Genomic DNA, 54,497 nt, shown 5'->3' on the forward strand with positions numbered 1-54,497 from the left:
GGCGCGGATGGGCGTGCAGCGCGTCGAGCAGGGCGATGTAGCTCTCCCCCGGCACGCAGAAGGCGCGGTCCACGCCTTGCGCGGCGAGGAAGCCGATCAGGCGTTCGGCGGCGGTCGGCATCCCGTCTCGTTCCTCCGGCGCGTTCAGGGGCGGTGGCGGCGGATCAGGCGGCCCGGGCGTTCCCCGGTCAGCCCCCTGCCGGCGACCCAGGTGGGCACGCCGTTGGTCCAGACCTGCTCGATGCCCTCGGCGGTCAGGGTGGGCTGCTCGAAGGTGGCTCGGTCGATAACACGGTGCGGGTCGAACAGCACCAGATCGGCATAGGCGCCGGGGCGCAGCACGCCGCGGTCCACCATGCCGAACAGCGCGGCGGTGCGGCCGGTCATCTTGTGGATGGCGGTCTCGAGGTCGAGCAGGCCGAGCTGGCGCACATAGAGGCCGAGCACGCGCGGGAAGGTGCCCCAGAGCCGCGGATGCGGATGCGCATCGTGCGGGATGCCGTCCGAGCCGATGACGGAGAGCGGGTGCGCCATGATCCGGCGCACATCCTCCTCGTCCATCTGGAAGGTGATGGCGCCAGCGGGACAGAGCCGCTCGGCGGCGGTGCGCAGGTCGGTGTTCCAGCCGCGCGCCACCTCGGCGAGGTCCTTGCCGGCCATCTCCGGGTGCGGCACCGACCAGGTGACGATGACGCGGCATTCCTCGCGCAGCCGGTCCGGCATCAGCACGGTGGAGCCGGCGGGGTAGGGATACATGTCGAAGGCGACCTCCTGCATGGTCGCCGCCGCCCCGATCAGCGCCAGGGTCTGCACCGAGCGGCCGTAATTCTCCGGCATCGAGCATTTGTGGTGGCTGATGTGCACCGGCACGCCGAGGCGCCTGCCGATCGTCAGCGTCTCCTCGATCGAGGCGCAGACGCGGTCGGCCTCGTCGCGCATGTGCGTCACGTAGAGGCCGCCCGCGGCGCGCAGCGCCTCCCCGACCGCGATCACCTCCTCGGTCGTCGCGTGCATGTTGGGCTTGTAGTAGAGGCCGGTGGAGAAGCCGGAGGCGCCCTCGGCCAGCGCCTCGGCGAGCTTCCTGCGCATCCGCTCGATCTCGCCGTCCCTCGCCGGGCGGTAGAGGTCGTCGCCCATGGCGTCCACGCGCAGCGTCTGGTGGCCGCACAGCGCGTAGGTGTTGACCGCCGGCGGCGCCTTCTCCAGCGCCCGGGCATACTCGCCGAAGCTGCCGAACCGCCACCAGCTCTCCTCGCCCAGCAGGTCGAGGGGCGGCACCGGGCGCCTGGCGAGGCGCGCCGGCGCCAGGCTGATGCCGCAATTGCCGACGACGACGGTGGTGACGCCCTGGCTCGACTTGCAGGCAAGGCAGTCCGGCCCGCAGAGCACGGCGCGGTCATCATGGGTGTGGGCGTCGATGAAGCCGGGGGCGAGCGCCTTGCCGGTGGCGATCACCTCGCGGTCGGCCGTGGCGTCGCCGAGGTCGCCCACCGCCACGATGCGGTCGCCGGTGACGCCGACATCCCCTGTGGTGCGCGGCGCGCCGGTGCCGTCGAACAGGGTGGCGTCGCGGATGATGAGGTCGCAGCGGAGGGCCATGGGCGGTGTTCCGGGCTCGATGCGCCAGAGGGGCGGAGGGTGGGACCATGCCCGCCGCCCCGCCCGCCGTCCAGGCCGGCCCGGCGCTTGCCCGCCGCGCCCGGGCGCCGCATCGTGGCCGTCGCATCGGGAGGGAAGGGCATGGCCGAGGAGCCGCCGCTGCTGGTCCGCCGCGAGGGTGCGGTGGTCCACGCCGTCATGAACCGGCCGGAGCGGCGCAATGCGCTCAGCCTCGCCATGGGCGAGGCCTGGGACGCGCTGCTCGGCGCGCTGCGCGAGGACCGGGAGGCGCGGGTGCTGGTCGTCTCCGGCGCCGGCGGGCATTTCTGCGCCGGGCTCGATCTCACCGAGGTCGCCAGCGACGAGGCGCCGGCGCAGCGCCTTGCCCGGCAGCAGGAGCGCAACCGCCGCATCGGCGCGCGCTTCGCCGGGATCTCCGCGCTGCCGCAGGTGGTGATCGCGGCGGTGCAGGGGGCGTGCCATGCCGGCGGCCTCGGCTTCTGCTGCGCCGCCGATATCGCCTTCGCCGCCGCCGATGCGCGCTTCTGCGCGCCGGAGGTGCGGCGCGGCCTGGTTCCGGCGCAGATCCTGCCCTGGCTCGCCCGCCGCGTCGGCCGCACTGCGGCGACGCGGCTGGTGCTGGAGGCCAACGTGATCGACGCCGCCGAGGCGGGGCGCATCGGCCTGGTGCACGGCGTGCTGCCGGACGCGGCGGCGCTGCAGGCGCAGGTGGCGGCGACCGTCGCCGCGGTGCTGGAGGGTGCCCCCGGCGCGCTCGCGGAAACCAAGGGGCTGCTCGCCGCCCTCGGTCCGGTGGCGCCGGAGGGCTACGCCGCGGCGGCCGCCGACGCCTTCGCCCGCACCGCCACCAGCGCCGAGGCGGCGGAGGGTATCGCGGCATTCCGCGAGCGGCGCCGGCCGCGCTGGGCCGCCGGGTAGCCCCTCCCCCGCTTGCCAGCCCGGCCTGGCGGAGGGAGCATCGGCCGGATGGAGAGGGGAGGAACGCGCATGGCCGCCACGGATGGGCCGGTGGGCTTCGTCGGCCTTGGCATGATGGGCCTGCCCATGGCGCGCTCGCTGTTGCGGCGCGGCTGGCGGCTGGTGGCCTGCGACCCGTCCGGGGCGGCGCGTGCCGCGCTGGCCGAGGGCGCGGCCCCCGGCGCGGCGCGCTTCGCCGACACGCCGGCCGAGGTGGCGGAGGCCTGCCGGGTGGTGGTGCTGATGCTGCCCGACAGCCGCGTGGTGGCGCAGGTGATGGAAGGTCCGGGCGGGCTGATCGCGGTGCTGCGGCCAGGGCAGCTCGTGGTGGACATGGGATCCTCCGTGCCGTCGGAGACGCGCCGGCTCGCCGCCGCGCTCGCCGGGCGCGGCGCGGCCATGGTGGATGCGCCGGTCTCCGGCAGCGTGGTCAAGGCGACCTCCGGCACGCTGACGATCATGGTCGGCGGCAACGACCAGGCCTTTGCCCTGGCCGAGCCGGTGCTGCGCGGCATGGGAGAGACGCTGATCCGCACCGGCCCGGTCGGCAGCGCGCATGCGATGAAGGCGCTGAACAACTACGTCTACGCCGCCGGCCTGCTGGCGGCGGTGGAGGCGCTGCGCATGGGCGAGCGGCTCGGGCTCGACCTCGGCATCCTGACCGAGGTGATGAACGCCTCCTCGGGCCGCAACGTCGCCACCGAGACCAAGCTGCGGCAGGAGATCCTGTCCGGACGCTACCAGGGCGGGTTCCAGCTCGGGCTGATGCGCAAGGACCTGGAAACCGCTGCCGCCATCGCCGCGGAAACCGGCTTCCCGGCGCGCCAGCTCGGCCTGTGCCTCGAGGTGTGGAACGGGGCGGTGGCGGCGCTCGGCGCGAAGGCCGACAACACCGAGATCCACCGCCATCTCGGCGGCGGGCCGGAAAGGCGTTGAGCGGCGCCGGCCTCAGCGGTCCTGCAGCGCCTCGCGCACCACGGAGCGGAACTCCCTCCGGTGCAGCTCGTGCAGCACGAGCAGGCTGGCGGCGACCAGCGCCAGGGGGTGCAGCAGCCAGGCCAGCGCGGCGAGGCCGAAATAGTAGGCGCGCAGCCCGCTGTTGAAGTGCCGCGCGGCGCGGTTCGCCACCTTCGCCGCGGTCGCCGCCCGCCGCACCCAGCGCGGATCGTCGGCGCCCTGGCCGATGCCGCCGACGACGATGCAGCAGTAGTTGAACTGGCGCAGCGCCCAGGTGAGCTCGAAGAAGGCGCGCACGAAGATCACCAGGAGCAGCGCCACCTTCATCTCCCACGCCACCGGGTCGGGCGCGGCGGCGAAGGGCAGCACGCCGAAGACGCGCGCGCCGAGCTCGGGGCTGCCCAGCATTGCCACCAGGCCGCCGAGGATGAAGATGGCGGTGTTGGCGAGGAAGGAGGTGCTGTTCATCAGATTGCCGATGGTGGCGACGTCGGCGATGCGGTTCTCCCGCCCGAGCATCGCCTGCATCCAGCGGTGCCTGTGCTCGTCCATGGCGGCGATGACGCTGCGGCCGCGAATCCGCGGCACCCGGTCCACCACCGTGGCGTAGCCGATCCAGCAGGCCGCGAAGACGCCGAGCGCGATCCAGTCGAGCAGGGTGAGGGAGGTCATCCCGGGCCGGGCTCCGCCGTTCGTGCCGGAGGGACGGAAAGGGGGCGGGCCCGCGCCGGACCCGCCCCCCGCCCGCCTCCGCCAAGGGTGGGTCAGGCCATCGCCTTCTTCAGGTTCTCGTCGATCTTCGCCAGGAACGCTTGGGTGTTCAGCCAAGGCTGGTCCTTGCCGATCAGGATGGCGAGGTCCTTCGTCATGTGCCCGCTCTCGACCGTCTCGATGCAGACGCGCTCCAGCGTCTCGGCGAAGCGGGTCACCTCCGGGGTGTCGTCGAAGCGGCCACGATAGGCGAGGCCGCGGGTCCAGGCGAAGATGGAGGCGATCGGGTTGGTGCTGGTCTCGCGCCCCTTCTGGTGCTCGCGGTAGTGGCGCGTCACCGTGCCGTGCGCGGCCTCGGACTCCACCGTCCTGCCGTCGGGCGAGAGCAGCACCGAGGTCATCAGGCCGAGGCTGCCGAACCCCTGCGCCACCACGTCCGACTGCACGTCGCCGTCGTAGTTCTTGCAGGCCCAGACATAGCCGCCTTCCCACTTCAGGGCCGAGGCCACCATGTCGTCGATCAGCCGGTGCTCGTAGGTGAGGCCGCGCTTCTCGTATTCCACCTTGAATTCAGCGTCGTAGATCTCCTGGAACACGTCCTTGAACATGCCGTCATAGGCCTTGAGGATCGTGTTCTTGGTCGAGAGGTAGACCGGGAAGCTGCGCGCCAGGCCGTAGTTGAAGCAGGCGCGCGCGAAGCCCTCGATCGAGGCCCTGGTGTTGTGCATGCCGAGGGTGACGCCCGGCCCCTTGAAGTCGTGCACCTCTAGCGTCATCGGCTCGCCGCCGCCGGCCGGCTGGTAGGTCAGCGTCACCTTGCCGGGACCCGGAATCTTGGTTTCCGCGGCGCGGTAGATGTCGCCATAGGCGTGGCGGCCGACGACGATCGGCCTGGTCCAGTGCGGCACCAGGCGCGGGACGTTGCTGCAGATGATCGGCTCGCGGAAGATCGTGCCGTCGAGGATGTTGCGGATGGTGCCGTTCGGCGAGCGCCACATCTTCTTCAGGCCGAACTCCTCCACCCGCGCCTCGTCGGGGGTGATGGTCGCGCACTTCACGCCTACGCCGTAGCGCTTGATGGCCTGCGCCGCCTCGACCGTCACCTGGTCGTCGGTGGCGTCGCGGTTCTGGATGCCGAGGTCGTAGTACTTCAGGTCCACGTCCAGGTAGGGAAGGATCAGCTTCTCCTTGATGAACCCCCAGATGATGCGGGTCATCTCGTCCCCGTCGAGCTCGACGACGGGGTTCTTCACCTTGATCTTCGCCATGCCTGGTCCTCGTGGTCTCCGCCCCGGCGCCCGGGCACCGGGGGTGGTGGAAAGCCGGCGGACCATCGCACCGCCCCCGGCCGGGGGCAAGCCCGGCCCGGGCGGTCAGGCGGCGCGGCGTTCCGCGATCAGACCCTGCGCGATCAGCGCCTCGGCGATCTGCACCGCGTTCAGCGCCGCGCCCTTGCGCAGGTTGTCGGAGACGCACCAGAAGGCGAGGCCGTGCGGCACCGTGGGGTCGCGCCGCAGCCGCGAGACGAAGACCGCGTCCTCGCCCGCCGCCTCGGTCTGGGTGACGTAGCCGCCATCCTCCCTGCGGTCCACCACCTGCACTCCGGGCGCCTCGCGCAGCGCCTCCCAGGCCTGCTTCTCGGTAATGGGCGATTCGAATTCGACATGCACCGCCTCGGCATGGCCGATGAAGACGGGCACCCGCACGCAGGTGGCGATGACGGCGATGTCGGGATCGAGGATCTTCCTGGTCTCGACCGCCATCTTCCACTCCTCCTTGGTGGAGCCGTCCTCCATGAAGCGGTCGATGTGCGGGATGCAGTTGAAGGCGATCGGCTTGGTGAACTGCTCCGGCGTGGCCGGATCGTTCACGTAGACGGCGCGGGTCTGGTTGAACAGCTCGTCCATCGCCTCCTTTCCCGCGCCGGAAACCGACTGGTAGGTGGCGACCACGACGCGCCGGATGCGGGCGAGCTGGTGCAGCGGCTTCAGCGCCACCACCATCTGGATGGTCGAGCAGTTCGGATTGGCGATGATGTTGCGCTTGCTGAACTGCTTCAGGGCGTGCGGGTTCACCTCCGGCACGACCAGCGGGATGTCGGGCTCCATGCGGAACTGGCTGGTATTGTCGATCACCACGCAGCCCGCCGCCGCCGCCCGCGGCGCATGTACGGCGGAAACCGCGGCGCCCGGGGAGAACAGGCCGATATCCGTGCCGTGGAAGTCGAATTTCTCCAGGTTCTGGACCTTGAGCACGGCCTTGTCGCCGAAGGAGACCTCCTGCCCCGCCGAGCGGCCCGAGGCGAGGGCCACCACCTCGCTGGCCGGGAAGTCGCGCTCGGCGAGGGTCTTGAGAATCTCGCGTCCCACCGCCCCGGTGGCGCCGACGACCGCGACCCTGTAGCCCATTGGCCTCTCCCGAAACGAACATGACCCCGACCCGGGGGCCGTCGGTTGTCCAGCGCCTGACCCGCGGCGGCGGAATCGCCGGAGCGGGGACCCAGTCGCTCAACGAAGGGCGCAAGCACGACCCGCCGAAGTGGACCATGCTGTAGGCCCGCCTGGCGCCAGGTTCAAGCAGGCCGGCGCGGCCTTGCCCTCCGTCGCCGGCGGCCCACTATCGGGGCGATACGCCCGGCGAAAGGGAGACGCTCATGCTGCTGCGCTGCGCATTCCAGGCCTCCGCCATGGCCGCCGCCATCGGGGGCCTGGCCTTCACCGCGGGCGTCGGCTTCGGCGTGGCGGCGGTCGGGGCCGCGTGCCTGCTGCGGCGCGGGATGAGAAGCCGCGCCGCCTGGCAGGAGGATCGCCTGGCGGGTGGCGCCGGCACGCCGGAGGAGCCGATCCTCACCGGGCAGGAGCCGAGCTCTCCCGCCATGCCCGGCTGAGGAGGCGCTCCGGCCGGATCAGTCCGGCAGCAGCGCCGTCGCCTCGATCTCGACCCGTGCCTCGGGCTCGACCAGGGCGCTCACCTCCACCAGGGTCATGGCCGGGAAATGTCGGCCCATGGCGCTTCGGTAGGCATGGCCGAGCGCGGGCAGGCTTGCCCGGTACTCCTCCATGTCGCGCACATACCAGGTCAGGCGGGCAACATGCTCGGGGCTGCCGCCGGCCTCGGCCACTACGGCAAGGATGTTGCGCAGCGCCTGCTGGACCTGGGAGGCGAAGTCGGGCGCGAATTGCCCCTGGCTATCGGCGCCTACCTGGCCGGCGACGAAGACCATCCGGCCCCGCCCGGCCATGCCGTTAGCGTAGCCCTTGGGCACCGGCCATCCGGGGGGGTGTAGCACGGTCAGTGGGGCCATGGGCGGCGAACCTCCCTCGCGGGCTGTTGAAGGGGCTCCATCATCGCGGCGGCATCCGCAGCGCGCCGTCGAGGCGAATGGTCTCGCCGTTCAGGTAGGGGTTCTCGACGATCTGCATGGCGAGCATCGCGAACTCGTCCGGCACGCCGAGGCGCTGCGGATTTGGCACGGAGGCGTTCAGCGCCGCCCGCACATTCTCCGGCAGCCGCCCGAGCAGCGGCGTGTCGAAGATGCCCGGCGCGATGGTGCAGACGCGGATGTGCCGGCTGGCGAGGTCGCGCGCGGCGCAGATGGTCAGGCCGATGACGCCCGCCTTGGAGCTGGCGTAGGGCGTCTGCCCGATCTGCCCCTCATAGCCGGCGACGGAGGCGGTGAGGATGCACACGCCGCGCTCCTCGCCGAGCGGCTCCGCCCGTGCCATGGCGGCGGCGGCCAGGCGCAGCGCGTTGAAGGTGCCGATCAGGTTGACGCGGATGATCTCGGTGAAATGCTCGAGCGGCATCGGCTTGCCGTCGCGGTCCACGACGCGGCTCGACCCGCCGCGGCCGGCGCAGTGCACCAGCACCCGCAGCGGGCCGAGCCCCTCGGCCGCCGCGACCGCCGCCTCCATCGCCTGCGGATCGGCGACATCCGCCGCAACGAAGCGCGCGCCGCTGCCGAGTTCCCTCGCCACCGCCTCGCCCTGCGGGCCGGGCAGGTCGCAGAGCACCACCTTCGCGCCGCGGGCGACAAGCCGCCGCGCGGTGGCGAGGCCGAGCCCCGATGCGCCGCCGGTGACGAGGGCGACCTGATCCTTCACGTCCATGCGCGTCTCCTCTCTGGGCCGCTTGCCAGGATGCCAGACTCTCCCGCCGCACGGGCCGGGTCAAATGCCGCCGGTACGGATTGACGCCGCCGCGCCGTGACCCGCAGGCTGCGCGGGACGGGGCGAGGTCCCCGGGGAGGAAAGGCGGCACGGCATGGCGCTTCTGACGCACTGGGCGCAGCGCGCCCCGGACAAGGTCGCGGCGCATTTCCCGGACAGCGGCGAGGCCGTGACCTATGGCGCGCTGGAGGCGCGGGCGGGGCGCGTAGCGCGTTGGCTCGCGGGGCTCGGCCTGCGGCCCGGGGAGGGCATCGCCCTGCTGGTGGAGAACCGGCCGGAGTTCTTGGAGATCGCGGAGGGGGCGAAGCGCGCCGGCCTCTACTACACGCCGCTCTCCATCCATCTGCGGCCGCACGAGGTCGCCTATGTGCTGCAGGATTCCGGCGCCCGGCTGCTGATCGCGAGCCCCGCCCTGGCGGATCTTGCCGCGGCGCTGGTGGTCGAGGGCGCGGTGGGGGAGCGGCCGCGCTTCGCCCTCGGCGAGGGGCTGCCGGGCTACGGATCCTACGAGGCGGCGCTGGCCGCGCAGGACCCCGCGGCGCCCCTGCCCGAGGGACCGCTCGGGCGCGAATTCCTCTACTCCTCCGGCACCACCGGCCTGCCCAAGGGCATCCGCCGGCCGCTGATCCCCTGGGCGGAGCGCGACCGCCCGGAATGGGACATGACCTGGAAGACGCTCTACGGCTTCGGGGAGGACACGGTCTACCTCTCCCCGGCGCCGCTCTACCACGCGGCACCCAATCGCTACGTGGCGCGCACCCTGGGCGAGGGCGGCACCGCCGTGGTGCTGCGGAAATTCGACCCGGAGGCGGCGCTCGCCGCCATCGCGCGATACCGCGTCACCCACAGCCAGTGGGTGCCGACCATGTTCATCCGCCTGCTGGCGCTGCCGGAGGCGGTGCGGGCACGCTACGACCTCTCCTCCCACCGCTGCGCCATCCATGCCGCCGCGCCCTGCCCGGTCTCGGTGAAGCGGGCGATGATCGGCTGGTGGGGGCCGATCCTCTGGGAATACTACGCGGGTTCGGAGGGCGTGGGCACCACGGTGGTGGACAGCGCCACCTGGCTGCGCAAGCCAGGCACGGTGGGGCGGCCGGTGAACGGCGTCTCGGTCCACATCACCGACGAGGCGGGGCGGGAACTGCCGCCCGGCGAAACCGGGCAGATCTGGTTCGAGGGCGGGCCGCGCTTCGCCTACCACAACGCGCCGGAGAAGACCGCCGCCTCCTACAATGACCGCGGCTGGGCGACGCTCGGCGATCTCGGCTGGCTGGACGAGGAGGGCTTCCTGTTCCTCTCCAACCGGCGCGCCGACCTGATCCTCTCGGGCGGCGTCAACATCTACCCGGCCGAGATCGAGGCCGTGCTGGTGCAGCACCCCGACGTGGCGGAGGTGGCAGTGGTCGGCATTCCGCATGCCGAGATGGGCGAGCAGGTGCACGCCGTTGTGGTGCCGCGCGCCGGGGCGGCGGGCGACGCGGCACTGCGGGCCGCGCTGGAGGCCTGGTGCCGCGACCGCCTGGCCGGACCGAAGCGGCCGCGGAGCTGGGAATTCGCCACCGAACTGCCGCGCAGCGAGGCGGGCAAGCTGCTGCGCCGGCTGCTGAAAGAGCGCTACCTGTAGGGGGCGGCCGCGTCAGCCGCCGGTGCGCAGCCCGAGCCGCTCCACCCGCTGCTGCTCCATGGCGATCGTCTCCTGCATGTAGCGGGCGTAGTCGGCGCTGTTCAGGTACTCGACCGGCATGTCGAGCCGCTGCAGCACGGCAAGGTGCGACGGATCGAAGAGCGCGGCCTTGAAGCCGTCATGCAGCGTCTGCACGACGGCGGGCGGCATGTTGGCCGGGCCGCACAGCCCGTAGGGCGATGTCACGACCATACCCTCATAGCCGAGCTCGATCAGCGTCGGCACGTTCGGCCAGCGCGCGGAACGCTCCCTAGACCAGACGTTGAGGAAGCGCAGCCTGCCCTCGTCCACGAGCTGCCCGGCGCCGGAGCCGGCCGCCAGCGCCTCGATATGCCCGCCCATGAGCTGCGGCAGGGCGTCGCCCTCGCCGCGGAAGGGCACGTGGATAACCTCGATCCGCTCCCGCTCCGCGAGGTCGATCATGGTCAGGTGCGGGGTGCCGTTGGCGCCGGTGTTGCCGATGCGCACCTGGCCCGGGCGGCGCCGCGCGTCGGCGACGAGGTCCTGCCAGCTCCTGTACGGCCCGTCGCCGCGCACCAGCACGCCGAACAGGTAGCCGGTGAGATGGATGATCGGCGTGAAATCGGTGCGCGGATCGTAGGGCATGCGCTGCATCCAGGGCAGGCGCAGCGCCGGCAGGGTCATCTGCGTGATCAGGTAGCCGTCCGGCCTGGCCCGCGCGACCGCGGCGGCGCCGAGCGTGCTGCCCGCGCCCGGCCGGTTCTCCACCACCACCGTCTGGCCGAAATGGCGCGTCGCCGCCTCGGCGAGGGCGCGCATCTGCACATCCGTGGCGCCGCCGGGCGGGAAGGGCACGATGAGGGTGATGGGGCGGGTAGGAAACCGCTCCTGCGCCCGCGCCATGGCCGGCGCGGCGAGCAGGGCGGGCGCCGCGAGCAGGCTGCGGCGGCGGATCTCGGTCATGCGTTGCCTCCCTGTCCGAATGGACGACGGCTATCATACCCCGGTTGCGCCTTGCGCGCGACGGTTCCGCAACGGTCCGCCCTCGGAAGGCGGCACCGCGGCTACAGCGTGCGGGCGATGATCTCCTTCATGATCTCGCTGCTGCCGCCATAGATGCGCCCGACCCGCGCATCGGCCCAGGCGCGGCCGATCTCGTATTCTGCCATGTAGCCGTAGCCGCCATGGAGCTGCAGGAAGTCGTCCAGCAGGCGGTTCTGCATCTCGGAGCCGAGCAGCTTGGCGGCGGCGGCCAGCTCCACCGTCAGCTCGCCGCGCAGATGCAGCGCCAGGCAGTGGTCCGCGAAGACGCGGAACATCGCGGCCTGCGCCTTGGCCTCGGCCAGCTTGAAGCGGTTGTGCTGGAACTCGAAGATCGGCTGGTCGAAGGCCTTGCGCTCCTTGGTGTAGGCGACGGTCTTCTCCAGCATCGCCTCCATGCTGGCGGCGGCGCGGATCGCGATCACCAGCCGTTCCTGCGGCAGGTTGCGGATCAGGTAGGAGAAGCCCCTGTTCTCCTCTCCCAGCAGGTTCTCCGCCGGCACGCGGACGTCGTCGAAGAAGAGTTCGGATGTGTCCTGCGCGTGCAGGCCGATCTTCTCCAGATTCCGACCCTTGGTGAAGCCGGGCGTGCCCTCCTCGACGCAGATCAGCGAGATGCCCTTGCGCCCGGCGCCCGGATCGGTCTTGCACACCACGATGACGAGGCCGGCATTCTGGCCGTTGCTGATGAAGGTCTTCTGGCCGTTGATCACCCAGTGGTCGCCGTCCCGCCGCGCCGTGGTGCGCACCGCCTTGAGGTCGCTGCCCATGCCCGGCTCGGTCATGGCGATGGCGCCGATGATCTCGCCGCGCGCCATGGCGGGAAGCCAGCGTCGCTTCCGCTCCTCGGTCGCCAGATCGGCGATGTAGGGCACGACGATGTCGGAGTGCAGCGGGAAGCCCGGCCCGGTGCAGTTGGTGCGGCCGATCTCCTCGATGATGATCGCGCTGTAGCCGAAATCCGCCCCCGCGCCGCCGTACTCCTCGGCCAGCATCGGGCACAGCAGGCCCTGCGCCCCGGCCTCGCGCCAGACCTCGCGCGGCACCACGCCGTCGCGCTCCCACTGGCGGTGGTGAGGGATGATGTGCCGCTCGAAGAAGCGGCGCACCTGGTCGCGGAACAGCTCGTGCTCCGCCGAATAGACGGTGCGCGGCCCGGCCAGCGGGCGGGAGGCGGCGGCGCTCGTGTCCATGGTGTCCTTCCGTGTCAGCCGATGGCGCCGGCGGCGCGCAGCGCGGCGATCTCCTCCGCCGCGAAGCCCCCTTCCGACAGGATCTGGTCCGTGTGCTCCCCGCGCAGCGGCGGCGGCAGGTCCGGCGTGGCCTGGCTGCGGCTGAAGCGCGGCGCCGGGGCGGGCTGGATGGCGCCATCCCGCTCGAGGAAGGTACCACGGGCGAGATTGTGCGGGTGGCGTGGCGCCTCGTCCATGTCCAGCACGGGGGAGACGCAGGCATCCGTGCCATCAAACAGGGCAGCCCAGTCGTCGCGGCTGCGGGTGCGGAACACCGCCGCCAGCCGCCGCTTCAGCGCCGGCCACTGCGCCGGCTCCATGCGCCGCTCGAACTCCGCCGGGTCGAGTTCGAGGATCCGCAGCATCTGGGCAAAGAATTGCGGCTCGATCGGCCCCACCGCCAGCCAGCGGCCGTCGGCGCATTCGAAGGTGTCGTAGAACGGGGCGGCACCGTCCAGCAGGTTGGCGCCGCGTTCGGGCCCCCAGCGGCCGCGCGCCTTCATGGCGTAGATCGGCGCCATCAGCAGCGCCGCGCCGTCCACCATGGCGGCGTCCACCACCTGGCCGCGGCCCGAGCCCCTGGCCTCCAGCAGCGCTGCGAGGAGGCCGAGGGCAAGCAGCATGCCGCCGCCGCCATAGTCGCCCACGAGGTTGAGCGGCGGCACCGGCCGCTCGCCCGGGCGGCCGATGGACCAGAGCGCGCCGGTGAGGCCGATGTAGTTGATGTCGTGCCCCGCCGCCTGCGCCAGCGGCCCCTCCTGGCCCCAGCCGGTCATCCGGCCGTAGACCAGCCGCGGATTGCGCGCGAGGCAGGCATCAGGCCCGAGGCCGAGCCGCTCCATCACTCCGGGGCGGAAGCCCTCGATCAGCGCATCCGCCCCTTCCACGAGGCGCAGCGCAGCCGCGACCGCCTCCTGCCGCTTCAGGTCGAGGGCGATGCTGCGCCGGCCGCGGCCGATGAAGTCCTGACGGGTGCCGGGCGGTCCGTCAGGACGGTCGATGCGCACCACCTCGGCGCCGAGGTCGGCGAGCACCATCCCGCAGAACGGGCCGGGCCCGATGCCAGCGAATTCCAGGATCTTCAGCCCCCGCAACGGTCCCATGGCATCTCCTCCGGGCGCGGAGCCTAGCAGGGTAGGGCGGGTTTGACAGGGGGGCCTGCCGCGCCAAGCTAGGCGGCGGGAACGTCCACAGGCCGAGGTGCCGCATGGCCCGCCACAGCACCGCCCACTACCTCCTGGAGGGGCTCTGCGAGCTCGGGATCGACTACCTGTTCTGCAACCTCGGCACCGACCACGTGCCGCTGATCGAGGAGATGGCGCGCTGGGACCGCGGCAACCGCCCGCGCCCGCCCGCCATCATCTGCCCGCATGAGACCGTCGCCGTCCATATGGCCGGGGGCTACGCCGCCATGACCGGTCGTGGCCAGGCGGTGCTGGTGCATGTGGACGCGGGCACGGCGAATGCCGCGATGGCGCTGCACAACCTCTGCCGCCACCGTCTGCCGGTGTTCCTGATGGCCGGGCGTGCGCCCTACACCACGCGCGGGGAGATGACCGGCTCGCGCGACACCTATGTGCACTTCATCCAGGATCCCTACGACATCGCCTCCCTGGTGCGGCCCTACACGGGCTGGGAGTACTGCCTGCCTTCCGGCGTGGTGGTGAAGGAGCTGCTCTCCCGCGGCCATGCGGTGATGCAGAGCGAGCCGATGGGGCCGGTCTTCCTCACCCTGCCGCGCGAGACGCTGGCGGAGGAGATCGAGGAGGAGCAGGTCCGCTCCTTTCCGCCCGCGCGCTTTGGCGCCGTCGCCGCCGGCGGGGCCGCTCCCGAGGCCGTGGCGGAGATCGCGCGCCGGATCATGGAGGCCGAGCAGCCGGTGGCCTTCTGCGGCTATCTCGGCCGCAGGCCGGAAGCGGTGGCGGCGCTGGACGCGCTGTCGCGCGAAGCCGGCATCCGCGTGGTCTCACACGCCACCATCACCGTGAACTGCCCCGCCGACAGCCCCTGCTTCGCCGGCTTCGACCCGGCGCCGCTGCTGGAGGAGGCGGATCTCGGCCTGCTGCTCGACACCGACGTGCCCTGGATCCCGGCCCTCCACCGCGAGAACCCCGCGACGCGCTGGATCCAGGTGGATGTGGACGCGGCGAAGCGCGCCATACCGCTCTGGAACTTCCCGGCCGAGCTGCGCGTGCAGGGCGACTGCGCCACGGTGCTGCGCCAGGTCCTGGCGGCGATCCGGGAGCGTGCCGACGATGCCTTCCGCACCCGCGTCGCCGCCCGCATGGCGGGCTGGGCGCCGGCGCGGGAGGCGCGGCTGCGGCGCCTGGCGGCCGAGGCGGCACGGCCGGGCGAGCCCGACGCGATCGGCGTGCCCTTCCTGCTGGCGGCGCTCAACCGCCGCCTCTCGGCCGAGGACATCGTCGTCAACGAGGCGATCCGCAACGGCGTCGCGGTGCAGGACCACATCCCCCGCACCGTTCCGGGCAGCTTCATCGGCTTCGCCGGCGGGGGCCTCGGATTCTCGGGCGGCATGGCGCTCGGCGCGAAGCTCGCCTGCCCGGAGCGGCGGGTGGTGCAGATCGTGGGCGACGGCAGCTTCCACTTCTCCGCTCCCGACAGCGTCTATGTGGTGGCGCAGAACCACGGCCTGCCGATCTTCACCCTGGTGCTGGACAACCGCGGCTGGTCGGCGGTGAAGGAGGCGACGCGGCGCGTCTATCCGCGCGGCGTGGCGGTGGAGGAGGAGCGGTTCTTCGCCCGCCTCGACCTCCGCGGCGAGCGGCGGTTCGAGGAGGCGGCGAAGGCCTTCGGCGCGCATGGCGAGCGGGTGACGCGAGCCGAGGAGGTGGAGGCGGCGATCGATCGCTGCCTCGCGGCGCTGGAGCGCGGCCAGGCCGCCGTGCTGACGGCGCGGGTGACGCCGCTGTAGCCTCACCGGCTCCTGCCAGGTCCCGCGGATCATCACCGATCCGCCCTCGGACGCCGGCGCGCGCCGGGCTTCGCCGCACGGGCGGGGGCCATGCGGACGCGGATCCCGCTCACCGGGATCCGGCGTCAGGTCTTCGGGTCGCACTCCAGCACCGCCCGCACCGCGTCTGGTTCGCAGCGGATCGCCACTCCGGCGCGCTCCTGCTGCAGCAGGGCGACGATGCGGCTGTCCATTCCGCCCCAGCCGCGCTCCATCGCCGAGGTCATCTCGCGCAGCGTGTGCTCGCCGATCGGCATCGGCACGCCAAGCTCCCGCGCCAGGGCGCAGGCCAGCGAGACGTCCTTGTGCGCAAGCCGCAGCGCGAAGGCGGGCGGCTCGAAGCGGCCGGGGAGGAACTGGTCGGCCAGGCCGTCGAAGGTCCGGCGGCGGCCGAGCGCCCCCTGGCGGACCGCCCGCCACAGGTCGAGCGGGTCCATGCCGGCCTTCACCCCCATGGTGAACGCCTCCGCCATGGCGCAGAGGGTGGTGTAGCCGGCGAGGTTGTGCACCAGCTTGGCGATGGTCGCGCTGCCGATCGGGCCGATATGGGCGGCACGGTCGCCGATCGCGTCGAGCACGGGCTTGTGCCGCTCATAGGTTGCCCGGTCGCCGCCGACCCAGATGGCAAGGCGGCCGGTGCGCGCGCCTTCGGGGCCGCCGCTCACCGGCGCGTCGAGCGCCTGGGCGCCCCGCTTCGCCAGGGCGTCGTGCATGCGGCGCACCAGGGAGGGGCTGCTGGTGGAGAGGTCGAAATGCGCCATCCCGGCATGCGCCCCTTCCAGCAGCCCGTCCGGGCCGAAGACCACCGCCTCGATCTCGGGCGGGCCGGGGAGGGAGGTGAACACCAGGCCGCAGCGCCGCGCCACCTCCGCCGGCGTCGCGGCCCATGCGGCGCCGCGGGCGAGGTGCGGTTCGGCCGCCTCGCGCCGCAGGTCGTGGACCAGCAGCGCATGGCCGGCCCGCTGCAGGCTGGCGGCCATGTGCCCGCCCATGGTGCCGAGGCCGATGAAGCCGATCGTCATGCCCGCTTCCTCCCCCGCCGCCGGTTCCGCCCGGCTCAGCCCTTGCCGGAGTAGCTCGCGCCCATGCCCGCCGAGGGATCGGCCTGGATGCCATAGGGCGGAATCGGATAGCGCAGCCCGTTCCTCGCCAGCGCCTTCATGCCTTCCACCGCCTTGCGCAGGTCGGCGGGCTTCAGCGCCATCAGCATCTCCTCGTCCGGCACGCCGCCGTAGCGACGCTCGGCGTAGCAGGGCAGGGAGAGGCTCGGCTCCCCGGTGGCCAGGGCGCGGCCCCAGCTGTCGGCGCAGGCGGTCTCTCCCACCACGGACCACTCGAACTTGCGATAGTCCCGGTACTGCAGGCCGTTGATCAGGATGATCATCTGCCCGGGCGTCGCATAGACCATCACGATGTCGGGCGGGTCGAGCCGCCCGGTTTCGAGCGGGCTGACGGCCATCGCCCTGTAGCGTCCGTAGGGCACGCAGGTCAGCGCCTCCTGCCGCGCCTGAGCATCCTGCTGCGTGCCGTGCCAGACGCCGACATACTTCTCGCCCCGCCGCCATTCCTCGTCCTGCGGGGCGAGGCCGATCACCGCCTGGCACTGCGCGCCGACCAGGTCCTCCGCGGTGATGCCGACGGTCCAGCCGAGGCGCGAGGCCATGGAGACGATCTGGTCCGTGGTGTGCTTCGCCTTCGGGCGGCGGATGCGCGGGATCGCCTGCATCTCCTCCACCGTCTCGAACAGCTTCATGCCGATGACGGTGGTCTTCAGCCGCAGCAGGGCGTTCAGCTCGGAGACCAGAAGCTGGTATTCGTTCATCGGCGCACCTGCCCCTATGCCTGGCCGCGCAGCCGCTGGCGCAGCTCGAATTTCTGGATCTTGCCGGTCGAGGTCTTCGGCAGTGGCCCGAAGGTGACGCGCTTGGGCGCCTTGAAATGCGCCATCCGCTCGCGGCACCAGGCGATGACCTCGGCCTCGGTCAGATCGCCGGCGCCGGGCGCGGGGGTGACGAAGGCGTGCGGCACCTCGCCCCATTTCTCGTCCGGCTGCGCCACCACCGCCGCCTCCATGATCTTCGGATGGGCGTAGAGCACCTCTTCCACCTCGAGGGAGGAGATGTTCTCGCCTCCGGAGATGACGATGTCCTTGGCGCGGTCCTTCACCTCGATGTAGCCGTCCGGGTGCAGCACCCCAAGGTCGCCGGTGTGGAACCAGCCGCCGGCGAAGGCGGCGTCGGTGGCGGCGGGGTTGCGCAGATAGCCCTTCATCACGGTGTTGCCGCGCAGCATCACCTCGCCGAGCGTCCTCCCGTCGGCGGGGACGGGGGCGAGGGTGGCGGGGTCGAGCACCGTCGCCTCCTCGAGCATCGGGTGGCTGACGCCCTGGCGCGCCATGAAGGCGGCCCGCTCCTCCAGCGGCATCTCGTCGAGCCCCGGCTGCCAGAGGCAGATGGTGGCCGGCCCGTAGCATTCGGTGAGGCCGTAGAGATGCGTGACGGCGAAGCCCATCGCCTCCATCTTCGCGATCACCGCCGAGGGCGGGGCGGCGCCGCCCGTGGCGACCCGCACCACATGGCCGAACCGGCGCCGCTGCTCCTCCGGCGCGTGGATCAGCATGGTCAGCACCACCGGCGCGGCGCACATGTGGGTCACCGCGTGCTCGGCGATGGCGTTGAAGATCGCGGCCGGTTCCACGCGGCGCAGGCAGACATGCGTGCCGCCGACCAGCGTCACCGCCCAGGTGTAGGTCCAGCCGTTGCAGTGGAACATCGGCAGCGTCCAGAGATAGACGCTGCGCGGCGTGAGCTCGAAGGCGAGCGCGTTGCCGCAGGCGTTCAGGTAGGCGCCGCGGTGGTGGGTGACGACCCCCTTGGGATCGCCGGTGGTGCCGGAAGTGTAGGAGAGGGCGATCGCCTCCCACTCGTCCTCCGGCGTGCGGAAGGGCGCGTCGGGCTCGCCGGTGGCGAGGAAGGCCTCGTAGTCCATGGCGCCGATCTCGCCGCCGCCGCGGGCCTCCGGATCGGCGATGCCGATGACGAGCGGCGCCTCCGGCACCTCGGCCAGCGCCGCCTTCGCCACCTCCGCCCATTCGCAATCCACCAGGAACACCCTGGCCCCGGAGTGCCGCAGGATGAAGGCGATCGTTCCCGCGTCGAGGCGGATGTTGATGGTGCACAACACCGCGCCCGTCATCGGCACGCCGTAATGCGCCTCCAGCATCTCGGGGATGTTCGGCGCCAGCACCGCCACCGTCTCTCCCGGCCCGATCCCGGCGCGGCGCAGCGCCGAGGCAAGGCGCCGGCAGCGGGCGAACATCTCGGCGTAGGTGAAGCGCCGCGCGCCGTGGATCACCGCCACCCGCCGGCCATAGACCCGCGCCGCGCGCGCCAGGAAGGAGATCGGCGAGAGCGGGACGTGGTTCGCCGGCAGCCGGGGCAGCGTCTCGAACCCGCCGGTGTCATCCATGGTCGGCCCCCCAGGCGAAGAACTCCTTGCCCCGCCGGCGGAGGAAGCCCGCCAGCACCATGCGGTGCACCTCGGAGGCGCCGTCTACCAGACGAGCCTGCCGCGCGTAGCGGTACATCCACTCCACCGGCGTGTCCTTGGAATAGCCGTGCGCGCCCAGGAGCTGCAGCGCTGTGTCCACCGCCCGGTGCAGCGCGTCGGCGACCACGATCTTGGCCATGGAGATTTCCTTGCGCGCCAGGCTGCCCTGGTCGAGCAGCCAGGCCGCACGCATCGTCAGCAGGCGGCCGATGTCGAGCTCCATCGCGGCCTGGCCGATCATCTGCTGAACGCTCTCCTTGTCCGCGAGACGGCTGCCGAAGGCCATGCGGTTCTCGATCCGCTCCATGGCGATCTCGAGCGCGCGGCGTCCCATGCCGGTCCAGCGCATGCAATGCGTCAACCGGGCCGGGCCGAGGCGGATCTGGGTGGCGCGCAGCCCATCGCCGACGCCCATCAGCACGTCCTCGTCCGCCACCTCCAGCCCGTCGAATTCGAGCTCGCAATGCCCGCCATGCTCCTCCGGCCCCATGATCGGGATGCGCCGGACGATCCGCCAGCCCGGCTGGTCGGCGTGGAACAGGAAGGCGGTCAGGCCCCGGCGCTCGTCCTCCCCGGTGCGGGCGATCAGGATGAAGTGCCTGGCCTCCGCCGCGCCGGTGATGAAGTGCTTGCGGCCGTGGATCACCCAGCGGTCGTTGCCCTTCCGCTCGGCCCGCGTGTAGGTGAGGGAGGGGTCGCTGCCGCAGCCGTCGGGCTCGGTCATCGCGAAGCTGGACTGCACCTTGCCGTCGATGATCGGCTGCAGCCAGCGGTCCTTCTGCGCCTCGGTGCCGACCATGTTGAGCAGGCGCATGTTGCCGTCATCCGGCGCCGCGCCATGGAACACCACGGGTCCGAAGATGGAACGGTTCATCTCCTCGTAGCAGGCGGCGAGACCGGTCATGGAAAGCCCGCCGCCGCCGCGCTCCTTCGGCATCTGCAGCGCCCACAGCCCCTCCGCCCTGGCCTCGGCGCGCATCCGCTCGAGCAGGGGGCGGGCGATGTTCTCGTGCTCGTCGTAGCTGGCGGGGTCGGCCTCGAGCGGGATCAGCCGTTCCTCGACGAAGGCGCGGATCCTGCGGCGGACGGCATCCACCTCGGGCGTCAGGCTGAAATCCATCTCGGTCGTCCTAGAGCGGGTTCACGGAATGGCCGCCATCCACCACCAGGGTCGCACCGGTCATGTGCGCGCCGGCCGGGGAGGCGAGCAGCAGGAGGGGGCCGGTCAGGTCCTCGGGGCGGCCGAGCCTGCGCTGCGGCACCCGCTTCACCACCGCTTGGCCGGCCTCGGAGGCGAAGAATTCGGCGTTGATCGGCGTCTCCACATAGCCGGGGCAGAGCGCGTTCACGCGGATGGAATGCCGCGCCAGCTCCACCGCCATCTGCCGCGTGAGCTGGATGAGCCCCGCCTTCGAGGCGGTGTAGCCGGCGACGCCGGAGAGGATGCGCAGGCCGCCGATCGAGGCGATGTTGATGATGCTGCCGGGCTTCCTCGCCGCGACCATGCGCCGCGCGCCCTCGGTCGCCACCAGGAAGCAGCCGCGGAGGTTGACGTCGAGCACGCCGTCCCAGTCCGCCTCCGTCTGCTGCAGCACCGGGCGCGTCACCGCCACGCCGGCATTGTTGACGATGACGTCGCAGACCCCGAAGGCGGATTCGGCGGCATCGAAGGCGCGGGTGACGGCCTCGGCCGAGGTGACGTCGAGCGGAACGGCCGCCGCCCGCCCGCCGAGCTCCGCCGCAAGCGCGGCAAGCGCGTCGGTGCGGCGCGCCGCCAGGACCACGCGCGCGCCGGCGGCGTGAAGCACGCGTGCGAAATGGGAACCGAGCGCGCCGGAGGCGCCGGTGACCAGCGCCACCGCGCCGGAAAGCGAGAAGATCTGAGCCGTGTCGGTCATGCCTGTCGCGGAACGCGCGGCCGGAGCCGCGCCCCTGTCCTCCCTTCGCGGCGCAGTTGGCCATCGGAGATGGGGCGGGGCGAGCGCCGCCTCGGCCGCCGCGACCCTTCCCGCGGCGCCCCCCCCCGGACCCATGCGCCGAGCCTGCGCCGTGGCGGCGCCGGGCGCAAGCGGAAGGGCCCGGTCAGACCACCATCGGTCTGCCGAAGGCGGCGGCCCAGCGCGCGGCGAAGCGCGGCACCACCTCGGGGTTGATGACCCGCGGCGGCAGGCGGCCATGCGCGGCCTCGGCGAAGGCAAGCGCCGCGATGCGAGCGATGTTGGCGCGGCTCTCATGCGTCACGCCGGCGGTGTGCTGGGTGGCGATCACGTTCGGCAGGTGCAGCAGCGGGTGGTCGGCCGGGGGCGGCTCTCGCTCCCACACGTCGAGCCCGGCTCCTGCGAGATGGCCCGAGGCGAGGGCCTGGTGCAGCGCCCGCTCGTCATGGATCGAGCCGCGCGCGGTGGTGACGAAGATCGCGCCGGGCTTCATCCGAGCGAAGGCCCGGGCATCCATCAGGCCGCGGCTCTCCGGCGTCAGCGGCAGGTGCAGGCTGACGATGTCGCTCCCGGCCAGGAGTTCGGGCATCTCCACCTTCTCCGCGCCCCGCGCAGCGATGGTGGCGGCGTCGAGGTAGGGGTCACAGGCCAGCACCCGGCAGCCGAAGGCGAGGCGCAGGATCTCCGCCACCCGCGTCCCGACATGCCCGATCCCGACCAGACCGACCGTGCGGCCGCGCAGCTCCCTGCCCATCAGCGCGCCGCGGTCGGCGGCCTGGCCGGCGCGCATCGCCGCCCCGGCCTCGGGCATCCGCTTCAGCAGGGCGAGCATCATCCCGACGGCGTGCTCCGCCACGCCCTCGGCGTTGCCGCCGGCTTGGTTCACCAGCAGCACCCCCGCCTCGGTGCAGGCCGCCGGGTCCACCGTGTCATAGCCCGCGCCGGTGCTCGCCGCCATCAGCAGGCCGGGGAGCCTCGCCAGCAGCGCCGGGCCGACATGAAAGGGCCTCGGCAGCTCGTCGCGGGAGGCCATCACGTAATAGGCGTGGCAGCCGGACAGCGCCCGGATGATGGCATCCTCCGGCTGGTCGAGCGGGATCCGCACCACTTCGAGCAGCGGCTCCTGCGCCGTAGTGTCGAGGAACGAGCGGTGCGGCACGTGCGAGAGGTAGCCGACACGGAAGCGACGTGGCGGCGGGGCGGCGTCGGGCATCGTGTTGTCCTGTCTCCTGCGGTCCGTCGCGGCCGGCCTTCCCGTCATGCCGCCCGCGGCTGCCGCGCGGAGAGCGCGCGCCAGACCTTCTCGGGCGTCACCGGCATGTCGATATGCGGCACCCCGAGCGCGTCGCAGACGGCGGAAACCACCGCCGGCGGCGCGCCGCAGGCCCCGCCCTCGCCGGCACCCTTCACGCCGAGATCGTTGTTCGGGCAAGGCACGACATTGAACCCGAGCGCGAAGCCCGGCGCGTCGGAGGCGCGCGGCATGCAGTAGTCCTGGAAGCTGGCGGTGAGGAACTGGCCGCTTTCCCGGTCATAGATCGCGTGCTCGAGCAGCGCCTGGCCGATCCCGGCCATGATCCCGCCATGCGACTGGCCGTGCACCAGTAGCGGGTTGATGACGTTCCCGACATCGTCCACCGCGGCGTAGCGCACGATCTCCACCTGCCCGGTCTCGGGGTCCACCTCCACCTCCGCCACGTGACACCCGTTCGGGAAATTGCATTCGGTGTTGCGCGTGTAGAGGAGCTGCTCGTCGAGGCCGGGCGATTCGCCTTCGGGCAGGCGCGCCGGGTCGTGCGCGAGCGCCACCACCCGATCCCAGCCGACGGCGAGATCGGTGCCGGCGACGCGGAACCGCCCATCCTCGAAGACGACGTCCTCCGCCCCGGCCTCCAGCAGGTGCGCGGCAAGCCGGCGCGCCTTGGCGATCACGAGGTCGGCGGTGCGGGCGATCGCCACCCCGCCCATCTGCGAGGAGCGCGATCCGCCCGTGCCGCCGCCCTGCGGCACCACCTCCGTGTCACCCTGGAGGAAGCGAATGCGATCGAAGGGGATGCCGAGCCTGGAGTGCAGGATCTGGGCATAGGCGGTCTCGTGTCCCTGGCCGTGGCTGAAGGTGCCGACCACGAGCACCACCGCGCCGTCGGGTTCGAACCGCACCCGTGCCCATTCGCTCGGCTGCCCGCCGGAAGCCTCTATGAAGTAGCCGAGGCCGATACCGCGCAGCCTGCCGCGCCGCGCCGCCTCGGCGCGGCGGGCGGGAAAGCCGCGCCAGTCGGCGAGCTGCAGCGCCATCTCCTGCGTCTCGGCGAAGCGGCCGCTGTCGATCTCGTTGCCCGCCGCGTTGCGGTAGGGGATCTGCTCCGGCCGGATGTAATTGCGCCGGCGGATCTCGTCGCGGCCGATGCCGAAGGCGAGCGCGCCCTGGTCGAGCAGCCGCTCGAGCACATAGGCCGTCTCAGGCCGGCCGGCGCCGCGATAGGCGTCGGTCGGCGCGGTGTTGGTGAAGACGCAGCGCACCTGCACGTTCAGCGCCTGGATGTCGTAGACCGTGCCGTTGATGCGCCCGCCTGCCACGGTCGGGATGCGCGGGCCGAAATCCTGCAGGTAGGCGCCCATCGCCGCGACGGTGCGGATCCTCGCGCCCAGCACCTTCGCATCCTTGTCGAAGGCCATCTCCGCCCGGGTCACGTGGTCGCGCCCGTGTGGGTCGGCGAGGAAGGTCTCGGTGCGGTCGCTGCGCCACTTCACTGGGCGGCCGACCCGCCGCGCCGCCCAGAGCACCATGCCGCTCTCGGGGTGCAGCTTGCCGCGCAGGCCGAAGCCGCCGCCCACGTCGGGGGAGACCACGCGCAGCTTCTCCCTGGGCACCTTCAGGATGTGCTGCGCCAGGCCGTCGCGCACGCGGATCACCCCCTGCGTCGGGGAGTAGAGGGTGTAGCGGTCCTCGGCCGGGTCGTACTCGCCGATGGCGACGCGCGGCTCCATCGGGTTGCCGACCAGGCGGTTGTTGACGAGCTCGACGCTCACGATACGGGCGGCATGGGCGAAGGCCTCCTCCGCCTCCTTCTCCCGGCCGCTGTCCCACAGTACGCAGAGATTGCTGCCGTGCTCCTCCCAGATCACCGGCGCGTCCGGCGCCGCCGCGGCGGCGGTGTCGGTGACGCTCGGCAGGGGCTCGTAGTCCACCGTCACCAGCTCGGCCGCGTCCTGTGCTTCGGCGCGCGTTTCCGCGACCACGATCGCCACCGGGTCGCCGACGAAGCGCGCCTTCCGGGTCTGCAGCATCTCCCGCGGCGGAGCGTAGAGCCTGCCCCCGTCCTTGCCGGGCACCTCGACCATCACCGGGAAGCGGCCGATCCCGTCCGCATCCGCGTCATGCCCGGTGAGCACCGCGAGCACGCCGGGCGCGGCCCGCGCCGCATCGACATGGATGGCGAGGATGCGCGCATGGGCATGGGGGGAGCGCACCACGGCCATGTGGACTTCGCCCGGGCGCGAGATGTCGTCCGTATAGGTGCCGCGGCCGGTCAGCAGCCGCACATCCTCCTTGCGCCGCACCGGCTGGCCGATCCCGAACCTGTCCATCCTGCGATCCCCCCGCCGTATTTGGCCGCCAGGAAAGCCGGGCAGGCGCGGGCTGTCGAGAGGGGGGCTGGCGCGCCGCGCCGATCTGGGCGATCCATCGCCGGGGAGCGGGAGGAACGGCGGCATGGTCGGGTTGCGTTTCGACCTCAGGGACACGCCGGCGGACGCGCCGGCGCTTCGGGCCGAGCTCAGGGCCTTCCTGGCGGAGGCCGGCAGGCACTGGTCCCCCATGGTGCGGGCCTATTCCTGGATGGGCTTCGACCGCGAATTCTCGCGCGAGGTCGGCCGCCGCGGCTGGATCGGCATGACCTGGCCGAGGGCCTATGGCGGCGGGGAGCGCAGCGCCATGGAACGCTACGTGGTGCTGGAGGAGATGCTCGCCGCCGGCGCGCCGGTCGGCGCGCACTGGATCGGTGACCGCCAGTCCGGCCCGCTGATCCTGCGCCTCGGCACGGAGGATCAGCGGCGGGAGTTCCTGCCGCGCATCGCCCGCGGCGAGCTCGCCTTCGCCATCGGCCTCTCGGAGCCCGATTCCGGCTCCGACCTCGCCAGCCTGCGCAGCCGGGCGGAGAAGGTGCCGGGCGGGTGGAGGATCAACGGCCGCAAGGTCTGGACCACCAACGCGCATCGCTGCGACTTCATGATCGCGCTGCTGCGCACCAGCCCCGTGGCGGATCCGAAGCTGAAGCACCAGGGCCTCTCGCAATTCCTGGTGGATCTGCGCGCCTCCGGCATCGCCATCCGCCCGATCCCCGATCTGGTGGGGGAGGAGGGCTTCAACGAGATCACCCTCGACGACGTCTTCGTCCCGGATGCCATGCTGGTCGGGGAGGAAGGCAGGGGCTGGGAGCAGGCGACGGCGGAACTCGCCTTCGAGCGCGCCGGGCCGGAGCGCTACCTCTCCTCCCTGCCGCTGCTGATCGCGGCGCTGGACGATCTGCGCGCCGAGCCGGCAGCGCCGGAGGCGGTCGGCCGCCTGCTCGCCCGCGCGGCGACGCTGCGGCAGATGTCGCTCTCCGTCGCCGGCATGCTGCAGGAGGGCAGGACCCCGGCGCGGGAGGCGGCGCTGGTGAAGGATGTCGGCAACGACTACGAGCAGGCGCTGCCCGAGGCGGTGCGGGACCTGACCGACCCCGCCCGCACGCCGGAGGAGGTGCGGGAGATGCTCGGCATCACGACCATGGTCGCGCGGAGCTACTCGCTCCGCGGCGGCACGCGGGAGATTCTGCGCGGCATCATCGCCCGCCAGCTGGGGCTGCGCTGACCATGAGCGACGATCTGCGGAGCATCCTGCTGGAGCAGGTGGAGCGGCTGCTGTCCGACCGCTCCGGTCCCGACCTGCTGCGCGCCGTGGAACGCGGCGAATGGCCCGCGGCGCTGTGGGAGGAGGCGGAAGCGCTTGGCCTGCCGCATGCCCTGGTGCCGGAGGCGATGGGCGGCGCGGGCCTCGGCTGGGACGATGCCGTGGCAGTCTGGCAGGTGCTCGGCCGCCATGGGGCGCCGCTGCCGCTGGCCGGCGGCATGGCCGCCGCCGCCCTGCTTGCTGTCGGCGGCATCGCTCCGCCCGCAGGGCCGATCGCCCTCGCCGTGCCGGGGGAGGCGCTGGCCTGGGGACGGCGCGCGGAGCACGCCGTCACCGCCACGGGCGGGGAGGTGGCGCTGCACCTCCTCTCCGGCGCCGCTCGCCAGGAGGGGCGCAGCCTGATCGGTCGCGAGCCGGCGGATCACGTCGCCCTCGGAGAGCCCCTCGCCAGGGTGGCGTTGCCGCCGGGCTGCGGACCGGAGGCGGCGCTGCTCGCCGGGGCGCTGCTCCATGCGGCGCAGATCGCCGGCGCGCTGGAGGCGGTGCTGGGGATGACGGTGGAGTACGCCAGCACCCGCAGGCAGTTCGGCCGCCCGATCGGCGGCTTCCAGGCGGTGCAGCAGCTTCTCGCCCAGGCGGCGGGGGAGGTGGCGGCGGCCGGCGTCGCCGCCGCCCATGCCGGGCGCGCGGCGGCGCGCCGCGGGCTTGCCGGCGGCGCCTTCGAGATCGCCTGCGCCAAGGTGGTGGCCGGGGAGGCGGCGGGGCGCGTCGCCGCCATCGCGCACCAGGTGCACGCCGCGATGGGCTTCACGGACGAGCACCCGCTGCACCTATTCACCCGGCGCCTCTGGTCCTGGCGCGACGCGTGCGGCGCCGAGCGCGTCTGGGCGCGGCGCATCGGCGCGGAGGCGCTGGCGCGCGGCGGTGCCGCGCTGTGGCCGGATCTGACAGCAAGGGAGGAGGAGGCGAGGCCATGACCGACTACGTGCGCTACGAACAGGACGGGCCGATCGTCACGCTCACCCTGAACGCGCCCGAGAAGCGCAACGCCATCTCCTCCTTCGAGGAATGCGACGCCATCGTGGAGGCCTGCCGGCGCGTCAACCTCGACCGGCAGGTGCGCTGCGTCATCCTCACCGGCGCCGGCACCGCCTTCTGCTCAGGCGGCGACCTGAAGGCGATGCGCGACAAGCGTGGCATCATGGCCGGCAGCCATGCCGACATGCGGGAGAATTACCGCCGCGGCGTGCAGCGCATGGCCCAGGCCCTCTACGACTGCGACGCGCCGACCATCGCCGCGGTGAACGGCCCGGCGATCGGCCTCGGCCTCGACGTCGCCTGCATGTGCGACATCCGCATCGCCTCCGAGACCGCGACCTTCGCCGAGAGCTTCATCAAGGTCGGCATCGTGCCGGGCGACGGCGGCGCCTGGCTGCTGCCGCGCGTCGTCGGCATGTCCATGGCGCTGGAGATGAGCTTCACCGGCGACACGCTGGACGCGCAGCAGGCCCTGGCCGCGCGCTTGGTCTCCCGCGTGGTGCCGGCGGGAGAGCTGATGGAGGCCGCCCGCGCCCTCGCCAGGCGCATCGCCGCCAACCCTCCGGACGCGCTGCGCATGACCAAGCGTCTGCTGCGCGAGGGGCAGTACATGCGCCTCCCCTCCCTGCTGGAGCTCTCCGCCGCCTATCAGGCGCTCGCCCACAGCACCGAGGACCACAGGGAGGCGGTGAACGCGATGCTGGAGAGGCGCGCCCCCCGCTTCACGGGCAGGTGAGGGCCGCCCGCCGGGCAGGGCCTGGGATGCAGCCGGCAGGAGCCAGGCGCGTTGAGGAGCCTTCGAGAAGGAGGCCCCGATGCAGCACCTGCAGGACATACTTCGCAGCCAGAAGCACCAGCCCTCCGCCATCGAGGTGATCCGCCGCTGCATCGAGGCCTGCTTCGACTGCGCCCAGGCCTGCACCGCCTGCGCCGATGCCTGCCTCGCCGAGGAAGAGGTGGCGGAACTCCGCTACTGCATCAGGCTGGATCTCGACTGCGCCGACATGTGCATGGCGACCGGCCGCATCGTCTCGCGCCTGACCAAGCCGAACCGCCTGCTGATGGAGGGTGCGCTGAACGCCTGCGCCGATGCGTGCCGGGCCTGCGCCGAGGAATGCGAGCGCCATGCCGCGATGCACGCCCATTGCAAGGTCTGCGCCGAGGCCTGCCGCCGCTGCGAGCAGGCATGCCAGGAGCTGCTGCGCGTCATGTCCTGAGGGGCGGCTGCGCCCCGGAGACGGGCTCAGCCGCGGCCGATCCAGGGCATCTTCGAGGCGGCGATGGTGACGAACTGGATGTTCGCATCCAGCGGCAGGCTCGCCATCATCAGGATGGTGCTGCCGACATGCGCCACATCCATCACCGGCTCCACCGCGATGCGCCCGTCGGCCTGCTTCACGCCGCGCTGCATGCGCTGCGTCATCGGCGTCGCGGCATTGCCGATGTCGATCTGGCCGGAGACGATGTCGTATTTCCGCCCGTCCAGCGCCAGCGACTTGGTCAGGCCGGTGATGGCGTGCTTGGTGGAGGTGTAGGCGACGCTGTCCGGCCGCGGCACATGGGCGGAGATGGAGCCGTTGTTGACGATCCGCCCGCCCTGCGGCGACTGCTCCTTCATCATGCGGAAGGCGGCCTGGGCGCAGAGGAAGGAGCCGGTGAGGTTCACCTGCACCACCCGCGCCCAGTCCTCATACGCCAGATCCTCGATCGGCACCCCGGGCGTGTTGCCGCCGGCGTTGTTGAACAGGAAGTCGAGCCGGCCCCACTTCTCCTTCACGGCGGCGAACAGCGCCCGCACCGCCGCCGGATCGCCGACATCGGTCGGCACCACCAGGGCGCGGCCGGCGGCCTCGCCCGCCATGCCCGCCGTCTCCTCCAGCGCCTCGCGCCGCCGCCCGGCGAGGGCGACGGACCAGCCGGCGCCGAGCAGGGCGAGGGCGGAGGCGCGGCCGATGCCGGAGCCGGCCCCGGTGACGACGGCGATCCTGCTGGTCTGGCTCATGGCGCGCATCCCTCCCGCTTCGCGTCCGCCGCCCAGAGTGGAGGGCGGCGCGGGCGCTGTCCATCCAGGCTATCGGTCGTCGCGGGGCAGGAGCTGCTCGACGAGCGTCGCCCAGTAGCTGGCGCCGATCGGCAGGATGGCGTCGTTGAAGTCGTATTTCGGGTGGTGCACCTGCGGGTCGCCCTCGCCGCGGCCGCCGCCGAGCATGATGTAGCTGCCGGGCTTGGCTTCCAGCATGAAGGAGAAGTCCTCGCCGCCCATGGTCGGCTTGGGCATCGGCTGCACCCGCGCCTCCCCGGCCACGGCGCGGGCGGCGGGCAGGGTGAGCTGCGTGCTCTCCGCGTCGTTGATGGTGGCGGGATAGCAGCGGACGAAGCGCGCTTCCGCCCGGGCGCCGAAGGCGCGGGGGATGCCGGTCGCGATTTCGAGGAATTTCCGCTCCAGCAGGTCGCCCACCTCGGGGCGGAACCAGCGGGCGGTGCCGCGCAGCAGCACGCTCTCGGGAATCACGTTCCAGGTCTCGCCGCCCTGGATGTGGCCGATCGTGATGACGCCCGCCTCCACCGGCTCCACGTTGCGCGCCACGATGCTCTGCAGCGCGGTGACGATGTGCGCCGCGATCACCACCGGGTCGTTGCCCTGGTGCGGCATGGCCCCGTGCGCGCCGGTGCCGGTGACCGTGACCTCGAGGTTGGCGACCGCCGCCATGATCGGCCCCTCGCGCCACCAGAAGGTGCCCTCCGGCGCGCCGGGCCAGTTGTGCATGCCGAAGACGCGTTCCATAGGGAAGCGCTCGAACAGCCCCTCCTCCACCATCACGCGCCCGCCGGCCAGGTTCTCCTCCGCCGGCTGGAAGATCACGTAGACGGTGCCGGCGAAGTTCCGCGTCTCGGCCAGGTACTTCGCGGCGCCGAGCAGCATGGCGGTGTGCCCGTCATGGCCGCAGGCGTGCATCCGCCCGGGATGCACCGAGGCGTAGGGCAGGCCGGTCTCCTCCTGTATCGGCAGCGCGTCGATGTCGGCGCGCAGGCCGATGGCGCGCCCGCCGCCATCGCGTCCGCGGATCACTCCGACCACCCCGGTGCGGGCGATGCCCGTCACCACCTCGTCGCAGCCGAATTCGCGCAGCCTGGCGGCGATGACGCCGCTGGTGCGCATCTCCTCGAAGCCGATCTCGGGATGCTGGTGGAGGTCGCGCCGCCAGGCCGTCATCTCGGGGTGGAATTCGGCGATGCGGTTGATCACGGGCATGCGGGGACCTCCGGTCGGTCGGGAAGATGTGCGCATCCCGGCGCCGGCGGTCAATCCGCCCCCGGGAAGGTCCGCCGCAGCCCCTCGGCGAGCCCGACCGGCTCCACCCCGAGGCTCGCGCGCATGGGCCCGATGTCGAAGGCCTTGTCCTCGGTCAGGCGGCGCACCTCGTCGGCGCCGATGCGGGGCAGGAAGGGAAGGAAGCGGGTGAGCGGCGCCAGCAGCCGCAGCGGCGCCGCCGGCACCGGGAGGACGGGCGGCGGCCGCAGCCCGGCGGCGCGCGCCACGGCGGCGAGGAAGTCGCGGTAGGGCAGGGGCTCCGGCCCGGCGATCACCAGCGTCTGCGGCCGCTCCCAGGCGATGTCGAGGGCGGCGAGCAGGCAGCGCGTCACGTCGTCCTGGTGGATCGGCTGCACCAGGGTGCGTCCGCCGCCCGGCAGCGGCGCCACCGGCAGGCGCCGCAGCAGTGCGGCCAGGCGCTGGACGTTGTCCTCCCCCTCGGCGCCGTAGATCATGGTCGGGTGCAGCATCACCCCCGGGCGCCCGGCGGCGAGGAAGGCCGCCTCGCCCGCCCGCACCCCGTCGCCATGGGTGTCCGGCCAGCGGGAAAAACGCCGCGTCGAGCCCATGAGGACGAGACGCGCGCCCTGCGGCGCCGCCGCCAGCACCGCCGGCGCCCAGCGCGCATGGGCGCAGGAGACGACCCGGTCCGCGCCGGCGAGGGCCTCGCGCAGCGAGGCGGCATCCTCCAGCCGGGCGAGGCGGGGTGTGCCGGGCAGGCCGAGCGCCCGCCACTTCTGCGCATCCCGCGCCACGGGCGCGAAGGCGCGCCCGGCCGCCGCCAGGGCCCGGCACAGCGCGGCGCCGGAGCGGCCGGAGGCGCCGATGACGGCGATCATGTCCGCAGGGTCAGCACCCGTCCGGCCGCAGGAAGGCGAGGTCGGCGCCCTGCGGCGCCTGCAGCACCTGCTCGTGCACCAGCCGGTCCCAGCCGCGCCGCGGCTTCGGCGGCGGGGACCAGGCGGCGCGGCGGCGCGCCAGCTCCTCCTCAGGCACCAGCAGGTCGAGGCGCCTTTCGCGCACGGAAAGCCGCACCCGGTCGCCGGTCCGCACCAGGGCGAGAGGGCCGCCGGCGGCGGCCTCCGGGGCGATGTGCAGCACCACCGTGCCGAAGGCGGTGCCGGACATGCGGCAGTCGCTCATCCGCACCATGTCCTTCACGCCCTGGCGCGCCAACTTGCGCGGGATGGGCAGGTGGCCCGCCTCCGGCATGCCGGCGGGGGAGAGCGGGCCGGCGCCCTTCAGCACCAGGATGTCCTCCGGCGTCACGTCCAGCGCCTCGTCGTCGATGCGGCGGGCGAGGTCCTCCAGCCCGTCGAACACCACGCAGCGCGCCTCGGTCTCGAACAGGCCTGGGGTGGCGGCGCTGCGCTTCAGGATGGCGCCGTCCGGGGCCAGGGAGCCGAACAGGGAGATCAGCCCGCCGACCGGGCTCACCGGGGTGTCGCGGGCATGGATGATGGCGCGGTCCACGAAGGCCGGTCCCTCGGCGATCCGCTGCTCCAGGGTGTCCCCGTAGAGGTCCTTGCAGCCGAGGTGCAGCAGGTCCTTCAGTTCGCGCAGCAGCGCGACCAGCCCGCCGGCGGCGTGAAAATCCTCCATGTAGCCCTCGCCGGTGGGCTTGAGGTCCACCAGCACGGGCGTCTCCTCGCTCAGCCGGTCGAGGCGGCGGAGATCCACCGGGATGCCGACCCGCCCCGCGATCGCGGCGAGATGTACCAGCGCGTTGGTCGAGCCGCCGAGGGCGAGCAGCACGCGCAGCGCGTTCTCCACGCTCTCCGGCGTGATGAGCTCCGAGGGCCTGACCGGCCGGGCGATGAGCCGCATCGCAAGCGCCCCGGCCTCCTCGGCGAAGCGGAGGCGGTCCGCGTGCACTGCGGGGGCGGAGGCGGCCATCAGCGGCATGAAGCCTAGGGTCGCCGCGATGCAGGCCATGGTCGAGGCGGTGCCCATGACGCCGCAGGTGCCCGCGGTGGTCGCGAGCTTGCCCTCGATCTCGCCGATCCGCGCCGCGTCCACCTCCCCGGCGCGGTAGCGTGCCCACCAGCGGCGGCAGTCGGTGCAGGCGGAGAGGCGCTCCCCCTCGAAGCGCTGCGCCAGCATCGGGCCGACGACGAGCAGGGCGGCAGGGATGTCGGCGCTCGCCGCGGCCATAAGCTGCGCCGGCACCGTCTTGTCGCAGCCCCCCACCAGCACCGCCGCGTCCATCGGCTGGGCGGAGAGCATCGCCTCCGTGTCCAGCGCCATCAGGTTGCGGTAGTGCATGGAGCAGGGGCTGAGCGAGGGCTCGCAGAGGCTGACGGTGGGGAAGGCCAGCGGCAGCCCGCCCGCGGCGAGCACGCCGCGCTTCACCGCCTCGATCAGCTCCGGCACCGTACGGTGGCAGTTGTTGTAGTCGCTGGCGGTGTCGGCGATGCCGACCACCGGCTTCTCCAGCATCGTCCGCGAATAGCCCATGGAGGCGGCGAAGCTGCGCCGCAGGTAGAGCGCAAATTCGCGGTCGCCGTAATTGGCGGCGTTGCGCGCCAGGCCGCGCGGGGGGGAGGCGGGGCTGCTCATGGCGGTAGCAAGCCCGATCCGGGGGCGCCTGTCCAGGCCGGCGGCCGGGTGACGCTTCGCTAACGAAGCGCCGGCAGACTGCCCCCGTCGCCAGGAGGGAGATGACGGTGAACCTCTTCCCCGGTGCTATGGCACCGCCGTCCGCCGATCATGTGGTCGAGGGGGATGTGGACCTGCTGGTCCTGTCGCAATTCTTCCCCGATCCCGAGACGCGGGGCCTGATGGTCGAGGTCGGGGCGGCGCGCCCGGACTTCCTCTCGGTCAGCGCCAGCTTCCGCGCCCTGGGCTGGCAGGTGCTGGCGATCGAGCCGAACCCGGCCTTCGCCGCGCTGCACCGCGCGCGGGGCTACGAGGTGATCGAATGCGCCTGCGGGGACGCGGACCGGGACGCGGTGAGCTTCTTCGTGGTCGACTACCGCGGCAGCTATCTCGGCGGCACGGTCACCAACGAGAGCTTCTCCTCGCTCGGCCTGCGCGGGAAGTACCGCGACTATCTCGAGCGCCTTGGCGGCGGAAGGGTGCCGGTGCGGGAGATCCGGGTGCCGATGCGGCGGCTGGACACGCTGCTCGACCAGCACGCCGGCGGGGCGGCGGAGATCGGCGTGCTGAGCGTGGACGTGGAGGGGTGGGAGATCGAGGTGCTGGCCGGCCTCGATTTCGGGCGCTGGCGCCCGGCGGTGGTGATCGTCGAGAACCTGTTCGAGGAGCCGCAGCACCGCGCCTTCCTGGAGGCGCGGGGAATGCGCTTCTGGCGGCGCCTCCGCCCGAACGACATCTTCGTCCGCGCCGACCTGCTGCGGGAACGCGCCAGGGCGGGCTGAGCGGCTCATCCCGGCGGCCGCGGGGCGATGCCGGAGCCGCGGCGCGTGCCCCATCGGGGATGCCGCGCATCCCCCGGCGCACGGCGGTCACTGCGGTTCCAGGCCGGCCTTCTGCATCAGGTCGCGGTGCAGCGGCAGTTCGCGCGCGATGCGGGCGAGCAGCGCGTCGCGGCCCATGGGCGCGGGCGCGAGCCCCTGCGTCGCCATGAAGGCGCGCACCTTGGGGTCGGCGAAGGTCGCCTCCATCGCCTCCAGGATGCGCGCCTGGATCGGCTCCGGGGTCCCGGGCGGCACCTGGATGCTGTACCAGCCGGTATAGACGAAATCCGGGAAGCCGAGTTCGGCGAAGGTCGGCACCTCCGGAAGCTGCTCGGTGCGCTCCGCGGTCGGCACCGCCAGGGCGCGGAGGCGGCCGGCCTCCAGGTGGCCCTTGCAGGCGGCGAGCAGGGCGAACATGCAGTCGGTGCGGCCCGCGATGGTGTCGGTGAGCGCGGGCGGTGCGCCGTTGTAGGGGACGTGCAGCATCTCCACGCCGGCGCGCCCGGTGAGGTCGAGCATCGGCAGGTGCGCCGTGGTTCCCACGCCCCAGGAGGCGTAGGAGAGCGCCCCAGGCCTCGCCCTGGCGGCCTCCAGCAATTCGCGCAGGCTGCTCCAGCGGGGGTGCGCCGCCAGCAGCGACAGCGTCTGACAGATCATGGTGATGTGCGCAAAATCCTTCACCGGGTCGTATCCCGGGTTGCGCAGCGCGAGCGGGGTCAGGGTGAAGGTCGCGATGGTGCCGAGGAGCAGCGTGTTGCCGTCCGGCCGGGCGCGTGCGACATGGCGCGCGGCGAGGCTGGTGGAGGCGCCCGGCCTGTGGTCCATGAAGAAATTGCCGCCGAGCCGCTCCTGCAGGCCGGAGGTGACGATGCGGCCGACCACGTCGGAGGCTCCGCCCGGCGCGTAGGGGATGACGACGGCGACGGCCTGGCTGCCCGGCCAGGCGGGCTGGGCACGCAGGAGGCGCGGCGCGGCCAGGAGGGGAGCGGCGGCCAGCAGGGCGCGGCGGCCCGGCGCGATCGTGGTCCTGGTCATGCTGCGGTCGTCCTCCCTCGATGTCTTTGCCGCAGCGTGGCCGAGGCGCCGCTTCGCCGCAAGCCCGCCCCACCTCCCTGCGGTATCATGATACCTCCACCGAAAATCCCGCCTGCTGTCTTGACCTTTCGTGCCCTCGGGGCGATACACCGCGCCTTGACCAGGGACTCCCCGAACCGACCATGCTGCAGACGCAGACCCGTTCGCTGAAGCCCGCCGAGGTGCGGAAGGACTGGGTGGTGATCGACGCCGAGGGCCTCGTGCTCGGCCGGCTCGCTGCCATCGTGGCCAGCCGCCTCCGCGGCAAGCACAAGCCGCAATTCACCCCGCACGTGGATTGCGGCGACCACGTTATCGTCGTGAACGCCGGGAAGGTGCGCGTCACCGGCCAGAAGGCGGAGCAGTCCGTCTTCTACTGGCACACCGGCTATCCCGGCGGGATCAAGGGCCGCACCCTCCGCCAGCGGCTGGAGAGCCGCCACCCGGAGCGGGTGATCGAGAAGGCGGTGGAGCGGATGATCACCCGCGGCCCGCTCGGACGGCGGCAGATGAGGAACCTCCACGTCTATGCCGGGCCGGAGCATCCGCATGCCGGCCAGCAGCCCACCGTGCTGGATGTCGGTGCCATGAACCGCAAGAACAGGGTGGCCTGAGCCGATGAGCGAGCAGCAGACGACCGGCACCCTCGCCGACCTGCGCAACCTGGTGCAGGGCACGGCCGCCGCCCCCGAGCAGGCCCCGGCGCGGGAGCCGAAGCGCGACGCCCTCGGCCGCTCCTACGCCACCGGCCGGCGCAAGGACGCCATCGCCCGCGTCTGGATCAGGCCGGGGAAGGGCCAGATCGAGATCAACGGCAAGCCGGCGGCCAAGTACTTCGCTCGCCCGGTGCTGCGCATGCTGATCACGCAGCCCTTCCTGGTCGCCGACCGCTACCAGCAATTCGACGTGATGGCGACCGTGACTGGCGGCGGCCTGTCCGGTCAGGCCGGCGCGGTGCGGCACGGCATCAGCCGCGCCCTCACCAACTACGAGCCGGAGCTGCGCGCCATCCTGAAGAAGGCCGGCTTCCTCACCCGCGACCCGCGCGTGGTCGAGCGCAAGAAGTACGGCAAGGCCAAGGCGCGACGCTCCTTCCAGTTCAGCAAGCGCTGACGGGCCGCCACCCGGCGCGCCGGAGGGGGCTGGAGGCGGCGCCTCCGGCCCCCTCTTGCCTTTTCGGCCACCCTGCGCCGCATATGCTCCCGAGAGGAGGGCCCCCACATGCCCAAGGGCAGCATCCCCACGGTGTTCATCGACGGCGAGGCCGGCACCACCGGACTGCAGATCCGCGAGCGGCTGGACCTGCTGCCGCACATCGCCGTCCGCTCCATCGCCCCGGAGCGCCGCAAGGACCCGGAGGCCCGGCGCGCCCTGATGGCGGAGGTGGATCTGGTGGTGCTCTGCCTGCCCGACGAGGCGGCGAAGGAGAGCGCGGCGCTCGCCGCCTCGCTGGGCCGGGCGGCGCCGAGGCTGCTCGACGCCAGCACCGCCCACCGCGTGGACCCCGACTGGGTCTATGGGCTGCCGGAACTCGCGCCCGACCAGCCGGCGAGGATCGCCGCCGCGCCGAGGGTCTCCAACCCCGGCTGCTACCCGACCGGCGCCATCCTGCTGCTGCGCCCGCTGGTGGAGGCCGGCATCCTGCCCCCCGACCACCCGGTCACGGTCAACGCCGTCTCCGGCTATTCCGGCGGCGGCAAGGCGATGATCGAGGCCTATGAATCGCGCAGCGCCCCGGATTTCGAGCTCTACGGCCTCGGCCTCGAGCACAAGCACGTGGCGGAGCTGCAGACCTATTCCGGCCTCACCCGCCGGCCGATCTTCGTCCCCTCGGTCGGCGACTTCCGGCAGGGCATGATCGACTGCATCCCCCTGCATCTCGACACGCTGCCCGGCCGCCCCGGCCCGGAGGCGCTGGAGGCGGTGCTGGCGGAACGCTACGCCGGCAGCGAGTATGTCCGCGTGCTGCCGGCCGAAGCCAGCGGCAAGCTGGAGCCGCAGGCGCTGAACAACACCAACCTGCTGGAGATCCGGGTCTTCGGCAACGCGAGGCGCGGCCACGCCGTCCTTACCGCGCGCTACGACAATCTCGGCAAGGGCGCCTCCGGGGCGGCGGTGCAGAACATCGGCCTGATGCTCGGCGTTCCGGTCGAGACCCGGCTGGCCGCCGCCTGAGGGAGGATCGCCGCATGGACCACAACCTGCCCGCCGTCACCGGCCCGCTCTACCCCTTCGAGGGGAAGTGGCCGATCGTCCACCCCACCGCCTTCATCGCGCCCACCGCGGCGCTGATCGGCGACGTCACGGTGGGGGAGGGGTCGAACGTCTGGTACCACTGCGTGCTGCGCGGGGACACCAACTTCATCCGCATCGGCGCGCGCAGCAACATCCAGGACGGCACCATCATCCACGTCAATGCCGGCCGCCAGAGCACGCGGATCGGCGACGACGTCACCATCGGCCATGCCGCGATCATCCATGCCTGCACGCTGGAGGACCGCGCCTTCGTCGGCATGGGCGCCACCGTGCTGGACGACGCGCTGATCGAGGAGGGAGGCGTGCTCGCCGCCGGCTCGGTCCTGCCGCCCGGCAAGCGCATCGGCCGGCTGGAGCTGTGGATGGGCAACCCCGCCAAGCTGGTCCGCGTGCTGACCGAGGAGCAGCGGGCCGGCTTCGACCGCACCGCGCCCCACTACGTGGAGCTCGCCGCACGCCACCGCGCCTCCCTTGCCGGGCGGTGACCGGGGCGCGGCGCCCCCGCTTGCCGCGCCGGGGCGGCTGATGCAGAGGAGGGCGCAGCCGAGGCCCGGGGAGAGCACGCCATGACCACGCACCGCACCATCGCCGCGCTGATCGCCGCAGGGGAGGCCGGCCGCCCCGCCATCCGCGCGCCGGAGCGGGCGCCGCTCACCTATGCCGGGCTGCGCGACCTGGCCGAGGGCACGGTGGCGGCGCTGAACCGCATCGGCATCGGGCGCGGCGACCGGGTGGCGATCGTGCTCCCCAACGGGCCGGAGATGGCGGCGGCCTTCCTCGCCGTCGCCTGCGCCGCCACCACCGCGCCGCTGAACCCCGCCTACAAGGAGGAGGAGTTCGCGTTCTACCTCACCGACCTCCGCGCCCGCGCCCTGGTGATCCAGAAGGACATGGAGAGCCCGGCGCGCGAGGTGGCGCGGCGGCTCGGCGTGGCGGTGCTCGACCTGGTGCCCGACGCGACGGGCGGCGCGGGCAGCTTCGCGCTCGAGGGCGGCTCCCCGGGCCGCGCTGCGCGGCCGGGCTTGGCGGAGGAAGAGGACGTGGCGCTGGTGCTGCACACCTCCGGCACCACCGCGCGACCGAAGATCGTGCCGCTGACGCACGGCAATGTCTGCGCCTCGGCCGCCAACATCCGGCGCACGCTCGACCTCTCCGCGGCGGATGCCTGCCTGAACGTGATGCCGCTGTTCCACATCCACGGGCTGATGGCGGCGACGCTCGCCTCCCTCGCCGGCGGCGGCGCGGTGATCTGTACGCCGGGCTTCAACGCGCTGCGCTTCTTCGGCTGGCTCGATGCCGAGCGTCCCACCTGGTACACGGCGGTGCCGACCATGCACCAGGCGATCCTGGCCCGCGCCGAGCGCAACAGGGAGATCATCGCCCGCGCGCCGCTGCGCTTCCTGCGCTCCTCCTCCGCCTCGCTGCCGGCCCAGGCGATGCGCGACCTTGAGGCGGTGTTCGGCGCGCCGGTGATCGAGTCCTACGGGATGACGGAAGCCTCGCACCAGATGTGCTCCAACCCGCTGCCGCCGCGGCCGCGCAAGCCCGGCCTGGTCGGGCTGCCGGCCGGCCCTGAGGTCGCCATCATGGACGAGGACGGCACCATCCTGCCGCAGGGCGCGGTGGGCGAGGTGGTGATCCGCGGCCCGAACGTGACCAGGGGCTACGAGGCGAATCCGGAGGCCAACGCCAGGGCCTTCACCAATGGCTGGTTCCGCACCGGCGACCAGGGCATGTTCGACGCCGATGGCTACCTGATGCTGACCGGGCGGCTGAAGGAGCTGATCAAGCGCGGCGGCGAGCAGGTGAGTCCGCTCGAGGTGGACGGCATCCTCTCCGAGCATCCGGCGGTGGCGCAGGCGCTCACCTTCGCCATCCCGCACCCGATGCTGGGCGAGGAGGTGGGCGCCGCCGTGGTGCTGCGCGAGGGCATGGCCTGCACCGAGCGCGAGCTGCGCGACTTCGCCGCGAAGCACCTGGCGGACTTCAAGGTGCCGCGGAAGATCGTGTTCCTGCCCGAGATCCCGAAGGGCGCCACCGGCAAGCTGCAGCGCATCGGCCTGGCCGAGAAGCTCGGCGTCACGGCCTGAGGAGGCGGCGATGAGGCTCTGCATCTTCGGCGCCGGCGCCATCGGCGGCCTCATGGCCGCGAGGCTGGCGCAGAAGGGCGATGTGGACGTCACCGTCATCGCCCGCGGCCCGCACCTCGCGGCGATGCAGGCGAACGGCCTGAGGCTGCTCGGCGAGGGCGGGGAGATCGTGGTCCGCCCCCGCGCCGTCGCCAGCGCGGAGGAGGCGGGGCCACAGGACTATGTGGTGGTCACGCTGAAGGCCCATTCCCTGCCCGCCGCGGCGCGGCAGATGCAGCCGCTGCTCGGGCCGGAGACCGCCATCGTCGCGGCGGTGAACGGCATTCCCTGGTGGTATTTCTACAAGCTGCCGGGACCGTTCGAGGGCCGCCGCGTGAGGAGCGTGGACCCGGACGGCAGCGTCTGGGACCTGCTGCACCCTTCCCGCGTCATCGGCTGCATCGTCTATCCGGCGGCGGAGGTCACGGCCCCGGGCGTGATCGAGCACACCTACGGCGACCGCTTCACCCTCGGCGAGCCGGATGGCAGCCGCAGCGAGCGCGCGAGCCGCCTTTCCGCCGCCCTGGTCGCCGCCGGCTTCAAGGCTCCCGTGCGGCCCAGGATCCGCGACGAGCTGTGGGTGAAGCTCTGGGGCAACATGGCCTTCAACCCGCTCTCGGCGCTGACCACGGCGACGCTCGACCTCATCACCGGCGATCCCGAGCTGCGCGCGGTCTGCCGGGAGATGATGCTGGAAGGCCAGGCGGTCGCGGAGCGGCTCGGCGTGCGCTTCGCCATAGACGTGGACAAGCGCATCGCCGGCGGCGCCGAGGTGGGGGCGCACAGGACCTCGATGCTGCAGGATCTGGAGCGCGGCCGGCCGATGGAGGTGGACGCGCTGCTCGGCAGCGTGGTCGAGCTGGCGGAGATGGTGGAGGTGCCGGCGCCGACCTGCCGCACCGTGCTTGCCCTGCTGCGCGCCCGCGCGCGGCTCGCCGGCTGCTACTGAGGCGGCACGGGGCGGGGTTGCCGCTGCCCCCACATGCCCGCATTCTCCCGCCGCCGGCCGAGGGGGAGCCTCGCGGGGCGCGGCCGAAGCGGCGAAATCCATTCTGCGCGATAAGGGGACCATGATGGTGACGCGTTCGAGCTTCCTTGCTCTCCTGGGCGCGCTGGCGCTTGGCGGCTGCGGCCGGATCATGGCGGCCGATCCCGCCAGGCCGAGCGCGACCCTGCCGCCGGATGCGATGACAGGTGCCGGCGACCCGCTGCGCTCGGCCATCGCCGCGACTGCGGCCGATTTCAGCAACCCGGCACGGCTGGCCGGGCGGCCGGCGGAGGCGGCGCAGGCCCTGGCGCAGATGGAGTATCTGGCGGTGGAGCTGCCCGGCAATCCGACGCTGCTCACCGCCATGCCCACCCTACCGGTCCAGCTTGCCGAGGCGCGGCGGGAATGGCGTGCCGCCCTCGGCATCCCGCCCCAGGCGCCGCCGCAGATGGTGATCGACTCCCTCTACGCCTCGGCGCGCAGCCTTCACGCCGGACGGCGGGAGGAGGCGGCCGCGGCGCTGCCATCCGGCCTGTTCACGCCGGGCGGCGCCGCGACCCTGGAGCGGCTGGCGGCGCTCCCGCCCCTGCCGCGGACCAACGCCGCCGCCGTGGCCGCCTCGCAGGCCGAGCGTCAGGGACTCGAGTTCAGGCCCGCCCTCTGATGCGTCGGCGCGGGCTGCCGCTGCTCCTCCTGCTTGCCGCGGCAGGCTGCGCCGAGATGACGCGGCCACCGCCCCCGCCACCGCCCGCCGGGCTCGTGGGAGTCGCGCCGGATCCGCTGCGGGCAGCGCTGTCCGCCACCGCCGCGGCCTTCGCCGAGGCCGGCGCCGGTCTGGCCGGCCGCCCGGCCGAGGCGGCGCAGGCGGTGGCGCAGCTCGAATACCTTGCCGCGACCCTGCCGGAGGAGCCTCGCCACCGCTTCGTCGCCGAGAGGGCCGGGCAGGATCTGCTCCTGGCACGGCAGGAGGTGCGCGACGCGCTCGGGGTGGCCGAGGAGGCGCAGCCGATGGCGGTGGTGCGCGCGCTGCTCGCCGCCGCGGCGGCGCTGCGGGCGGGGGATGGCGCGGCCGCCGCCCGTGCCCTGCCGTCGCCGATGTTCCGGCCCGGTGGCGAGGCGAGCGTGCGCCGCCTCGGCCTGCTCGGGCCGCTGCCCCAGGCAGGGCTTGCCACGGCGGCCGCAGCGCAGGCCCTGGCGCGGGCGGACGCCATGGGCCTCGCCGACCGGGCGCGCCTGCCGGAGGTGACGCTCGGCGTCGGCACCGTCACCACGGCGCCGGCCGGCCTCGGCTACTGATACCGGCTGCGGCCTGCGGCCCGCCGCCAATGCGGCGAGCCGAGCGAAGCGCTGGCGCCGGGACGCGACGTGGGAGGCTCCGCCTCACGGGCCCGCCGTCCGGCGGCTTCGTGCCTCAATCCGTCGCCATCACCCTGACATAGCTGCCGGGCGCGTCCTCGATCGGGGTCAGGCCGCCATCGCCGGGGATGCGGGCAGGCACGCGCTCGGGTGCGAGGGCGGAGACCCAGCGCTGCCAGTCCGGCCACCAGGAGCCCGCGATCTCCGTCGCGCCGCGGAACCACTCCTCGGGGTCGGGCGGCAGGGCCTCGTTCACCCAGTAGCTGTACTTCCCGCTCTCGGGAGGGTTGACCACGCCCGCGATGTGGCCGGAGGCGGCGAGGACGAAGCGCACCGGCCCGGCGTAGATCTGCGTGGCGCGGTAGGTGCTCTTCCAGGGCGCGATGTGGTCCTCCCGCGTCGAGATCAGGTAGCTCGGCACCTTGATCTTGCGCAGGTCTATCTTCACGCCCAGCAGCTCGATCGCGCCCGGCTTCACCAGGTCGTTCTGCTGGTACATGCGGCGCAGGTAGAAGCTGTGCATCCGTGCCGGCATGCGCGTGGAGTCGTCGTTCCAGTAGAGCAGGTCGAAGGGGAAGGGCTCCTGCCCCAGGAGGTAGTTGTTGACGACGAAAGACCAGATCAGGTCGTTGGCGCGCAGCATGTTGAAGGTGGTCGCCATCTCCGCCCCCTCCAGGTAGCCGCGCTTCTGCATCCTCTCCTCGAGGGCGCGGAGCTGCTCCTCGTCTATGAAGACGCCGAGCTCCCCGGCCTCCTCGAAGTCCACCATGGTGACGAAGTAGGTGGCGGAGCGGATGCGGTTGTCCCGCTTCGCCGCCATGTGGGCCAGCGTCGTCGCCAGCAGCGTGCCGCCGAGGCAGTAGCCGATGGCGTTCACCTGCCGCTCCCCGGTCGCCTTCTCGATGGCGTCGAGGGCGTCGTAGACGCCTTCCTTCATGTAGTCGTCGAAGCCCTTCTCGGCCAGCCGCGCGTCCGGGTTCACCCAGGAGACCATGAACACGGTGTGGCCCTGCTCGACGGCCCAGCGCACGAAGGAATTCCGCGGCCGGAGGTCCAGGATGTAGAACTTGTTGATCCAGGGCGGGAAGATGACCAGCGGGCGCTTCAGCACCGTCTCGGTGCTCGGGTTGTACTGGATGAGCTGCATCAGGTCGTTCTGGTACACGACCTTGCCCGGCGTGACGGCGATGTTCTCCCCCACCTTGAACTTGCTGTCGTCGGTCATGCGGATGCGGAGCTGGCCCTTGCCGCGCTCCAGGTCCGCCAGCAGGTTGGAGAGGCCCTTCAGCAGGTTCTCACCCCCGGTCTCCGCCGTCTTGCGCAGCACCTCGGGGTTGGTGAGCAGGAAGTTGGACGGGCTCATCGCATCCACGAACTGGCGCGTGTAGAAATCCACCTTCTGCGCCGTCTTGGGATCGAGGCCATCCACCCCACTGACCACGTTCTGGAAGTAGCGGGCGGAGAGCAGGTAGGACTGCTTGATGAAGTCGAACACCTCGTTCTCGCGCCAGGCCTCGTCCTTGAAGCGCCGGTCGCGCGGATCCTCGGCGATCACGGGTTCGACCTGCGCGCCCATCATCCGCCGGGCGGTGTTCTGCCAGAGCGTGAGGTAGTCCTGCCAGAAGCCGATCTGCGCCTGCATCAGCCGCGCCGGGTCGCTCATCAGCCGCGTGGTCATCTCGAGGAAGGCGCCCCCGATGTTCAGGGGATCCATGTCGCTGCCCTGCTCGGCCTGGCGCTTCAGGAAGTCGTTGACGATGCGCTGTCCCCGCTCGGCGACCTCCGCCATGGTGCGGGTGACGAGGCCCGGATCGGGGAGCCGGAAATGGGTGGGGTCGGGCGGGCTGTTGTCGGCCATGCGGCGTCCCTTTCGCGCTGCGCGCGCTCCTTCTGCCTGCTGCGCCAGCGGGCGCTTTCCTCCGCGGCTTCCTCCCAACGCCGATCGGGCTGCCGCGTTGGCACCGCGCGATCTTTCGGGGCGGCGGCTTCCGGGCTAACCCTGCGCGGACGGGAAAGGATGCCGGAACATGGGCTGGAAGCGCCTGATGGGCAGGGCAGGACTCCTCGGCCGGCACCGTAAAGAGCGGACGGGGGGCGATCAAGCGGCCCTCGCCGTGCTGCTCTGTCTGGCGCTGGGCGGCTGCGCGGTGCCGCGGGAGGTGAACCCGGTCTGGATCGCGCGCGAGGTCACCGGCCTCACGGATCGCGAGCGCCCGCCACCGCCGGGCCTTGATCGGCCCTTCCCGAACCTGGCCAGCGTGCCGCCCCGCCCCGAGCCACCTCCTGCCGCGGTACGCGAGGGGATCACCGCCGGGCTTGCCGCCGACCGGGCCGGCGCTCGGGATCCGCTGGCGCTCGGAACGGCGTTGGGCGGCAGGGGCGCCGCGGCCGCGGTACCCGGCTTTCCGCCGGTTCCGGCTCGGCCACCACCGCCCCCCGCCCTGGCTGCGGCGCCGCGGGTGCCCTGGACCGACGCGCCGGCGCCGCGCCACGGCCCCGAGCCGGTGCGGGCCACGCCCGGCGAGGCGCCGCCCGAACCCCTGCCGGAGCCGGGCGCGGAGCCCGCGCCGCCGCCGCCTGAACTGCTCGCTCCGCTACCGGGTGCCGCGCCGCCGCCGCCACCGCCGGCGGAGCTGCTCGCGCCGCCTCGCACCCGCTGAGCGGCTCGGCTATACGGAACGGCCCGCCGCCCGGCGGGCCACGCATGATCGGATCCGCGCCATGACCGAGGAATTCCACCGCATCCGGCGCCTGCCGCCCTACGTCTTCGCCGAGGTGAATGCCGCCAAGGCGCGGGCGCGCGCGGCCGGGGAGGACATCGTGGACCTCGGCATGGGCAACCCGGACAGCCCGACGCCGCCGCACATCGTCGCCAAGCTGGTCGAGGCGGTGCAGGACCCGCGCACCCACCGCTACTCCATGTCCAAGGGCATTCCCGGGCTGCGCCGGGCGCTGGCGGGCTACTACGCCCGCCGCTTCGGGGTGGCGCTCGATCCGGAGACGGAGGTGGTCGCCACCCTCGGCAGCAAGGAGGGGCTGGCCAACCTCGCCCAGGCCATCGCCTCGCCCGGCGACACCATCCTGGTGCCCAACCCGTCCTATCCGATCCACCAGTTCGGCTTCATCATCGCCGGCGCTTCGGTGCGCTCCATCCCCTACACGCCGGACGAGGAAATGCTGCGGGCGATGGACCGGGCGGTGCGGCATTCCGTGCCGAAGCCGACCGCCGTGATCGTCAACTTCCCCTCCAACCCGACGGCGCTGCTCGCCGATCTCGACTTCTACCGCGAGCTGGTCGCCTTCTGCCGCCGGCACGGGCTGTTCATCCTCTCCGACCTCGCCTATGCCGAGCTCTACTTCGGCGACAAGGTACCGCCCTCGGTGCTCGAGGTGCCTGGGGCGAAGGATGTGGCGGTCGAGTTCACCTCCATGTCCAAGACCTACAACATGCCGGGCTGGCGCATCGGCTTCGCCGCCGGCAATCCGCGGCTGATCGCGGCGCTGGCGCGGGTGAAGTCCTACCTCGACTACGGCGCCTTCACCCCGATCCAGGTCGCCGCCGCCGCCGCGCTGAACGGGCCGCAGGACAGCATCGAGGAGATGCGCCGCCTCTATCGCGAGCGGCGGGACCTGCTGGTGAAGGGGTTGCGCGCCGCCGGGTGGGAGGTACCCTCGCCGGAAGGCTCGATGTTCGTCTGGGCGCCGATCCCGGAGCGGTTCCGCGACCTCGGCAGCGTGGAGTTCAGCAAGCTGCTGCTCGCCAGGGCCAAGGTCGCCGTCGCGCCCGGCCTCGGCTTCGGCGAGCATGGCGACGGGCATGTGCGCATCGCGCTGGTCGAGAACGCGCACCGCATCCGGCAGGCGCTGCGCGGCATCCGCGCCTTCCTGCAGGGCGACAATCTGGGGCCCGCCCTCGCCGAGAAGGAGCTCGCCAAGGCATGACCCGCCCGCTTGCCGTCGCGCTCGCCGGCCTCGGCACGGTCGGCATCGGCGTGCTGAGGCTGCTGCGCGACAATGCGGAGCTGGTCGCGGCGCGCGCCGGGCGGCCGATCGCCGTCACCGCTGTCTCGGCGCGGGACCGCGCCCGCGACCGCGGCGTCAGCCTCTCCGGCCTGCGCTGGTACGACGATCCGGTGGCGCTCGCCGCCGATCCCAAGGTGGACGTGGTGGTCGAGCTGATCGGCGGCAGCGAGGGGCCGGCGCGTGCGCTGGTGGAGCGGGCGCTCGCCGCCGGCAAGCCGGTGGTCACCGCCAACAAGGCGCTGCTTGCGGTGCACGGCGCGGCGATCGCCGAGCTGGCCGAACGCCATGGCGCGCCGCTCGGCTTCGAGGCCGCAGTCGCCGGCGGCATCCCCGCCATCAAGGCGATCCGCGAGGGGCTCGCCGCCAACCGGCTGCACCGGGTGGCCGGCATCCTCAACGGCACCTGCAACTACATCCTGACCACCATGCGCACCGAGCGGCGGGAGTTCGGCGAGGTGCTGGCTGAGGCGCAGAAGCTCGGCTACGCCGAGGCCGATCCCTCCTTCGACATCGACGGCGTGGATGCCGCGCACAAGCTGGCGATCCTCGCCGCCCTTGCCTTCGGCCGGCCGGTGGAGTTCGGCGCCGTGCATGTCGAGGGCATCCGCGAGGTCACCGCCCTCGACATCGCGCTGGCCGAGGAACTCGGCTACCGCATCAAGCTGCTCGGCATCGCCAAGCGCGAGGAGGCGGGCATCTCGACCCGCGTGCACCCCTGCATGGTGCCGGCCTCGGCGCCCATCGCCCGGGTGGACGGCGTGTTCAACGCCGTGGTGGCGGAGGGCGACTTCGTCGGCCGGGTGGTGCTGGAGGGGCGCGGCGCCGGCGCCGGACCGACCGCGAGCGCGGTGGTGGCCGATCTGATCGACCTCGCCCGTGGGCGGCACACGCCGGTCTGGGGCGCGGGCAACGGGGCGCTCGACCCGTCGCCGGCCCTGCCGATGGACCGGCACGTGGGGGCCTACTACCTGCGGCTGATGGTGGTGGACCGGCCGGGGGTGATCGCCGACGTCACCGGCGTGCTGCGCGACCATGCGATCAGCCTCGAATCCATGCTGCAGCGCGGCCGCGCGCCGGGCGAGGCGGTGCCGGTGGTGCTGGTCACCCATGATTGCGAGGAGGCGGCGATGCGCGCCGCGCTGGCGCGCATCGAGGCGCTGGAGGCGGTGCTGGAGAAGCCGGCGCTGATCCGCATCGAGCCGCTGTGAGGCGCCCCCGCCGCTTCCGCGACGCGGCGGCGGCGGTGTAGTCTGGCGTCCGACGGACGGAGGCAGCGATGGCGGAGTTCGACCCCAAATCGGGCATGGTGATGGACCGCAACCTGGCGCTGGAGCTGGTGCGGGTCACCGAGGCCGCGGCGCTGGCGGCGAGCCGCTGGATGGGGCGCGGCGACAAGAACGCGGCCGACGGCGCCGCCGTGGAGGCGATGCGCAAGGCTTTCGACACGGTGCAGATCTCCGGCACCGTGGTGATCGGCGAGGGCGAGATGGACGAGGCGCCGATGCTCTACATCGGCGAGAAGGTCGGCGCCGGCGGGCCGGAGGCGGACATCGCCGTGGACCCGCTGGAGGGCACCTCCATCACCGCCAAGGGCGGGCCGAACGCCATGGCGGTGGTGGCGCTCGCGCCCCGCGGCGGCTTCCTGCACGCGCCCGACATCTACATGGACAAGATCGCGGTCGGCCCCAACCTGCCCGAGGGCGTGGTGGACCTCGACGAGACAGTGGAGCGCAACCTGCGAGAGCTGGCCAAGGCGAAGAAGCGCGACGTCTCCGACCTCGTCGTCTGCATCCTCGATCGCGACCGGCACAAGGAGCTGATCAAGCAATGCCGCGCCGCTGGTGCGCGCATCATGCTGATCCCGGACGGCGACGTGGCCGGCGTGGTCGCCACCACACAGCCCGACACTGGCGTGGATATCTATCTCGGCTCCGGCGGCGCGCCGGAGGGCGTGCTCGCCGCCGCGGCGCTGCGCTGCACGGGCGGGCAGATGCAGGGCCGGCTGCTGTTCGAGAACGAGGATCAGATCGCGCGCGCGCGCGACATGGGCATCGCCGACCCGAAGCGCAAGTACGGCCTGCTCGACATGGCGAAGGGAGAGGTGATGTTCGCCGCCACCGGCGTGACCGGCGGGCCGATGCTGAGCGGCGTGCGCCGCTTCGGCAACGGCGCGCGGACCCATTCCATCGTCATGCGCTCCAAATCCGGCACCGTCCGCTACATCGAGGCGCACCACAACTTCACGCTGAAGCCGGCCGCCTTTGTCGCCTGATGCGCTGATGGACGGCCATCTGGCGGCCGGGCCGGTGCTCGGCATCGCCCGCAGCCTCACCGGGCGCCGCTGGATCTGGCGGCCCGGCGACGAGCGCGTGGGCCTTGCCATCGCCCAGCGCCTCGATCTGCCCGAGATCGTCGGCCGGCTTCTCGCCGCGCGCGGCATCGGCTGGGAGGCGGCGGCCGACTTCCTCGAACCCACGCTGCGCGTCCTGCTGCCCGATCCCTCGGTGCTGCGCGACATGGACGCGGCCGCGGAGCGGCTCGCCGAGGCGGTGCGGCGCGGCGAGACCGTCGCCGTGTTCGGCGACTACGACGTGGACGGGGCCTGCGCCGGGGCGCTGATGGTGCGCGCCCTGCGCCAGCTCGGCTGCCGCGTCTCGCACTACGTGCCGGACCGGCTGAAGGAGGGCTACGGCCCGAACCCGGGGGCGATCCGCGCCCTCTGCGCGCGGGGCGCCACGCTGATCGTCTGCGTCGACTGCGGCACCGCCGCCCACGAGGCGCTGGAGGCGGCGCGCGGCCGCGCCGACGTCGTGGTGCTCGACCACCACAAGTCGGAGGGGCCGGTACCGGCGGTGGCGGCGGTGGTCAACCCGAACCGGCTCGACTGCGCCTCGGGGCTGCGCCATCTCTGCGCCGCCGCCGTCGCCTTCCTGGCGGTGATCGCGCTGCAGCGCGCGCTGCGCCGCGCCGGCTTCTTCGCGCGGCGCGAGGAGCCGCGGCTGCTCGACCTGCTCGACCTGGTGGCGCTCGCCACCGTCTGCGACGTGATGCCGCTGAGCGGCGTGAACCGCGCCCTGGTCGCGCAGGGGCTGAAGGTGATGGCGCGGCGCGGCCGGGCCGGCATCGCCGCGCTGCTCGAGGTGGGCGGGGTGCGCGACGCGCCCAGCGCCCACTCGCTCGGCTACGTCCTCGGGCCGCGCATCAACGCAGCGGGGCGGATCGACGAGCCCGATCTCGGCCTCCGCCTGCTGCTCTGCGACGATCCCGTCGAGGCGCGCGCCATGGCGGAGCGGCTCGATCAGGTGAACCGCCGCCGCCAGGAGGTGGAGGGGGAGGTTCTGGGCGCCGCCCTCGCCGCGGCGGAAGCGCAGGTCGCCGCGGGCCATCCGGTGCTGCTGGTCTGCGGCGAGGGCTGGCACCCCGGCGTCGTCGGCATCGTCGCCGGGCGGGTGAAGGAGCGCTTCAACCGCCCGGCCTGCGTCGCCGGCCTGGCCGGCGGGGTGGCGAAGGGCTCGGGCCGCTCGGTTCCGGGGCTCGATCTCGGCGCGGCAGTGATCGCGGCGCGCCAGGCGGGGCTGCTGGAGGCGGGGGGTGGCCATGCCATGGCGGCCGGCTTCACCTTTGCCGCCGCCCGCCAGGCGGAGGTCCATGCCTTCCTCGACGAGCGCCTGGCGCAGGCCGCGGCGCTGCCCGCCGCCGCCGACCTGGTGGTGGAGGGCACGGTGTCCGTGGCCGGCGCCACCTCGGCGCTGGCGCTGCAGGTGGAGCGGCTGGCCCCCTTCGGCGCCGGCAACGAGGAGCCGGTCTTCGCCCTGCCGCGTGTTCGGGTGGTGCGCGCCGACCGGGTGGGCAGGGAAGGCGGTACCGTCCGCGCCTTCCTGGAAGGCGAGGGCGGCGGACGGCTGAAGGCGATTTGCTTCCGCGCCAAGGACGGGCCGCTGGCGCAGGCGCTGCTCGGCTCGGGCGGTGCGCCGCTGCACCTGTGCGGGCAGTTGCGCGCCGAACGCTGGAACGACGAGGTCAGCGCCTGCCTGCACGTGGTGGACGCCGCGCCGGCGCGCGCCCCGGCCTGATCCCGGCGCGCCGCGGGCTTGCCGCGCCGCCGGCGCGCGGGCAGTGTGCGCGCCTTCGGGCAGGGAGGGCGTGATGGCTGCGCGGCGCTATCGGATCGCGGTGATACCGGGCGACGGGATCGGGAAGGAGACGGTGCCGGAGGGGCTGCGGGTGCTCGACGCCGCCGCCCGGCGCTTCGGCTTCGACCTCGACCTCACGCATTACGACTGGTCCTGCGACACCTATGTGCGCACCGGCCGCATGATGCCGGAGGACGGGCTCGACCGGCTGCGGGAGAGCGATTCGATCTTCCTCGGCGCCGTCGGCTGGCCGGGCGTGCCGGACCATGTCTCGCTCTGGGGCCTGCTGATCCCGATCCGGCGCGGCTTCGACCAGTACGTGAACCTGCGCCCCTGCCGGCTGATGCCCGGCGTGCGGACGCCGCTCGCCGGCCGCGGCCCGGAGGAGATCGACTTCTACGTCGTCCGCGAGAACACGGAAGGCGAGTACAGCTCGGTCGGCGGCCGCATGTTCGAGGGGACGGAGCGCGAATTCGTCTCCCAGCAGAGCGTCTTCACCCGCCAGGGCGTGGACCGCGTGCTGCGCTACGCCTTCGAGCTGGCGATGACCCGCCGGCGGAAGAAGGTGACCAGCGCCACCAAGTCGAACGGCATCACCTTCACCATGCCCTACTGGGACGAGCGCTTCGCCGCCATGGCGCGGAACTATCCGGAGGTGGCGACGGACCAGTACCACATCGACATCCTCTGCGCGCATTTCGTGCAGCACCCGGACTGGTTCGACGTGGTGGTGGGCTCCAACCTGTTCGGCGACATCCTGAGCGATCTCGGCCCGGCGGTGGCGGGCTCGATCGGCATCGCTCCCTCGGCCAACATCAACCCTGAGAAGCGATTCCCGAGCATGTTCGAGCCGGTGCACGGCTCGGCGCCGGACATCGCGGGCAGGTGGATCTGCAACCCGATCGGCCAGATCTGGTCCGGGGCGATGATGCTCGAGCACCTGGGAGAGAAGCAGGCGGCCGATGCGATCGTCGGGGCGATCGAGCGGCTGCTCGGCCAGGGCGGCCCGCGCACGCGCGACATGGGCGGGCAGGCGGGCACGACGGATGTGGGCAAGGCGCTCGCCGAGGAGGTGGGGAGGGCCTGAGGGCCCGTCCGCGGCGGGGATTGCTGCTTGATGGATGCTCGCCCTGCGGCTAGCATATCCAGCAATTGAGAGTAATTCGCAATTGGCTCGCTGCCGGAGGGCCATGCATGGGGCGCGCGATGCATCCGACTCCCGCCACCACCATCGCGCGGCGCTGCGAACGCGCCGTCGTGACCGCCTATCGCGAACTGCGCCTGAGCGGCACCGATGACCTCTCGGCCTTCCGCGCCTGCGCCGTGCTCTACCGCATCCACCACCCCGAGGCCTCGGTGGCCGAGGCGCGCCGGCTGGTGGCGGAGTGGATCGACCATCACATCGTGCGCGAAGGCCTCGGCCCGACCCGCGGCTGCGACTGCGCCTGATCAGCCCCGCGCCCAGGCGATCGCCGCCCGCGCCAGGGCATCGATCGTGTCCGCGACCGGGAAGGGCAGGGCCGGCCCGGCGGCGATGCCAAGCGGAATCTCCGTGCAGCCCAGCACCACCGCCCGGGCACCCCGGGCGGCAAGGGCACGGGCGGCCTCCGCCAGGGGAGCGTAGGCCTCCGCCACGCGGTTCGCCTTCACCAGCGCGATGGCCGGCGTGACCAGGCGCCGCATCTCCTCCGGCCCGGGCACCAGGCAGGCATAGCCCCGCGCCTCCAGGCGATCCTGGTAGAGGTTCATGGCAAGCGTGCCCGCCGTGCCCATCACCCCCACCTTGCCACCCCCTATGCCGAGCCGGCGCAGCTCCTCCGCCGCGGCATCGACGATGTGCAGGATGGGAAGGGGGGTGGCGGCCTGCAGCGGCGCGAACCAGCCATGCGCGGTGTTGCAGGGGATGGCGATGGCGCCGCAGCCGGCCGCCTCCAGCCCGCGTACGCCCCGCAGGAGCGCAGGCAGGGGATCCTCGCCCCCGGCGAGGCGGGCGGCGGTGCGGTCCGGGACGCGGGGATCGGACCAGAGGATGGCGGGGATGTGGTCCTGATCCCGTTCCGCCGGGGTGAGCAGGGTCAGGCGCAGCATGAAATGCGCGCTCGCCAGCGGCCCCATGCCGCCCAGCACCCCCAGCACCCGCTCCGTCATCGCACCCTCTCCGTCCCGGCCGGACGGAGCTTGCCGCATCAGGGCAGGCTCATGAAGTTGGCGGTGGCGCTGGCGCGGAAGATCAGGTCGCGCATCGCGGGGTGCTCATGCCCCTGCTCGTCCACCAGCGCGTCCATGGGGCAGAAGAATTCGTGCGGATGCGCCACCTGGCTGGCCGCGAAGTGCTCGTAATGGGGACGGGTCAGGCCGAACACCACCCGCACGTCGCGCACCGGCAGGATGCAGGGGCCGGTCGGCTGCTCCGCGAACAGTCGGATCAGTCGCCAGCGCGGGACCGGGTCGTTCTCCTGAGCGGGGGCCAGCAGCCAGGGCAGGGGACAGACCGCGAGCAGGGAGGAGACGGAGGGGGCGAAGCGGGAGCGCTTGTCGAGCAGGTTCTGGAGGGTGGAGCAGGCCTCGATGCAGAGGATGTCCACATAGGGGTCGTCCGGATGGGGGCTGAAATGCAGCCAGAGCCCGTCCGGCAGGGTGCGCAGCCGCTGCGACCCCGGCACCTTCAGGAAGGGCTGGGCAAGAGCGGCGTGATCGCCTGGCCGCCCGCGGAGCCAGGTGCCCGGCTGCATGGGGTTGGCGACGATCCCCGGCGGCCGTTGCGGCCACTTCTTCAGCTGGTTCCGCACCAGGCGGTCCATGACATGACCCCGTTCGGAGACGGCCGGCTCTCTCATTCCGCGAATTCCAGAGGTGCTATGCAACTTATAGGTTCAATGTCTCCCGAATGATGCGTCCTGACAAGAATCAAAAATGATAACGCCCGGTAACCATGCGTATGCATGGACCGTGGGGGCAACGCCGCGCCGGGCGGGCCCTGCCCGGCGCGACTCCGCCCTGGCCGCCCCGCCTCCTGGCGCGTGCAATGGGCCGCGTCAGCCCCGGACGTCGAGGGGCACGTAATCCCGCTGCGCGGGGCCGCGATAGATCTGCCGGGGCCGTCCGATGCGCTGGGAGGGATCCTCGATCAGCTCCTTCCACTGGCTGACCCAGCCAACCGTGCGGGCAACGGCGAAGAGCACGGTGAACATCTGGGTCGGGATGCCCATCGCCTTGAGGATGATGCCCGAGTAGAAGTCCACGTTCGGGTAGAGCTTGCGGCTGATGAAGTACTCGTCCGAAAGGGCGATCCGCTCCAGCTCCATGGCGATGTCGAGCAGCGGCTCGTCCTTGATGCCGAGCTCGGCCAGGACCTCGTGGCAGGTCTCCTTCATGATCTTCGCGCGCGGGTCGAAATTCTTGTAGACCCGGTGGCCGAAGCCCATCAGCTTGGTGTGGCTGTTCTTGTCCTTCACCCCGTTGATGAAGGCCGGGATGTTCTCCGGCCGGCCGATCTCGGCCAGCATCTTCAGCACCGCCTCGTTCGCGCCGCCATGCGCCGGCCCCCAGAGCGCGGCGATGCCGGCGGCGATGCAGGCGAAGGGGTTGGCGCCCGTCGAGCCGGCGAGCCGCACCGTGCTGGTGGAGGCGTTCTGCTCGTGGTCCGCATGCAGGACCAGGATGCGGTCCATGGCGCGCGACAGGATCGGGTTGTTCACCCAGGGCTCCGCCGGCACCGCGTTCAGCATGTAGAGGAAGTTCTCCGCGTAGCTCAGGTCGTTGCGCGGATACATGAAGGGCTGGCCGATCGAGTACTTGTAGGCCCAGGCGGCGATGGTCGGCACCTTGGCGATCAAGCGGAAGGCCGCGATCTCGCGCTGGCGCGGATCGTTGATGTCGAGGTTGTCGTGGTAGAAGGCGGCCATCGCGCCGACCACGCCGCACATCACCGCCATCGGGTGCGCGTCGCGGCGGAAGCCGTCGAAGAAGCGGCGGAGCTGCTCGTGCAGCATGGTGTGGTAGGTGACGCCGCGCCGAAACTCCTCGAGCTGCCGGGCGGTCGGCAGCTCGCCGTACATCAGCAGGTAGGCGACCTCGATGTAGTCGGACCTTTCGGCGAGCTGCTCGATCGGGTAGCCGCGGTACAGCAGCACGCCGGCATCGCCGTCGATGTAGGTGATGGTGCTCTCGCAGCTCGCCGTGGCGCCATAGCCCGGGTCGTAGGTGAAGATGCCGAGGTCGCCGTAGAGCTTGCGGATGTCCACCACCGCCGGCCCGAGGGTTCCGGAAAGCAGCGGCAGGGTGGTGCTGCGGTTGGTCCCGTCGAGCGTGACCGTGACGGTGCCCTTGCCCGCCGCGTCGGCCTTGCTGGTCATGGTGCGATACCCCCAAGGTGGTGCGGCGCCGCGTCTCGCGGCCCCGTCATGATGCGGCGCAAGATATCGGCGCCTGCCGCTTCTTGGCAACGCGCCCCCGCCGGAGTGTGTCGGGGAGGCGACAGGCGAAGGCGCGCAGAGATGTCCTCCGGCGGCGAGGCCGGGGCGCCCCTGCCTTCCAGGAAGCGCGGCCCGGCGCGGCCTAAGCCGTCGCGGCTTCGGATTGCCCTGATGGCAATCCCCGGGCGCGGCATCGGGCGCCGCCAGTCCCCTTGCCCGCCCGCGAGGTGCCGGAGGGTCCTTGCCCTCCGCCCGCGGATCGGGTCTGCTGCGCGTGGGCGGGCGGCAGACCCGCCGAATGGGAGGCGTTCCATGATCCTCGACAGGCGCACCATCCTTCGCACTGGCGCGGCCGCCGCGGCCGCCGGCGCGCTGCCCTTTGGCTCCGCCCGGGCGCAGCCGGGCAATGCTGTGCGCATCGGCGTGCTCACCGACATGTCCGGCCCCTACCGCGACATCAACGGCCCGGTCACCGTGGCCTGTGCGCGCCTTGCGGTGCAGGAATTCGGGCCGCGCGACTTCGAGGTCGATGTCCTGGTCGCCGACCACCAGAACCGCCCCGACGTCGCCCTGAACATCGCCAGGCAGTGGTACGACCGCGACGGCGTGGACATGGTGCTGAGCCTCGCCGCCTCCTCGGTGGCGCTGGCGGTGGCCGAGCTGACCCGCGAGA

The 54,497-nt window shown here is 72.5% G+C and carries 52 protein-coding genes (2 of these 52 running past the window's edge); 26 read left to right on the forward strand and 26 right to left on the reverse strand.

The window, feature by feature from the left end; translation table 11 throughout:
- Together ET526_RS06690 and ET526_RS06695 are read right to left on the reverse strand one after the other, a co-directional pair.
- Positions 1-121, reverse strand: partial view of a thiamine pyrophosphate-binding protein gene (locus ET526_RS06690; RefSeq protein ID WP_135466907.1) — the 5' end (the start) only. Its footprint begins 1,520 nt before the window's first position; only the first 121 of its 1,641 coding nucleotides appear in the window; it begins with the start codon at positions 119-121; its stop codon lies beyond the left edge, outside the window.
- A 23-nt stretch (positions 122-144) separates the two neighbouring features.
- Positions 145-1,599: an N-acyl-D-amino-acid deacylase family protein gene (locus ET526_RS06695; protein WP_135466908.1), complete on the reverse strand. Its 1,455-nt coding sequence runs from the start codon at positions 1,597-1,599 to the stop codon at positions 145-147.
- Between the two features lie 141 nt (positions 1,600-1,740).
- On the opposite strand from ET526_RS06695, the gene ET526_RS06700 reads away from it, so the two are divergent.
- Both ET526_RS06700 and ET526_RS06705 read left to right on the forward strand, forming a co-directional pair.
- Positions 1,741-2,538, forward strand: a complete 798-nt coding sequence (locus ET526_RS06700; protein WP_135466909.1) for an enoyl-CoA hydratase/isomerase family protein — start codon at positions 1,741-1,743, stop codon at positions 2,536-2,538.
- Between the two features lie 69 nt (positions 2,539-2,607).
- Positions 2,608-3,513, forward strand: coding sequence for an NAD(P)-dependent oxidoreductase (locus tag ET526_RS06705; protein WP_135466910.1), 906 nt, complete (start codon positions 2,608-2,610; stop codon positions 3,511-3,513).
- Between the two features lie 12 nt (positions 3,514-3,525).
- On the opposite strand, the gene ET526_RS06710 is transcribed toward ET526_RS06705, so the two are convergent.
- From ET526_RS06710 to ET526_RS06720, 3 genes are all read right to left on the reverse strand, one after another.
- Positions 3,526-4,206: a DUF599 domain-containing protein gene (locus ET526_RS06710; RefSeq protein ID WP_135466911.1), complete on the reverse strand. Its 681-nt coding sequence runs from the start codon at positions 4,204-4,206 to the stop codon at positions 3,526-3,528.
- Positions 4,207-4,298: 92 nt separating this feature from the next.
- Positions 4,299-5,513 (reverse strand): NADP-dependent isocitrate dehydrogenase, encoded by a 1,215-nt coding sequence (locus ET526_RS06715; protein ID WP_135466912.1) that lies wholly within the window; start codon positions 5,511-5,513, stop codon positions 4,299-4,301.
- Between the two features lie 105 nt (positions 5,514-5,618).
- The gene (locus ET526_RS06720) at positions 5,619-6,653 is read right to left on the reverse strand and encodes an aspartate-semialdehyde dehydrogenase (protein ID WP_135466913.1); all 1,035 of its coding nucleotides are present in this window, start codon (positions 6,651-6,653) and stop codon (positions 5,619-5,621) included.
- A 245-nt stretch (positions 6,654-6,898) separates the two neighbouring features.
- On the opposite strand from ET526_RS06720, the gene ET526_RS06725 reads away from it, so the two are divergent.
- A complete protein-coding gene (locus ET526_RS06725) occupies positions 6,899-7,132 on the forward strand; it encodes a hypothetical protein (protein ID WP_135466914.1) in 234 nt (77 codons plus the stop codon).
- A gap of 18 nt (positions 7,133-7,150) precedes the next feature.
- On the opposite strand, the gene ET526_RS06730 is transcribed toward ET526_RS06725, so the two are convergent.
- Positions 7,151-7,549 carry a RidA family protein gene (locus tag ET526_RS06730; RefSeq protein ID WP_135466915.1) on the reverse strand — a complete coding sequence of 133 codons (399 nt, stop codon included), beginning with the start codon at positions 7,547-7,549 and terminating at the stop codon, positions 7,151-7,153.
- Between the two features lie 40 nt (positions 7,550-7,589).
- Positions 7,590-8,354, reverse strand: coding sequence for an SDR family NAD(P)-dependent oxidoreductase (locus tag ET526_RS06735; RefSeq protein WP_135466916.1), 765 nt, complete (start codon positions 8,352-8,354; stop codon positions 7,590-7,592).
- A 154-nt stretch (positions 8,355-8,508) separates the two neighbouring features.
- Between ET526_RS06735 and ET526_RS06740 the strand changes: the two genes are divergently transcribed.
- Positions 8,509-10,038: an AMP-binding protein gene (locus ET526_RS06740; RefSeq protein WP_135466917.1), complete on the forward strand. Its 1,530-nt coding sequence runs from the start codon at positions 8,509-8,511 to the stop codon at positions 10,036-10,038.
- A 12-nt stretch (positions 10,039-10,050) separates the two neighbouring features.
- On the opposite strand, the gene ET526_RS06745 is transcribed toward ET526_RS06740, so the two are convergent.
- From ET526_RS06745 to ET526_RS06755, 3 genes are all read right to left on the reverse strand, one after another.
- Positions 10,051-11,022, reverse strand: coding sequence for a tripartite tricarboxylate transporter substrate binding protein (locus tag ET526_RS06745; RefSeq protein WP_135466918.1), 972 nt, complete (start codon positions 11,020-11,022; stop codon positions 10,051-10,053).
- 101 nt (positions 11,023-11,123) lie between these two features.
- Positions 11,124-12,293, reverse strand: coding sequence for an acyl-CoA dehydrogenase family protein (locus ET526_RS06750; protein ID WP_135466919.1), 1,170 nt, complete (start codon positions 12,291-12,293; stop codon positions 11,124-11,126).
- Positions 12,294-12,307: 14 nt separating this feature from the next.
- The gene (locus tag ET526_RS06755) at positions 12,308-13,435 is read right to left on the reverse strand and encodes a CaiB/BaiF CoA transferase family protein (RefSeq protein ID WP_135466920.1); all 1,128 of its coding nucleotides are present in this window, start codon (positions 13,433-13,435) and stop codon (positions 12,308-12,310) included.
- Positions 13,436-13,539: 104 nt separating this feature from the next.
- On the opposite strand from ET526_RS06755, the gene ET526_RS06760 reads away from it, so the two are divergent.
- Positions 13,540-15,264: a thiamine pyrophosphate-requiring protein gene (locus ET526_RS06760; RefSeq protein WP_135466921.1), complete on the forward strand. Its 1,725-nt coding sequence runs from the start codon at positions 13,540-13,542 to the stop codon at positions 15,262-15,264.
- A gap of 125 nt (positions 15,265-15,389) precedes the next feature.
- Here the strand turns inward: ET526_RS06760 and ET526_RS06765 are convergent, their stop codons facing one another.
- From ET526_RS06765 to ET526_RS06795, 7 genes are all read right to left on the reverse strand, one after another.
- Complete coding sequence (locus tag ET526_RS06765; protein ID WP_135466922.1) at positions 15,390-16,325, reverse strand: NAD(P)-dependent oxidoreductase; 936 nt, start codon at positions 16,323-16,325, stop codon at positions 15,390-15,392.
- Between the two features lie 35 nt (positions 16,326-16,360).
- A complete protein-coding gene (locus tag ET526_RS06770; RefSeq protein WP_135466923.1) occupies positions 16,361-17,125 on the reverse strand; it encodes a DUF169 domain-containing protein in 765 nt (254 codons plus the stop codon).
- Positions 17,126-17,139: 14 nt separating this feature from the next.
- Positions 17,140-18,771: an acyl-CoA synthetase gene (locus ET526_RS06775; protein WP_135466924.1), complete on the reverse strand. Its 1,632-nt coding sequence runs from the start codon at positions 18,769-18,771 to the stop codon at positions 17,140-17,142.
- Positions 18,764-19,972: an acyl-CoA dehydrogenase family protein gene (locus ET526_RS06780; RefSeq protein ID WP_135466925.1), complete on the reverse strand. Its 1,209-nt coding sequence runs from the start codon at positions 19,970-19,972 to the stop codon at positions 18,764-18,766. The genes ET526_RS06775 and ET526_RS06780 overlap by 8 nt, the downstream gene beginning before the upstream one ends.
- A 10-nt stretch (positions 19,973-19,982) precedes the next feature.
- Positions 19,983-20,750: an SDR family NAD(P)-dependent oxidoreductase gene (locus ET526_RS06785; protein ID WP_135466926.1), complete on the reverse strand. Its 768-nt coding sequence runs from the start codon at positions 20,748-20,750 to the stop codon at positions 19,983-19,985.
- 184 nt (positions 20,751-20,934) lie between these two features.
- Positions 20,935-22,002, reverse strand: a complete 1,068-nt coding sequence (locus tag ET526_RS06790) for a hydroxyacid dehydrogenase (RefSeq protein WP_135466927.1) — start codon at positions 22,000-22,002, stop codon at positions 20,935-20,937.
- 44 nt (positions 22,003-22,046) lie between these two features.
- A complete protein-coding gene (locus ET526_RS06795) occupies positions 22,047-24,377 on the reverse strand; it encodes a xanthine dehydrogenase family protein molybdopterin-binding subunit (RefSeq protein WP_135466928.1) in 2,331 nt (776 codons plus the stop codon).
- Positions 24,378-24,501: 124 nt separating this feature from the next.
- Between ET526_RS06795 and ET526_RS06800 the strand changes: the two genes are divergently transcribed.
- The 4 genes from ET526_RS06800 to ET526_RS06815 all read left to right on the forward strand — a co-directional run bounded on the left by ET526_RS06800 (position 24,502) and on the right by ET526_RS06815 (position 27,935).
- Positions 24,502-25,641 (forward strand): acyl-CoA dehydrogenase family protein, encoded by a 1,140-nt coding sequence (locus ET526_RS06800; RefSeq protein WP_135466929.1) that lies wholly within the window; start codon positions 24,502-24,504, stop codon positions 25,639-25,641.
- A 2-nt stretch (positions 25,642-25,643) separates the two neighbouring features.
- Positions 25,644-26,657: an acyl-CoA dehydrogenase gene (locus ET526_RS06805; protein WP_135466930.1), complete on the forward strand. Its 1,014-nt coding sequence runs from the start codon at positions 25,644-25,646 to the stop codon at positions 26,655-26,657.
- A complete protein-coding gene (locus ET526_RS06810) occupies positions 26,654-27,454 on the forward strand; it encodes a crotonase/enoyl-CoA hydratase family protein (RefSeq protein ID WP_135466931.1) in 801 nt (266 codons plus the stop codon). Before ET526_RS06805 ends, ET526_RS06810 begins: the two co-directional genes overlap by 4 nt.
- Before the next feature lie 79 nt (positions 27,455-27,533).
- A complete protein-coding gene (locus tag ET526_RS06815) occupies positions 27,534-27,935 on the forward strand; it encodes a four-helix bundle copper-binding protein (protein ID WP_135466932.1) in 402 nt (133 codons plus the stop codon).
- Positions 27,936-27,961: 26 nt separating this feature from the next.
- On the opposite strand, the gene ET526_RS06820 is transcribed toward ET526_RS06815, so the two are convergent.
- From ET526_RS06820 to ET526_RS06835, 4 genes are all read right to left on the reverse strand, one after another.
- Entirely contained in the window at positions 27,962-28,720 is a 759-nt protein-coding gene (locus ET526_RS06820; RefSeq protein ID WP_204623523.1) for an SDR family oxidoreductase, read from the reverse strand.
- Positions 28,721-28,789: 69 nt separating this feature from the next.
- Entirely contained in the window at positions 28,790-29,971 is a 1,182-nt protein-coding gene (locus ET526_RS06825) for a M20 aminoacylase family protein (RefSeq protein ID WP_135466934.1), read from the reverse strand.
- A gap of 50 nt (positions 29,972-30,021) precedes the next feature.
- A complete protein-coding gene (locus tag ET526_RS06830; RefSeq protein ID WP_135466935.1) occupies positions 30,022-30,870 on the reverse strand; it encodes an SDR family oxidoreductase in 849 nt (282 codons plus the stop codon).
- A gap of 10 nt (positions 30,871-30,880) precedes the next feature.
- Positions 30,881-32,590 carry a dihydroxy-acid dehydratase gene (locus ET526_RS06835; protein WP_135466936.1) on the reverse strand — a complete coding sequence of 570 codons (1,710 nt, stop codon included), beginning with the start codon at positions 32,588-32,590 and terminating at the stop codon, positions 30,881-30,883.
- 101 nt (positions 32,591-32,691) lie between these two features.
- Between ET526_RS06835 and ET526_RS06840 the strand changes: the two genes are divergently transcribed.
- Positions 32,692-33,411, forward strand: coding sequence for an FkbM family methyltransferase (locus ET526_RS06840; protein ID WP_204623524.1), 720 nt, complete (start codon positions 32,692-32,694; stop codon positions 33,409-33,411).
- An 87-nt stretch (positions 33,412-33,498) separates the two neighbouring features.
- On the opposite strand, the gene ET526_RS06845 is transcribed toward ET526_RS06840, so the two are convergent.
- Positions 33,499-34,485 carry a Bug family tripartite tricarboxylate transporter substrate binding protein gene (locus ET526_RS06845; RefSeq protein ID WP_135466937.1) on the reverse strand — a complete coding sequence of 329 codons (987 nt, stop codon included), beginning with the start codon at positions 34,483-34,485 and terminating at the stop codon, positions 33,499-33,501.
- Between the two features lie 182 nt (positions 34,486-34,667).
- Here ET526_RS06845 and rplM point away from each other — a divergent pair, with 182 nt between their 5' ends.
- The 8 genes from rplM (at position 34,668) to ET526_RS06885 (ending at position 41,193) form a co-directional block, all read left to right on the forward strand.
- Positions 34,668-35,138 carry a 50S ribosomal protein L13 gene (gene rplM, locus ET526_RS06850; protein ID WP_135466938.1) on the forward strand — a complete coding sequence of 157 codons (471 nt, stop codon included), beginning with the start codon at positions 34,668-34,670 and terminating at the stop codon, positions 35,136-35,138.
- A 4-nt stretch (positions 35,139-35,142) separates the two neighbouring features.
- Positions 35,143-35,637 (forward strand): 30S ribosomal protein S9, encoded by a 495-nt coding sequence (gene rpsI, locus ET526_RS06855; RefSeq protein ID WP_135466939.1) that lies wholly within the window; start codon positions 35,143-35,145, stop codon positions 35,635-35,637.
- A gap of 108 nt (positions 35,638-35,745) precedes the next feature.
- Positions 35,746-36,699, forward strand: a complete 954-nt coding sequence (gene argC / locus ET526_RS06860) for an N-acetyl-gamma-glutamyl-phosphate reductase (RefSeq protein ID WP_135466940.1) — start codon at positions 35,746-35,748, stop codon at positions 36,697-36,699.
- A gap of 14 nt (positions 36,700-36,713) precedes the next feature.
- Complete coding sequence (locus tag ET526_RS06865) at positions 36,714-37,265, forward strand: gamma carbonic anhydrase family protein (RefSeq protein ID WP_135466941.1); 552 nt, start codon at positions 36,714-36,716, stop codon at positions 37,263-37,265.
- An 81-nt stretch (positions 37,266-37,346) separates the two neighbouring features.
- Complete coding sequence (locus ET526_RS06870; RefSeq protein ID WP_135466942.1) at positions 37,347-38,870, forward strand: acyl--CoA ligase; 1,524 nt, start codon at positions 37,347-37,349, stop codon at positions 38,868-38,870.
- A gap of 10 nt (positions 38,871-38,880) precedes the next feature.
- Positions 38,881-39,858, forward strand: coding sequence for a 2-dehydropantoate 2-reductase (locus ET526_RS06875; RefSeq protein ID WP_135466943.1), 978 nt, complete (start codon positions 38,881-38,883; stop codon positions 39,856-39,858).
- Positions 39,859-39,979: 121 nt separating this feature from the next.
- Positions 39,980-40,561: a hypothetical protein gene (locus ET526_RS06880; protein ID WP_135466944.1), complete on the forward strand. Its 582-nt coding sequence runs from the start codon at positions 39,980-39,982 to the stop codon at positions 40,559-40,561.
- Positions 40,561-41,193: a hypothetical protein gene (locus ET526_RS06885; protein WP_135466945.1), complete on the forward strand. Its 633-nt coding sequence runs from the start codon at positions 40,561-40,563 to the stop codon at positions 41,191-41,193. Before ET526_RS06880 ends, ET526_RS06885 begins: the two co-directional genes overlap by 1 nt.
- A gap of 115 nt (positions 41,194-41,308) precedes the next feature.
- Here the strand turns inward: ET526_RS06885 and ET526_RS06890 are convergent, their stop codons facing one another.
- Positions 41,309-43,111 carry a PHA/PHB synthase family protein gene (locus ET526_RS06890; RefSeq protein WP_135466946.1) on the reverse strand — a complete coding sequence of 601 codons (1,803 nt, stop codon included), beginning with the start codon at positions 43,109-43,111 and terminating at the stop codon, positions 41,309-41,311.
- A gap of 169 nt (positions 43,112-43,280) precedes the next feature.
- Here ET526_RS06890 and ET526_RS22330 point away from each other — a divergent pair, with 169 nt between their 5' ends.
- The 7 genes from ET526_RS22330 (at position 43,281) to ET526_RS06925 (ending at position 50,858) form a co-directional block, all read left to right on the forward strand.
- The gene (locus tag ET526_RS22330) at positions 43,281-43,913 is read left to right on the forward strand and encodes a hypothetical protein (protein WP_135466947.1); all 633 of its coding nucleotides are present in this window, start codon (positions 43,281-43,283) and stop codon (positions 43,911-43,913) included.
- Between the two features lie 61 nt (positions 43,914-43,974).
- Positions 43,975-45,195 (forward strand): LL-diaminopimelate aminotransferase, encoded by a 1,221-nt coding sequence (locus ET526_RS06900; protein WP_135466948.1) that lies wholly within the window; start codon positions 43,975-43,977, stop codon positions 45,193-45,195.
- A complete protein-coding gene (locus ET526_RS06905) occupies positions 45,192-46,484 on the forward strand; it encodes a homoserine dehydrogenase (RefSeq protein WP_135466949.1) in 1,293 nt (430 codons plus the stop codon). Before ET526_RS06900 ends, ET526_RS06905 begins: the two co-directional genes overlap by 4 nt.
- Before the next feature lie 68 nt (positions 46,485-46,552).
- Positions 46,553-47,548 (forward strand): class II fructose-bisphosphatase, encoded by a 996-nt coding sequence (gene glpX, locus ET526_RS06910; RefSeq protein ID WP_135466950.1) that lies wholly within the window; start codon positions 46,553-46,555, stop codon positions 47,546-47,548.
- 7 nt (positions 47,549-47,555) lie between these two features.
- A complete protein-coding gene (gene recJ, locus ET526_RS06915) occupies positions 47,556-49,349 on the forward strand; it encodes a single-stranded-DNA-specific exonuclease RecJ (protein ID WP_135466951.1) in 1,794 nt (597 codons plus the stop codon).
- Positions 49,350-49,422: 73 nt separating this feature from the next.
- On the forward strand, positions 49,423-50,496 hold the full coding sequence (locus ET526_RS06920) for a tartrate dehydrogenase (RefSeq protein ID WP_135466952.1): 1,074 nt from the start codon (positions 49,423-49,425) through the stop codon (positions 50,494-50,496).
- A gap of 119 nt (positions 50,497-50,615) precedes the next feature.
- A complete protein-coding gene (locus ET526_RS06925) occupies positions 50,616-50,858 on the forward strand; it encodes a hypothetical protein (protein WP_135466953.1) in 243 nt (80 codons plus the stop codon).
- On the opposite strand, the gene cuyB is transcribed toward ET526_RS06925, so the two are convergent.
- The 3 genes from cuyB to gltA form a co-directional block, all read right to left on the reverse strand.
- Entirely contained in the window at positions 50,859-51,557 is a 699-nt protein-coding gene (gene cuyB / locus ET526_RS06930) for a cysteate racemase (protein ID WP_135466954.1), read from the reverse strand. It abuts the gene before it with no gap.
- A gap of 38 nt (positions 51,558-51,595) precedes the next feature.
- Positions 51,596-52,246, reverse strand: coding sequence for a hypothetical protein (locus tag ET526_RS06935; protein ID WP_135466955.1), 651 nt, complete (start codon positions 52,244-52,246; stop codon positions 51,596-51,598).
- A 198-nt stretch (positions 52,247-52,444) separates the two neighbouring features.
- Complete coding sequence (gene gltA / locus ET526_RS06940; RefSeq protein WP_135466956.1) at positions 52,445-53,764, reverse strand: citrate synthase; 1,320 nt, start codon at positions 53,762-53,764, stop codon at positions 52,445-52,447.
- A gap of 372 nt (positions 53,765-54,136) precedes the next feature.
- On the opposite strand from gltA, the gene ET526_RS06945 reads away from it, so the two are divergent.
- Positions 54,137-54,497, forward strand: the start of a protein-coding gene (locus ET526_RS06945) for an ABC transporter substrate-binding protein (protein ID WP_135466957.1). The gene runs 875 nt beyond the window's last position; only the first 361 of its 1,236 coding nucleotides appear in the window; it begins with the start codon at positions 54,137-54,139; its stop codon lies off the right edge, out of view.

Source organism: Crenalkalicoccus roseus, assembly GCF_004761865.1.
GTDB lineage: Bacteria > Pseudomonadota > Alphaproteobacteria > Acetobacterales > Acetobacteraceae > Crenalkalicoccus > Crenalkalicoccus roseus.

What these genes read in the sequence shown, in the direction of transcription:
- ET526_RS06865 (WP_135466941.1), top strand. Translation starts at nt 36,714, where the DNA reads ATGGACCACAACCTGCCCGCCGTCACCGGCCCGCTCTACCCCTTCGAG.
- ET526_RS06885 (WP_135466945.1), top strand. Translation starts at nt 40,561, where the DNA reads ATGCGTCGGCGCGGGCTGCCGCTGCTCCTCCTGCTTGCCGCGGCAGGC.
- ET526_RS06905 (WP_135466949.1), top strand. Translation starts at nt 45,192, where the DNA reads ATGACCCGCCCGCTTGCCGTCGCGCTCGCCGGCCTCGGCACGGTCGGC.
- argC (WP_135466940.1), top strand. Translation starts at nt 35,746, where the DNA reads ATGCCCAAGGGCAGCATCCCCACGGTGTTCATCGACGGCGAGGCCGGC.
- ET526_RS06900 (WP_135466948.1), top strand. Translation starts at nt 43,975, where the DNA reads ATGACCGAGGAATTCCACCGCATCCGGCGCCTGCCGCCCTACGTCTTC.
- ET526_RS06740 (WP_135466917.1), top strand. Translation starts at nt 8,509, where the DNA reads ATGGCGCTTCTGACGCACTGGGCGCAGCGCGCCCCGGACAAGGTCGCG.
- ET526_RS06760 (WP_135466921.1), top strand. Translation starts at nt 13,540, where the DNA reads ATGGCCCGCCACAGCACCGCCCACTACCTCCTGGAGGGGCTCTGCGAG.
- ET526_RS06870 (WP_135466942.1), top strand. Translation starts at nt 37,347, where the DNA reads ATGACCACGCACCGCACCATCGCCGCGCTGATCGCCGCAGGGGAGGCC.
- ET526_RS06745 (WP_135466918.1), bottom strand. Translation starts at nt 11,022, where the DNA reads ATGACCGAGATCCGCCGCCGCAGCCTGCTCGCGGCGCCCGCCCTGCTC.
- ET526_RS06825 (WP_135466934.1), bottom strand. Translation starts at nt 29,971, where the DNA reads ATGCCCGTGATCAACCGCATCGCCGAATTCCACCCCGAGATGACGGCC.
- glpX (WP_135466950.1), top strand. Translation starts at nt 46,553, where the DNA reads ATGGCGGAGTTCGACCCCAAATCGGGCATGGTGATGGACCGCAACCTG.
- ET526_RS06875 (WP_135466943.1), top strand. Translation starts at nt 38,881, where the DNA reads ATGAGGCTCTGCATCTTCGGCGCCGGCGCCATCGGCGGCCTCATGGCC.
- ET526_RS06720 (WP_135466913.1), bottom strand. Translation starts at nt 6,653, where the DNA reads ATGGGCTACAGGGTCGCGGTCGTCGGCGCCACCGGGGCGGTGGGACGC.
- ET526_RS06765 (WP_135466922.1), bottom strand. Translation starts at nt 16,325, where the DNA reads ATGACGATCGGCTTCATCGGCCTCGGCACCATGGGCGGGCACATGGCC.
- ET526_RS06935 (WP_135466955.1), bottom strand. Translation starts at nt 52,246, where the DNA reads ATGAGAGAGCCGGCCGTCTCCGAACGGGGTCATGTCATGGACCGCCTG.
- ET526_RS22330 (WP_135466947.1), top strand. Translation starts at nt 43,281, where the DNA reads ATGGGCTGGAAGCGCCTGATGGGCAGGGCAGGACTCCTCGGCCGGCAC.
- ET526_RS06700 (WP_135466909.1), top strand. Translation starts at nt 1,741, where the DNA reads ATGGCCGAGGAGCCGCCGCTGCTGGTCCGCCGCGAGGGTGCGGTGGTC.
- ET526_RS06785 (WP_135466926.1), bottom strand. Translation starts at nt 20,750, where the DNA reads ATGACCGACACGGCTCAGATCTTCTCGCTTTCCGGCGCGGTGGCGCTG.
- recJ (WP_135466951.1), top strand. Translation starts at nt 47,556, where the DNA reads ATGGACGGCCATCTGGCGGCCGGGCCGGTGCTCGGCATCGCCCGCAGC.
- ET526_RS06835 (WP_135466936.1), bottom strand. Translation starts at nt 32,590, where the DNA reads ATGAGCAGCCCCGCCTCCCCCCCGCGCGGCCTGGCGCGCAACGCCGCC.
- ET526_RS06805 (WP_135466930.1), top strand. Translation starts at nt 25,644, where the DNA reads ATGAGCGACGATCTGCGGAGCATCCTGCTGGAGCAGGTGGAGCGGCTG.
- ET526_RS06730 (WP_135466915.1), bottom strand. Translation starts at nt 7,549, where the DNA reads ATGGCCCCACTGACCGTGCTACACCCCCCCGGATGGCCGGTGCCCAAG.
- ET526_RS06770 (WP_135466923.1), bottom strand. Translation starts at nt 17,125, where the DNA reads ATGAACGAATACCAGCTTCTGGTCTCCGAGCTGAACGCCCTGCTGCGG.
- ET526_RS06925 (WP_135466953.1), top strand. Translation starts at nt 50,616, where the DNA reads ATGCATCCGACTCCCGCCACCACCATCGCGCGGCGCTGCGAACGCGCC.
- rpsI (WP_135466939.1), top strand. Translation starts at nt 35,143, where the DNA reads ATGAGCGAGCAGCAGACGACCGGCACCCTCGCCGACCTGCGCAACCTG.
- ET526_RS06845 (WP_135466937.1), bottom strand. Translation starts at nt 34,485, where the DNA reads ATGACCAGGACCACGATCGCGCCGGGCCGCCGCGCCCTGCTGGCCGCC.
- ET526_RS06790 (WP_135466927.1), bottom strand. Translation starts at nt 22,002, where the DNA reads ATGCCCGACGCCGCCCCGCCGCCACGTCGCTTCCGTGTCGGCTACCTC.
- ET526_RS06880 (WP_135466944.1), top strand. Translation starts at nt 39,980, where the DNA reads ATGATGGTGACGCGTTCGAGCTTCCTTGCTCTCCTGGGCGCGCTGGCG.
- ET526_RS06725 (WP_135466914.1), top strand. Translation starts at nt 6,899, where the DNA reads ATGCTGCTGCGCTGCGCATTCCAGGCCTCCGCCATGGCCGCCGCCATC.
- ET526_RS06840 (WP_204623524.1), top strand. Translation starts at nt 32,692, where the DNA reads ATGACGGTGAACCTCTTCCCCGGTGCTATGGCACCGCCGTCCGCCGAT.
- ET526_RS06800 (WP_135466929.1), top strand. Translation starts at nt 24,502, where the DNA reads ATGGTCGGGTTGCGTTTCGACCTCAGGGACACGCCGGCGGACGCGCCG.
- ET526_RS06820 (WP_204623523.1), bottom strand. Translation starts at nt 28,720, where the DNA reads ATGAGCCAGACCAGCAGGATCGCCGTCGTCACCGGGGCCGGCTCCGGC.
- gltA (WP_135466956.1), bottom strand. Translation starts at nt 53,764, where the DNA reads ATGACCAGCAAGGCCGACGCGGCGGGCAAGGGCACCGTCACGGTCACG.
- ET526_RS06705 (WP_135466910.1), top strand. Translation starts at nt 2,608, where the DNA reads ATGGCCGCCACGGATGGGCCGGTGGGCTTCGTCGGCCTTGGCATGATG.
- rplM (WP_135466938.1), top strand. Translation starts at nt 34,668, where the DNA reads ATGCTGCAGACGCAGACCCGTTCGCTGAAGCCCGCCGAGGTGCGGAAG.
- ET526_RS06780 (WP_135466925.1), bottom strand. Translation starts at nt 19,972, where the DNA reads ATGGATTTCAGCCTGACGCCCGAGGTGGATGCCGTCCGCCGCAGGATC.
- ET526_RS06695 (WP_135466908.1), bottom strand. Translation starts at nt 1,599, where the DNA reads ATGGCCCTCCGCTGCGACCTCATCATCCGCGACGCCACCCTGTTCGAC.
- ET526_RS06775 (WP_135466924.1), bottom strand. Translation starts at nt 18,771, where the DNA reads ATGGATGACACCGGCGGGTTCGAGACGCTGCCCCGGCTGCCGGCGAAC.
- ET526_RS06710 (WP_135466911.1), bottom strand. Translation starts at nt 4,206, where the DNA reads ATGACCTCCCTCACCCTGCTCGACTGGATCGCGCTCGGCGTCTTCGCG.
- ET526_RS06920 (WP_135466952.1), top strand. Translation starts at nt 49,423, where the DNA reads ATGGCTGCGCGGCGCTATCGGATCGCGGTGATACCGGGCGACGGGATC.
- ET526_RS06715 (WP_135466912.1), bottom strand. Translation starts at nt 5,513, where the DNA reads ATGGCGAAGATCAAGGTGAAGAACCCCGTCGTCGAGCTCGACGGGGAC.
- ET526_RS06890 (WP_135466946.1), bottom strand. Translation starts at nt 43,111, where the DNA reads ATGGCCGACAACAGCCCGCCCGACCCCACCCATTTCCGGCTCCCCGAT.
- ET526_RS06815 (WP_135466932.1), top strand. Translation starts at nt 27,534, where the DNA reads ATGCAGCACCTGCAGGACATACTTCGCAGCCAGAAGCACCAGCCCTCC.
- ET526_RS06810 (WP_135466931.1), top strand. Translation starts at nt 26,654, where the DNA reads ATGACCGACTACGTGCGCTACGAACAGGACGGGCCGATCGTCACGCTC.
- cuyB (WP_135466954.1), bottom strand. Translation starts at nt 51,557, where the DNA reads ATGACGGAGCGGGTGCTGGGGGTGCTGGGCGGCATGGGGCCGCTGGCG.
- ET526_RS06830 (WP_135466935.1), bottom strand. Translation starts at nt 30,870, where the DNA reads ATGATCGCCGTCATCGGCGCCTCCGGCCGCTCCGGCGCCGCGCTGTGC.
- ET526_RS06795 (WP_135466928.1), bottom strand. Translation starts at nt 24,377, where the DNA reads ATGGACAGGTTCGGGATCGGCCAGCCGGTGCGGCGCAAGGAGGATGTG.
- ET526_RS06755 (WP_135466920.1), bottom strand. Translation starts at nt 13,435, where the DNA reads ATGGGACCGTTGCGGGGGCTGAAGATCCTGGAATTCGCTGGCATCGGG.
- ET526_RS06735 (WP_135466916.1), bottom strand. Translation starts at nt 8,354, where the DNA reads ATGGACGTGAAGGATCAGGTCGCCCTCGTCACCGGCGGCGCATCGGGG.
- ET526_RS06750 (WP_135466919.1), bottom strand. Translation starts at nt 12,293, where the DNA reads ATGGACACGAGCGCCGCCGCCTCCCGCCCGCTGGCCGGGCCGCGCACC.